A 57,671-nucleotide genomic window follows, 5' to 3' on the forward strand; every position below is an offset into this window, starting at 1 on the left:
TCTCCATCATGTTTCAAAGAATCTATAAGTCTAATTGCCTCTCTTGCATGATAACCAACTTCACCAGGTGCACTCTTCTTTCTATCAAGCTCCTGTAATGTGGTAGATGTAATTACAACATCATTGTCATCAAAGCCATAAATGGAATTTGGCTGTTGAATTAAGATATTGGTGTCTAGTACGTAGGTCTTTGTTACACACTTTTTCTTAGCCATATTCAGTTCTCCTCTTCACGATTTATAGTTTGATTCTTCACCCTCCAAGAAGATATCTAACTTTATTTATAATAGAATTATAGCATAAGTTAACTTTATTATAAATAAAAAACATGTAAGGATTATGGAAAATATAGGAAAATTCTCGCTTCTGCCGGGACTTTCGGCTGTGACCCGCTTGCTTACTGCCTTTCAGCTGTATTAAGTTTCTCGGTTATACCGGAACTTCCGGTCGCAACCCGCTTATTTACTACCTTTTCTGAGAAGTTTGACCCTAGCCTGACTTTTTACCCTCATTAGGTCAATGTTTCTTGAATTCTGCTTATTCAATTTTAATCCCTATAGGGAATTTTTTTCGCATTGGGTCAATTGCCACCAAAAAAGCTCCTAAAAAGCTTACTATTTTAATCCTAATCGAAGACTTTTTCGCCGCTAGGTCAACAATTAAAAAATCAACTAATTTAAAGCAAGAAAAAATTGACCTAACAGGATAATAAACTCCCGTTAGGTCAATCCCACACGTTCAGGACATAAAACATCCCCCAAATTTCAATTTCAAATCAACTACATCTACTTCCAAGCTAATACAACAATCTATCGCTAGGCAAACAACGAAGTGCATTTGCCCTACGCACATCACCCCTACGATATCCTCTTAATTGACTTCTCCGGCAAATCAAGGAAATCTCTTCTATAATCTACTCCGAAATACTCAGCAAGCTTCACCATATCTTCATCCTTAATTGTGTTGATTCTCTCCTTGCCAGTTGCAGAAGTTAACATATAAATCTGAGCTGCTTTTTCAACGGTCTCAATAAGTCCAAAGGTTTCATCAAGACTTTTACCAGCACCGTAAATTCCATGAAGTGCCCAAACTACAAGTCTAAACTCCTTCATTTTCTTAGCTGTTGCCTCGCCAATTTCATTAGTTCCGCAAAGCATCCAAGGAAGGACTCCAACGCCATCTGGGAAAACCACGATACACTCAGTGCACATTTCCCATAAAGTATGAGTAAATTTCTTCTCATCTAATTCATGAATATAGTTCATAGCCAAAGTATTTGTTGGATGAGAATGAATGATTACGCGGTTTTCTGGGTCTACTGAAAGCCTAGCCATATGACTCATTAAATGAGCAGGTAACTCACTTGTAAACTTCGAGCCATCCTCAAAACCCCAAAGAAGTTCTGCTGTGTGGCCATCCTTTCCAATCCTAATAATTCCAAGATTGTTTTCCGGTTCCTTCTCAACATTTTTAAAATATTTACCAGTTCCTGTTACTATAAAAATCTTGCCAATTAAAGGATCTGCTTTAAAGCCCATATCAATAGTTCTAGATATTTTTGATAAATCTAGATATTTTGCAACCTCTTCCTCATCAAGAAGATAGCTGATATTTCCTCCATTTCTCTCATCCCAGCCAAGTCTATACATATTAGCTGTTGTGTCGCACATTTCCTTTACAAATTTTGCATTTAAAATGTCCATGTTCTCCTCCCAATTTTACTAATTTCAATTTCATCTCAATGGATTATTCAATATCATAAGCAGAGATAAAGGTTTCATCTGCTGCCACCATGCCGCTTTTATCTCTCCCATTTTCTTTTGTTTCGTTTGCTGATACATTTTCAAAGGAATCAACTCGTTTAGAGAGCACTTCCTTCTCATAGCGAGCCACTTCACTATAGTAGTCATCCACCACGCCTTCACGTCTTAGATACTCCTGCCAAATGTCGCCAAATGGTAATTCCTTTAGCTTTTCCTGCATAACCATAAGCTTAGTGAAGTCCGATTTATTCTGTAATTCTTTTAATGAGCTTGGTTCAAGTAAGGCATAAAGAAGGGCCTTTTCAAGGTTTCTAAGTCCTGTTGTCCAAGCAGAAATTCGATTGATAGAGGCATCAAAATAATCAGTGGCAATAAAGACTCTATCAAGAGCATCAGCTCTTACAATTTCCTTACAAATCTCCCTAGTTTCATCGTCAAATAAAATCACATGATCACTGTCCCAACGAACCGGTCTAGTTATGTGAAGGGCCAAACGTTTATTGAAAAGAAGCATGGAGCTAATCTTGTCAGACACCAGCTCAGTTGGGTGATAGTGACCATTATCCATAAGCGGAGTTATGCCTGCATTTGCAACATAATTCATGCAAAACTCGGCAGAACCCACGGTGTAGGACTCAACGCCGATACCAAACACCTTAGACTCAAGGCAAACAAAAACCTTAGTTTTATCATAAGGAATCGATAAAATCTCATCTAAAGACTGCTTAAATCTAGCTCTAGGGCCAAGTCTGTCTGCTGGAATATCCTTATAGCCATCAGGAATCCAGATATTCATAAGGCAAGGCTTTCCTGTTTCATTAGCAAAATATTCTGAGATTTCAAGGCAACGCTTGCCGTGTTCCACCCAGAATCTGCGCACCTCTTCATCTGGTGAAGAAAGTGTTAGGCCGTCCTTTACCATTGGATGTGAGAAAAATGTAGGATTAAAGTCGATTCCTAAATCATTTTCCTTAGCAAAATCCACCCACTTTTTAAAGTGCTTTGGCAAAATGTTGTCGCGGTCCACTTTTCTACCATTAATTGTTTCACCCTCTTCAATGATTGCGTAACTTGCATGAAGATTAAGTTTTTTTGCCCCTGGAACTAAGGAAATAACCTTCTTTATATCCTCCATTAATTCCTTGGGATTTCTCGCTCTGTATGGGTAATTTCCTGTAGTTTGAATGCCTCCTGATAGGGCTTCTTTTGAATCAAATCCAACTACATCATCTCCCTGCCAGCAGTGCATTGAGACTTCAACCTTACTTAACTTCTCAAGAGCAACTTCTGTATCTACCCCAAAGGATCTATAAACTTCCCTTGCCTCTGCATATCTTCTTGCCTTATCGCACTTTCCAATTTCATCATTATTTCTTGCTATTTCCATAATTCCTCCCTAAGCAATCTTTACATTGCTCTTAAATTCATATCGTTTAATTTCAAAAGATTTTCTAACTAGTTCTCTTGCTTCTAACAAGCTAAGCACATCTCCTGTGGCCATCATGCTTGCTAGTAAATTGCCTACTGCTGTGGCCTCAGACGGTCCAGCAAAAACTGTAAGTCCTGTTTCAAGGGCTGTTAATTCATTAAGCAAATCTGCCTGTGAGCCTCCACCAATTATGTAGAGTTCAGAAAATTTCTTAGCAAGGAGCTCTTCGATTTCCTCCTTTGCCTTTCTATAGCCTCTAGCTAAGGATTTATAAACTACTGCTGCAAGTTCACCAAGACTTTCTGGAACTTGTTGCTTCGTATTTTTACAAAAATCTTTTATAGCTTCTGACATAGATTCTGGTGCTAGAAACTCATTAGAATTCACATCCACAATTGACGGGAAGTCCAAATTTTCTCTAGCTAATTCGCATATCTTTGAAAATGTATACTCTTCCCCAAACTCTCTTCTTAACTCCTGAATCATCCAAAGACCCATGATGTTTTTTAGGAATCTAAAACGATAGTTAAAGCCACCCTCGTTTGTGAAGTTACATTTTCTTGCTGCATCTGTTAAATAAGGACTTAGATTCTCGCAGCCAAACAAAGACCAGGTGCCAGAACTAATATAGAGTGCATCTGACTTTATACTTGGAAGTGCTAGAATTGCAGAGGCTGTGTCGTGGCTTGCACACATACAAACCTTTGCTCTAAAGCCAATCTCTTCTGCCATTTCCTTAGTAAAATCAGAAAGAATTACTCCCGGCTTTCTTAAATGTAAGAAAATCTCTTCAGGTAATCCAAGATCCTTTATAAGTCCGTAATCCCAGTTCTTTGTGTCAGGATCTACAAGGCCTGTAGAGCTTGCGTTTGTGTACTCATTTGCCTTAACGCCAGTTAATTTAAACTGGAAGTAGTCTGGTAACATTAAAAATGTTTTTGCTTTTTTTAGACTTTCTTCTTCCTGTAGCTTTAAAGCCATAAGCTGATAAATGGTGTTAAAAGGCTGCTTTTGAATGCCTGTCCTTCTATATAAGCTTTCACTATCTATTATTTTTTCAACCTCAAGATCAATATCCTTAGTTCTATTATCTCTGTATGCGTAAACATCTCCGATTAATTCATCCTTTTCATCAAGCAAGCAATAATCCACCGCCCAAGTATCAATGGAGATGTATTCTGGTTTCTTGCCTAATACATTACACATCTTTAGACCGATTTTTATCTGTTCAAAAAGATAATCTATATCCCAGACTTTATGTCCGTTTTTATTAGTCATTGCATTTTTAAAACGGTAAATTTCTTCTAAAATTAATTTACCATTATCTAGGTGACCTAGGATATGACGGCCACTTGAAGCGCCAATATCAATGGCTAAATATAATCCCTTCATTATCGCCCCTCCCTTTTGCTCTTTATTCTTTATCTTTAATAAGCAACTTAAGCAAGAAGCTTAAGCAAATCAAAAACTAGCTTAGATAAAATACATTTCTTAAATCGTCCTGAACCGGGCTATTATCTGCATTTACTCTCATTAGAGGTGCCATGTAATCCCACCACTTTTTATTAATTGGAGTCTTTGCAATCTCCTGCCACTTTTCCTCGCTTTCCACCTCCACATATCCGTAAAGGACGTTAGTATCCTCATCAAGGAAAATTGAATAATTATGACCTCCATGACTTCTAATTACTTCCTTCATTTCTGGCCAAAGTTTGTTATGTCTTTCTTCGTATGTTTTTGCGCACCTAGGATTTAGGTACATTTTAAATGCTTTTCTAATCATGTAATAACGCCTCCGCTAAAGCCAAAATTGTTAGTGACTGTCCATATGCCATTGGGGCAATTAGGATATTTTTATAGTGGTTCGCATCATAGCCCATGCCTGTACCACCTGAAACGTTAAGAACTGTTCCGTCCTCATCGATATTTTTTAAGATTGCTTTTACAGCCTTGTCAGCTACGCAAAGATAAGAATCATCTAAGATTCCAAGTCTAATACCCTTTAAGATACCTGCTGTAATTGCTGCAGAACCTGAAACTTCCTCGTAACTTGACTTATCATCAAGAACTGTATGCCAAAGTCCTGATTTAGCCTGTAATTTCTTTAATGCATTTGCCTGAGCCTTATAAGTATCAAGAATAAATTCCTTAACACCTGCATTCATTGTGCCCTTAAAACATTCGATGTAATCAAGGATTCCTAGAGTGAACCAGCTATTTCCCCTACACCAGAAGATTCCGCCGAAATTATTCATCTCATTAAAAGTCCAACCGTGATAAAATAAACCGCTTTTATTATCATAAAGATATTTAATATGCATAAGCACCTGATGAATGGACTCATCTATCCAATCCTGACGATTGTATTTTTGTCCCATCTTATTAAGGAATAGGACTGTCATGAAAATGGTGTCGATCCACATTTCGTTTTCATTAAGACGAACCCCTTGTCTATCCCCATTAGCACTTGTTACGTGCTGGAAACCTCTTTCCTTAGTTCTTGGTAGACAATTCATAAGCCAATCAGCCCAGTCAAGACAAAGCTTTTCAAATTCAGGATCCTTGTAGCACTCGTTTAACTCCACAAGTGTAAGAAGAGGTGTTGTAGTGTTTATGTTTCTTGATGGAAGGCCGGCGCTTATATTTTCCTTAAACCAGTTATATAAAAACTCCTTGTAGTTGTCGTTATTCTGGTACTTCATAATCTTTAGAAGGCCTAGTAAACCAACCCCCTGTGGCCAATCCCATTCCTTTATACCAAAGTCTCTTTTAAAGAAGCCTACTGCCTCACCCTTTTTTGCAAGTTCTGCATCATCTTTTGTTTCTGAACCTAAATTCATTAGTTTATTAATTACAAGATCTAATTTTTCTTCGATTTCTTTTCTGTCATTATTTTTAATACCCATAAAATTTCCTTCTTATCCTAAAAAATTTGTAAAGCGGACATTCGGAATCCGCTTCGCTACTTCCTCATGAACGCAGTGGCACTTTGTGCCACCTGTCAGAAGGGGCTTTAACCCCTTCTGACACTAGTAAGCTTTATGCCCCGCTTAAAGCTTACGCTTTTGAAGCGAGGGATTGCTTACACTGCGTTCAAAAAATTGTTTAAGAAAAAGGGCCTTGTAAAATTCCCGTAGGATTTACATTTTCACAAAGCCCTTTATCTAGATTGTAAGTTTATATATAACTAGCCTAGTAATCCAAGAATACCTGGTAGCCACATACTAAAGGCTGGAATAAATGTGATAAGTAAAAGTGCTGCCACAATTACGCCAAAGTATGGTAATAACTTCTTTATAACGTCTTCAACTGATAGCTTTGAAACGCTACAACCTACGAATAATACGCTACCAACAGGTGGTGTGATTGTTCCGATTGAAAGGTTCATAACCATCATTACACCAAACTGAATTGGATCCATACCAAGTGTCTTAATGATTGGTAAGAAGATTGGTGTGAAGATAAGTAATGCTGGTGCCATATCCATAAATGTACCAACGATAAGTAAAATAAGGTTGATAATAAGTAAAAGTACAATCTTATTTGATGAAAGGCTAAGTAATGCTGCTGAAATAGCCTGTGGAAGGCCTGTAAATGAAAGCACGAATGAAAGTACTGATGAAGCACCAATAATTAACATTACGATAGCTGTCATAACTGCAGTTTCTCTTAAAATCTTAGGAAGATCTCTAAACTTAATGCTCTTATAAACAAAGCAAGCTAAGATAAATGCGTACACAACTGCAACACCACTAGCTTCAGTTGGTGTAAAGTAACCTGAAAGGATACCACCAATGATGATTACAATAAGGAATAAGCTTGGAATTGCATCCCAGATTGTCTTTAAAACGATTTCCTTAGTTAACTTATCTCTCTTAATTACGTAGCCGTGCTTTTTGCTATATACAAATGCAACTAACATACAGAAGAATGCCCAAAGTAAACCAGGAATCCAACCAGCCATAAGAAGTGCTGCTACTGAAACACCACCACTTGCTGCTGAGTAAACGATAAAGGAAGCTGTTGGAGGAATAAGCTGTCCAACTGGAGCTGATGCAATATTTACTGCTGCTGAGAAGGCCTTGTTATAACCCTGCTCTTCTTCAAGTGGCTGCATAACACCACCAATAGCTGTTGCTGCTGCGATACCTGATCCTGAGATTGAACCAAACATTGCGTTACCTGCAATATTTGTCATAGCAAGGGAACCAGGAACCTTACCTAAAACTAACATGGCCAGATTTATCAGTCGTTTTGCAATACCGCCGTTACTCATAAGTAAGCCTGCAAGTAAGAAGAAAGGAACTGCAAGTAATGTGAAACTATCGATACCTGTTACCATTTTCTGTGCTGATATAAATACTCCAAATTTAGGAGTTAAAAACATTGTCAATGTAAGTAATGCCGATGAAATAATGCTAAATGAAACTGGAACCGACAAAGCCAGTAACAAAAAGAATGTAATTACTAAAACAATTGCTGCTTGTATTTCCATATTTATCCCCCCTATTTAGACTGCCTTCTTAAAACTTGGAGCCTCTTCCTGCTTTGATGCATTTTCATTATGAAGCTCAGCTCTAAAGTCTTTGATATGCTTAACAATCTTATCGATACCGTAAATTACCATTAAACAACCACTAATTGGAACGCAAACATAGTAAACTTCCATTGGAAGCTGCATAGCTGCTGATAACTGACCTGCTGCATTAGCTGTTACCATAATGCCACCAACAATCATTACAAGTACGCAAAGGGCAACTACAAAGACATCCACGAATAACTTAACTAATGCATCGTTTTTCTTAGTATTTTTATTCATGAAAATGTTAATAGCTAGGTGTCTGTCCTGACCATAAGCATATGGAACGCCCATGAAGGTTACCCAAATTAACATATATCTAAGTAATTCTTCTGTATATTTACTTGGGTCGTGGAGGATAAATCTTGTAACTACCTGCCATACGCAACCAAGAACCATGCCACAAACAAGAACGCTTAGTATAAATTCAACTGTTTTGTTCAAATATTTCATAACTCTCTCCCATCTCTACTTAATTAGCGTAGCTTTGAATATCATCATAAAGTGCCTTGTATTCTTCGCCTTTTGCACAGAACTCCTCATGAATTGGCTGAACTGCTTCAATAAATGCTGTCTTATCAATATCTCTATAAACATGAACTCCCTTTGACTCGGCTTCCTCAATAGCCTCTGCCATCATGTCGTTGTAGACACTTACGAAGTTGTCATTAGTCTCTTCTAAGGCTGTGATTAAGCACTGTCTCTGTTCTTCAGTCATCTTATCCCATGTCTTAGTACTGATTATGAAAATGTCTGGAGAAAATTGATGTTCTGTATATGTATAAGACTTTACTAAGTCCTCATGTCCATCAACTGTTAATGCAAGTTCTGTATTTTCAGCACCATCAACAACTCCCTGCTGAAGTGATGCATATGTTTCTGAACTTGCCATTGGTACTGGTGTACCACCCATTTTTTCGATTGTATCCATTGATGTTGTACTTGCCATTGAACGAATCTTTAAACCTGAAAGTACACTTGGATCTGTAACTGCCTTATCTTCTTTTAAGTAGAAGTTTCTAGATCCATTTGCATAATAACCAATTGCAATGAAGCCATATTCTCTAGTATCTGTAAATAAATTCTTGATTTCACTACTTTCTCTCATTGCTGTGTAGTAATGCTCCTGGCTCTGGAAAAGATATGGAATAGAAAAGATTGCGTATCTGTCATCAAACTGTCCTAATGTATTAGAACTTACCTTTGCCATATCAAGGATTCCTGCTTGTACCATTTCAACTTCAGAACTTTCTGTTCCAAGTACGCCACTAGCAAAAATCTTTACATTAATTGTGTCATTTGACTCTTCTTTTGTGAATTCAGAGAATTTAGCTATTGTTTCTGCAATTTCTGAACCTGCAGCCTGATTGTGCGCTAACTGAATAACTAATTTGTCCGAATTTTCGATGCCTTTTACGCTAATAAATGTTCGACCTACAATTATCAAACATAAGATTATACATAAAAACCCCAAATATTTCTTTTTGAATTTCATGAAATACCTCCCTTTAATATTCTTTGCTTAACCCTTTAATATTTAACATATAGCTATCTGTTGGTCACATTATATCATTAATGTTTTTAACTTTTCTTAAACTATATTGCGGGATGGTGGAGAAATTCGAACTATATTGCACTAAATGTGGAGATGGGAAGTGTAGAAAAATGGAAGTTAGGAGGGACTACGAAAAACTTGGGGGATGATGGAAGTGTAGAACGGAGGGAAGTTAGGAGGGACTACGAAAAACACGCTCTCGCTTGGCGCAGCTCGGAGCAGATGCTAAGCCCTCTTTACGGGCTTCGCCCTAAAGATGGCAAGCACTGCCGGCTGCACACAGATTTTTCTTTAGTCCCTCCTAACTTCCTACTTCACTTCATCTCCCCCGCGAGAAGGGGGCGCCCTAGCTGGGGCTTTTACTACCCGGAAATGTAGTGTTGACGGGTGGGTGGGGATACGGCAAATGCGCTTCGCTGTTTGCCTACCGCGACTTAGATAGAGTTTAAAGGACATACACCAAATGCGCTTCGCTGTTTGGCTACCGCAACTTAAATAGAGTTTAAAGGACATACACCAAATGCGCTTCGCTGTTTGGCTACCGTGAAAGAAAAAAAAATTAGGGCGCCAAAGTTGCTTCGCCTTTGGCTACCCTGACTGAGTTAAATATAATCTGAATCATCTATTGTATTTAATTCTTTCTCACCATAGGTCACGCTATGATGGCTTTTCTTATATTTTAATGGTGTGATGTTTAAAAACTTCTTAAAGACTCTTTCAAAATATGTCATGCTTTCAAAGCCTAGTAAATCTGAGATTTCTAGGATGCTTTTATCTGTTGTTTCTAGTAGATCTGTTGCTTTTTTTATTCTGAAAATGTTTACGTATTCTGTGATTGTAAATCCTGTGTATTCTTTGAAAATTCTGCAAAGGTAATATTTGCTTAGATAGAGTTTGTCTGAGATTTCTTCTAGGGAAATCTGCTTAGTGTAATTTTTTTCAAGGTAACTTGAAATTCTAAATACTGTTTGGGCTCTTGCATCGTCTCGCGGACTTGCTACATTTTCATTCTTAGAATAGCTTTGTGAAAAGCGCGATAGCCATGCTAGTAGATAGACTGAGATTCTATCTTTATAGCCTGATTGCTTCTTAGTAAATTCGTGGCGCAAATCTCTATATAGATTTAGAAAGTTTGCCCTTTGCTCGTCATTAAAATGATATATGCCATAATTTTTATGAAAAAAATCTACCAAGTTTAGGCCAGGATACATTTTATCAAAGGCGCACATCTGCTCGTAATCAATATAGAGAATTACTCGATTATAGCCGCTATCGTCCTCATCCACAGTTCGTGTGGTGTGAACTAGATTGGTATCAATAATTGCAAGGTCCCCAGCGTATGCATTATACGATTTGTTATCGAAGAAAAACTGACGTTTACCTTCAATTATATAGAAGAACTCATATTGGCTATGAAAATGTTTCACCTTCATATCAAACTTTTGATACCTGATGAGCTGCTCCACCGAAACGCCATCTACTTTTCCAAAAAATGTTATTTTGTTCTCAACTTTATTCAATCCCATACTCAAGCCTCCAAAACTAGAAAATAATAATTAAATAGGATGTCTTATTTTATCATTAAATTGTTTAAGAATTAAACCTACTTTTTTAGGGTTTTTAAAGATTAGCTATGACTAGAATACTAGAAATGTCTTGATTTTTCATACTTTAAGCCTAGCTATAGTTCTTATTAAAAACCTTAAGGGAAAATTAATCAAGAATTTTCTAGGTCAAAAAAGTCTAAATTCTAATTTGTAACCGCGCACAAAAAAAGTTCCATACTTTCGTATGGAACTTTAATAATCTTTTATAATATCTCCCAGAACGCCGTCCGCCTACGGTTTCGACTCCTAGCAAAGCCAGGTGGGTCACCGCAACTATACATCTGCCATCCACTCTGAGGAGGCTCGACATCAGCATAGCGATATAGGAATCCCGTCGAATAAATGTAGGATCAAAATAAGTAGGTTTGCGAACGCCCCAGGAATTGATATTCCCGTATTCATTTCTCTAAAGAGATTGCTCTCTTAACTTATGTTTATTATGGCACTATTACTGAAAAAAGTCAATATCTTAATAGTACAAAAGGACTAGTAATAGTTAAAAAGTATTAGTTTTTATTTCTTTTTTATAGTCTTTGGATAGTCGATGTTTTCAATATTTTCTGCTGAAAGGCTAATTGCTTCATTTATCTCATCTTCTGAGACTTTCATCTCTGCTGCAACTTCCTTTACAGTAGGCTTACGACCTAAGTCTTCCATCATGCCCTTTGCGAAATCATTTACCTTATTAACCTTATTTAAAATCTTACCAGTTACAAGGTTTGCGTTGCCTTCTTCATCAAGAAGCATATCAAGAGCATCTTCAATCTCTGACTTAACGGCCTTGTTGATTTCTCCTAAAACATAAAGTAAATCTTCTGTTGAGCCTTCCTTAATCTTATCTTTCCACTCGTAGTTATTAAGCCACTTCTTCTCACCAATATAAGACATCATAGCTAAGTTAGCTTCCTGTACAAGGTCTGAGGCTAAAACCCCCTTGTTTCTATAAGGTGTGATCCACTCAATAACCTTCTCTAAATATGATTCACTAAGGATTGCAAGGGATTCCTTGTCGTTATCTTCAACGATATTCATAAGTAAGAAGGCCTTTGAAGTATCTGATAAAGGCTGTATTCTTGCAAGGTCATCTAAGTATAACTTAAGGTACTTCTCATCTTCTTCATAGTTAAGATTATTGGCGATTTCCTTTGCCACGTTGGCATCTTTTTCGTCTACGTCTTCCTTTGATGAAAATAGATCAATGCCCTCTATTGTTACATTTTCATCATCATCCTTAGAATCTTCTGGCTTTGTCTCATCCTTAAACATCTCTTTAAACTGGTTGTCTTCTTCTCCTGAAACTGTGATGTTGTGGGCAAGTAAATATCCAGTAATCATTCCCATCTTTGTCTCATCAAGGGACAAATCCTTAAAATAACTGTTGATATCATCTTGATTTATTATATTGCCATTGACTTTGGCGTATTCTTTTAAGCTGTTAAGGGCTTCCATAAAGGCTGCCTGATTGTTATCTGCCATATTACCTCCGATAATTCGTCTTCACATTGCAACTCTAAAAGAGTTGCAACAGTTTTGGAACCTCATGCATTAAATGCCTTCGGCGGCATGAGGCTACATTGCAACTCTTTCAGAGTTGCAACAGTTATTATAACAGTAAATTGCTATTCTGCAAAGTGCATTAGCCTTCTTAGTTGCCTTATTTATGATTATTTTATAAAAATTAATTTGCACATTCTCCCATTAAATTGCAAGTTCGTGTATTATATGAGTTAGGCGTGATTTTGGCGAGAAAAGAATGGGAACAATCATTGACAAAAAGCATATTTTTGCTTAATATTAAAATGTTTGTAAATTCTACTTTGTAGCCAAAAAATGCTACAAATAAATATGCCTATGAAGACTAGATATATGCTAGCTTTTAGGTGTATTACAATTTAATCGTTTGTAACAAAATTTTAGAAGGTGAGGAGAAAAATATGAGAATCGCTCTTATTAATGAAAACAGCCAGGCTGCTAAGAATAGCGTAATTTATGACGCTTTAAACAAGGTAGCTAGCGCTAAGGGACATACAGTAGATAACTACGGTATGTATTCAGCAGAGGATAACGCTCAGTTAACATACGTTCAGAACGGTATCTTAGCTGCAATCTTACTTAACTCAGGAGCTTGTGACTTTGTTGTTACAGGTTGCGGTACAGGTGAAGGTGCTATGCTTGCACTTAACTCATTCCCAGGTGTAATTTGTGGTCACGTTGTAGACCCTTCAGATGCATATATGTTCATGCAGATTAACGATGGTAACGCTATCGCTCTTCCATTTGCAAAGGGCTTTGGTTGGGGTGCTGAACTTAACCTTACATACATTTTCGAGAAGTTATTCGAAGGTGAACCAGGTGGCGGATACCCTAAGGAAAGAGTTGTTCCAGAGCAGAGAAATAAGAAGATCTTAGACGGCGTTAGAGCCGTTACACTTAACCAGGATTTAGTTGAAAGCTTAAAGAAGCTTGATAGCGACTTAGTTAAGGGCGCTGTTGCTGGTGAGAAGTTTGCTGATCTCTTCTTTGCTAACGCTAAGGATGAGAAGATCATCGAATACGTTAAGACTTTAAGAGCTTAACTAATAAATTTCATTATCGAAACCTCATGCATTTATGCATTTGGCTATATAATGCTTTTATCATAAGTATTATATTTATAAAACGTAAAGTAGCATCTTTTTCATAGGTCCCCCCTAATTAAAAAATTTACTACTTTACGTTTTTTTATTTTTTGTAAAAATGTGACATAAAATGACATTAAAAAATGGCATAAAAAATAACATAAAAAACGACATAAAAAACGATATAGAAAAAAGCCCACCAAAGATGGGCTTTAAGAAGGTATATTTGCAAGGTTTAAACCTATGCAAGCTAAGTTTATCTCAATTCTCTTGGGCCACCGCCTACGTCTAAGGCATAGAAGGAAGCCTCGATTCCTGTTTTCTTAGTATATTCTTTAGATACATTTTCAATAAAAGCATCTACATTCTCGTCCTTGACTAAAGATACGAGACAGCCGCCAAATCCAGCTCCTGTCATTCTTGTACCAATAACGCCCTCCTGCTTACTCTGAGCATCAAAGAGAGTGTCTAGCTCAAGGCCTGTAACCTCGTAATCATCACGAAGTGATAGGTGAGACTGAATCATTAATTGTCCGAATTTTTCAATTTCGTTATTATTAAGCGCCTCCACAGCCTGAATTGTTCTGATATTTTCAGTGACTGCGTGTCTAGCTCTACGATAGTTTACATCTTCTTTTATGAAGTCCTTGTTTCTCTCAAAAGTCTCAAAATCAAGGTCACCTAAAGTTTTAATGTCCTTGCACTCTTCACTTTCCTTAAGCATCTCTAGAGCTGCTTCGCACTCTGCTCTACGCTCGTTATATTTTGAAGAGCCAAGACCTCTTTTCTTATTTGAGCAAGTAATTACAAGCTTTACACCATCAAGCTTAATTGGCACATACTCGTATTCAAGGCTTGCTGTATCAAGATAAATTGCGTGATGCTTCTTACCCATAGCAATGGCAAACTGGTCCATAATGCCGCAGTTGACGCCGCAAAATTCATTTTCAGCCGTCTGACATAACTTGGCAGTTTTAATCTTGCCCATCTTAATGCCGTAGAGCTTAATCATGGAAAAGCAAGTTAAAACCTCGATGGAGGCTGATGAGGAAAGACCTGAAGAGCTTGGTAAATCTCCCCATACAAGCATTTCAAAGCCTGAGGAAAATGCAACTCCACTCTTTTTAATCTGGTCAATAACTCCCTTTGGATAATTTGTCCACCAGTCGCTTTTATTGTATTTTAAATTGTTAATTCGGCTTTCAATAATTCCGTCCTGATCATAATTTAGCGAGAAAAATCTAATCTTAGAATCCTCTCTTTTTCTAATGGCTGCATAAGTTCCAAGAGGAATTGCACATGGGAAAACGTGACCGCCGTTATAGTCTGTGTGCTCTCCAATTAAATTAACTCTTCCTGGAGCAAAGAAAACTCTTACGCCTTCACTATCGCCATAAACTTTAGCGAATTCTTCAAGCATTTTCTTCTTTGTCATAATCATCCTTCTCCTTTAACTCTTCAATAAAGAATATTCTTGAGGCATAATCCTGATAAAAACGTACATCCCCATCAAAACCTGTAGCTGCGTAATTATTGTGTAGCTTAATTGGAGCGTTATTAATAAAGCTTCCACTAAGTACAAAATCTTCCACTTCTCCATCCATTTTCTTGAATTTAGAAATTATCTTATGGATGTTAGAACCTGGTCTAATGTGAATTGGAGATACTGCATTTATCAAATCCCCGAAATGTTTTATGTCATACTTTGCTGGCATATTATAAATGTGATAAAGCTTATTATCATCAAGGCCCGTTAGTCTAAGGGAAGCATTTGGCTGATTAGCAACTGCCTTGTCTTGCATTGTAAAGGCTAGGGCTCGATCCCTTTCCTTTGAAACGCAAATCCACTCAAAGACATGATTATTAAAATCTGTCTCTTCGCCGTTTTTAATTCTTATATAATCTCCAGTAAATATCAAATTTCTAACTGATTTATAGACTTCTATTTCTGTCTTTAAAATCTCAAGCTCCTCATCCTTTAAATCAGATAAGTTAAGCTCTAAGCCTAGCATTGCAAAGCTTGCTACATTAAATCTAGTTTCTAGTAAGGTCTGTCTTAGAGTTTGATGATTTGGACTAGCAGAGATGTGTGCTGCAATTACTGACATAGGATAGCCATAGCTATAGCCTGTCTGAATATTAGCTCTACACCAAGGATCAGTATTATCTGATGCCCAAATCTGGGACATGTAAGATAGAATTCCTAGGTCAAATCTATTGCCCCCTGATGCGCAACCTTCAAATAATACATCTGGGAATTCCTCTACAATTCTTCCTAAAATGTCATATAAACCAAGCACATATCTATGAGCAAATTCCCCTTGATTAGATAGGTTAAAGCCATAATAATCTGTGAAAATGCGGTTCATATCCCACTTTACATACTTAATATTTGCAGAAGATAATAAATCAAAAATTCTAGCAACTAGATAATCTCTTACCTCTTCTATTGTTAGGTTTATGATTCTTTGATTTCTACCCTCAGAGTGCTCAATTCCTGGAATATCTACTGCCCAGTTTGGATGACTTCTGTAAAGATTTGAGTCTACATTTATCATCTCAGGTTCAAGCCAGATACCAAAGTCTAGACCTAAGTCATTGATTTTCCTACAAAGACCTGAAACTCCGTTTGGTAACTTAGTTAGATTTACATCCCAGTCACCAAGTGAGGACTTATCATCGTTTCGATTGCCAAACCAACCATCATCCATAACAAAAAGTTCCACACCGATTTTTTTAGCTTCCTTAGCCATATTAACTAACTTAGTTTCATTAAAGTTAAAATAGCAAGCCTCCCAGCTGTTTAATAAAACCGGACGAACCTTCTTAGCCCAAGTTCTTCTAAGAACGTGTTCTCTAATAAATTCATGGAAGTTATGAGATAGACTATTAAGTCCATTTTTTGCAAATGTCATAACTGCCTCAGGGCTCTCAAATACTTGCTCCGGTTCGATTCTGAAATTGAAATTATTTGGATTTATACCCATTACAAATCTTGCCATACCATAAGCATTTTTCTCAGCGCAAGAATAATGGTTTCCACTATAAATTAGGTTAAAGCCATAGCTCTCTCCTGCAAATTCTGTTGTGTCTCTTTTTTTCAAAATCACAAGAGGATTATTTCTGTTACTAGAGGTTCCTGTAAAGGAAGAATTAACAAGCTTATTCTGACTTAGCTTAGTAAAATTCCTATTCATTTCTCTAATCCAAGCCCCAGTAAAATTAAGCATTTCAAGGTCTTCACCCTCAAGGTCAAGATTTAGAGAAAGGGCTCTATTAACCTCAATAAAAGACTCCTCTTTATTTATAATTTTAATTCTTCTTGTTATACAATCTGTCTCGTAAAACAAGTTATAAATCATCTCAATATAGATATTTCTTTGCTTATCCTTTAAAGTAACAATAAGCTGACTATCACTTGAATGTGCCTCTGGCATCTCTTTTAAGTGTCTATAGCCATTAGTTGCATAGCCTTCAATTAACTCATGACTATCATAGATAAAGTCATTAGAATTTGAACCATCAATATTAGTTAAAATGACCTGACTTTCTCTAATATCACCCTTACCCATTGTAGATAATTCAAGGGCTGTATCTTCAAGAGCTAAATAACTATATTCATTTGAATAGCTAATAGTATTGCCTGCTAGATACTTACTAAAGCCTAGTCTTGCCTTAATAGCATTCTCATCAAATTCTAGCCTAGCACCATAATAAAGATGAAGTAAATGTCCGCTTTCATTTACTGCAAAGGCGTAACTTGTATTGCGACTTTCAATAACAAAAGCTCTATTTACTCTTTGATCTTTAACATCAAATATCTTTATCATCGCAATCCCTCCATTTTCGTTTTAATTAGAAAATGCATCCTAAAGCCGCGGCTTCGGACACATTTTCTAGTAAGATTAGTCCCTCTAAATTAGAATCTAGAAAAACTAAGCATTTAATTTCTTAACCTGCTCATTGATTTCTTCAATCTTTTTATCTGTTAAAATGTACTTCTTCTTAAACCAGAGAAGAGCGATAAATAAACCAATTATAGGAATGATTGTCATTGTTGTTCTAAGGCCAAGTCTTGAGGCAGCTGATACATTTTCACTAAAATCAATAACTGCTTCGGCATCAGTAACTTCTGTTCCGCTCTGTAGGTTATTAAGTGAAAGGCAAATAGATGCAACGAAAGCTGCAATACCTGATGCTAACTTAACTACAAAAGTCTGCATTGAGAAAATAACTGACTCATCTCTTCTACCTGTCTTTAACTGGCCGTAATCAACTGTGTTAGCTAGGAATACTGTTGTAAGTACCTGTAGGATTCCGTTGGCTGCAAAGATGAAGAAACCAGGAATGAAAAGGATAAATACATTTGTCATGCTTGTAAAGGCAATGCAAAGAAGTGATGCATAACCAATAATTGCAAATCCTAAGCAAATATAGAAAATCTTAATGTTACTAAAGAATTTTCTAAGTAATGTGTAAAGGAACATCATTGATAAAATCTGCACAGCTCCGCCAAACATGTTAAAGAGTGTGTAGCTGTAATGCCACTTTGTTCCGCCAAAATCATACTTAAAGAAATAGATAACAAGGTTTGATGTAATATAAACCGCACAGTTAATGAGTACGATTGCAACTACAACTGTCATAGCCTGGTCATTGTTTATAAGTGCCTTAAACATTGTGCCAACAGATGGTGTTTCCATGTCTACACTTGATTTTTCCTTGATTGTAAATACTGTAATTCCAATAAATACTACAAAAAGGATTGCAATAATTAATGCAAGGTACTTAAAACCGACTCTTTCGTTGTTGCCACCAAGGGCATGAACAAGCATCATTGTAAAGATTGTAATGATTGCTGAACCAACGCCTGCGCATGATCTTGCAAGAGTTGTAAGGCCTTCTCTTTCCTTACCACCATTAGTGAAGGCTGGAATCATTGACCAATATGGAATATCCATCATTGTATAAGTTACACCCCAAATTATGTAAAATACTGCGGCATAAGCTGTAAGTCCTGCTCCATCAAGGCTTGGTGGACAAGCAAACATAAAATACAAAATGATTGCGTTAGTAACTGTACCAATTAAAAGCCATAATCTAAAACGACCAAATTTTGACTTTGTCTTTGCAACGATAACTCCCATAATAGGGTCATTAAAGGCATCAAAGATTCTTGCTGCCAATAAAATAACGCCCATTGCAACTGCGCTAACCCCTAATACATCCTGATAGTAATATAAAATATAACTAGCAGATAACATGTAAACCATGTCCTTACCTACGGCTCCTAGACCGTAAGCTAACTTTTCTTTTAAACTAAGCATAAATTTTACCTCCCAGATAAACTATATTTCTCTATCTCTTTACTGCTTATCTCTTAATTCAAAAGCCTTTTTTACTACTTTAATTGCCCCGTCGTATATCTCGGCCTTTTTGTTGGCCTTAATGTTCTCACACATTTCAACTATTGTCTCTCTGTTGTTGATGAACATCTTTATCATCTGTAATGTATGTGGAATGTCCTCACACTCGTAAGTACCATCCCCAATTTCAGCAGAATGAATTGCGCCCCACTTCTCATGACCGCCAACTCTTTTAATAAAGAGCTTTGGTACTGGGTAAAATGATAACTCGCTAGGCTTTGTAACTAAAATATCGCAAGATCTCATTAGGATATTAGTACAATAAACGGCCTCGAAAATATTTTCATGATAAAAACCATGAATTCCAGTTATCTCTTCATTCTCGTCTAATGCCTTATTAGCAAATGTTGTTGTATCTTCCCAGTTATTAAAATGTTCTGTTGCATATTCCTTCATCTCAGGAATCTCTGCAATTAACTCATCCCAAACGTTCTTATAATCGCCAACATTTACATAAAGACAAGCTTTACCTGCCTTAATTGCCTTAAGTAAATACTTAATTATGCTAGCAAAAATCTCTCTTTGAGCCCCTGCTCCACCAATTGTTAGTAAGAATCTAACGGGTTTCTTATTTCTTGCTCGATTAATTCTTTGCTCACAATCCTTCTCAATATTATCTACAAGCTCGTAGTCGATATAGTGGCCTGTATAGCATATATCCTTGCTTGTCATAGTATTCAGTATCTTCTTGCCATTCATGCCATTAAGGTTTCTATAACCTAGTAGGCTTGAATGTGTCTGAACTGTATGTAGGCTTCCTTCAGCTAGGTGAAGGGCCATTGGCCAGTTATCTGGAATGGCATTAACTACATACTTCATACCAGCATGAACTGCTGCCTGTGCTGGCCAAACATGAGTACCTACAAGTGGAATGTCCTTTGGTACATTTTTAAAGACGCTAGTCATAAGCTCAGCATTCTTTTGATCTGAACTGTTATAGCTTATCTTTTTAAAGCCTTCATAGTTCATTGGCTCCCACACCACTCTGTTAAAGAGCTTTGACTTCTGTGAGATTCTTGAACCTAGTGAATATAGCTCATTTTGTGCATTAATAACCTTACCGCCTGTAGTTTGTGTATAGGAATTTAAGTCCATCCAGTATGGTGTGTAGCCCAGTGCGTTAGCTGCTGAAGCTATTGCCATGGAAATTCTATAATGTCCAAAGCCCATACGAATATTGCCCACTATAATTCCTTTTTCCTTATCAAAACCAGAATCTAATCCTGCATTAATTGGATTAAGCCCGTTAGTGCTAGGAGTATTATCTTCTCGTCTAATAATAATGTTCTTTACTCCAAGGCTATCGCCGATATACTTGTTATCCTCAATAGCTAGCTTATAATCTACGTTAGAATCATCACCAAATTTCTTAACATACTTCCTCTTTGAGCCATTAGCAGACTTTATAGTCTTCTTGCTCATCTTATTGCCAAATATAATTTCTGATTTACCCATATTTAATCCCTCTTACTTTATTTCGATTCCTACCATTACTATGCTAATCATCTCTTCAAGTGATTCCTGATAGCTAAGGTCTGTATTGCCTTCATTTCTAATTTTTAAAACTCCTTCAAAACCAGCTTCAACCATGATCTTAAATAATTCCTTATTAACTGGTCTAAGCTTACCTTGCTTAACACCTTCATCAATTAGCTTAAAAGTAGGTTCCCAATCATTGTCAATTCTTAATTTGAACTGTTCATAAATCTTTGGATAGGCTGCAACTGCTTCTGAAACCTTCATCCAATCTAAATTAGTAAATCTGTCTGGAATACAAATAACTGTTCTCTTGAGCTTTTCAACAATATCAAGGTCAGGATCGTTAATGATTCTTGCCTCTTCCTTCTTTACTAAGTCAAAACAATAGTTAATTGCATCAATAACTAATTCACTCTTATCATCCACAATCTTGTAAATAGTCTTCTTACTCATATGAAGTCTCTTAGCGAGCTCGTCCATAGTAAACTTCATACCCTTATTGTTGAATTCCTCAATAGTGGCATCGATAATAGCAATCTTTGTTTTCTTCATTTCGTTAATGTCCATTTTTTTCTCTTCCTTTCCTTTATCAATTTTGCGTTTCTATCCCAGTGCCCTTATTTTATTTATATTCTATTGGGAAACCTCACTTAGTTTTCTAGTTTCCCTGTAAATAAAGAATATCATACATGTTTTATTAATGCAACACATCCTATTATATTTTATCGAAAAATCGTAATAATCATTGTTAAATTTTATGCAAACTGCACAAAAAATCGAGGGCATTTTACTGCCCTCGATTAAAAATCTTCTATATTTGTATAAGTTAATGAGAAACTTTAATCATTTCTTAGATACTGAATCATACCAGGACCTAGTTTGTCTGTTGGTCTTGCTATAAAGCCGTGTCTTTCGTAAAATTTTTCTCTTCCTTTAGCGCACATTAGACATAGCATCATTTGGCTACCCTCAAGCTTAATTGAATCCACATACTCAATCATGGTATTAAGAAGGTAACTGCCTAAATGCTGGCCTTGATACTCTGGCACAATAATTAAGTCCTGAATATAGCTAATTACTGCCATATCAGAAACTATTCTTCCCATGCCTATTGCCCTATCATCGTCAAATACTGTAAATACCTTTTGACAATTATTAATAGCAAGTTTAGCTTGCTCTCTAGTTAATTGTAGCCAACCTACCTGCTCTCTTAAAGCAAGGTATGTGTCTACATCCCTAAAATCTTCAACTATTCTTATCATTTACATTTACTCCATATCAAAAAATCCTACCGCTAAAGTATACTTCTTTTAAGCACTAATGTCTAGACAAATATAGACTATGAGCGTATTCTAGACATAAAGGTTAAACCTAAAAATTAAAAAAAGAGGAAAAAATATGATTACAGTTGATATTAACAACAATGGTGATTTTACTTCCATTCAGGAAGCCATTAACTCCCTTAAGGACACTTCAAAGGGTGTTACAATTTTTATTAAAAATGGAGTCTACAAGGAAAGAGTAGAAATTTTAAAGGACAATGTTAGCTTAATTGGTGAGTCAAGAGACGGCGTTATCATTACTGAGAGCTACTATGCTAACGAGATTTTAGAGGATGGTGTTAAGCGAGGCACTTTTAGATCTTACACTTTCATGGTAAATGCTAACAATTTCCACGCTACTAATATTACTTTTAAAAACGAGGCTGGCTTTGGAAAAATGGTTGGCCAGGCCGTAGCAGTTTACGCTGAAGGGGATAAGATTACATTTAAGAACTGTGCCATGTATGGTCATCAGGATACTTTATTTACAGGTCCACTTCCAAAGGCAGAAAAGCAAGTTGGCGGCTTTACAGGCCCTACAATGGACGCCGAAAGAAGAATTGTTCATCAGTTATATGAGGATTGCTATATTGAAGGTGAAGTTGACTTTATCTTTGGTAGCGCAGTTTGCTATTTTAACCGCTGTACTCTCTACGCTCTTGATAGAAACGAGAAGATTAATAGCTACTACACAGCCCCTTCAACTTACGAAGAATCTAAGTACGGCTATGTCTTTAACAAATGTATCTTAACAGGCAACTGTCCTAAGCATACTGTTTCTTTATCAAGACCTTGGAGAATTTATGCTAAGGCTGTATTTATTGATTGTGAATATTCAGATCAGGTTATTGAGGAAGGTTTCTGTGACTGGAATAAGCCAGAATCTCATGAAACTGTAAATTACTTTGAATATAATGGACATGGCCCTGGATTTACACCATCAAAAAGAGCTGCCTTTTCAAAGCAGCTCAATAATCTTGAAGTTCAAGCCTACACTAAAGAAAAAGTTCTTGGTCCAGACTTTAATTAAATTTTATATAGGTTTTATTTAAGTGTTATGGAACCTAAGCTTTCTCCATCCTTTGTTGCTGTAAGGGTTGAGGAAGCTACGCTTCCTTCTAATTCACTTGGAATCTGGAATAATACAACTGCTGTATAGCTCTCTCCTGCATTGATTGTCACATTTGACAAGGTTAGGAGAGAGTTTTTTAATAGTGTGGCATAGTTTGTATAGCTTGTGCCTGACACCTTTAATTTCATTAATACGCCAGCATTTGTTGTATTAGCAGTAATTGCAGCTGAAGAATTATTTACAATAGTAAATTCCACACCTACAACTACTCTATCTGACTCAGCAGGAACATAGATGGAATCCGGATTTAAAGGATAACTAGATCCTACTGAATATTTACTATAAGTTATGCTACATGAAGTTATACCAAGAGCAGTTGGCAAAGTATCTGAAAGACTTGCTGCTGCCGTAGTTGTAGTAGTTGTGCTTGATGAACCTGAACTAGAGCCTGAACTTAGAGTTGTTGACTCTGTTTCAGTCGTAGTTTTAGAACTAGAGGTCTCAGTCTCTGATTCTGTTGACTTATGATAGCCGTAAAGGGCATCGTATAACTTAGTGTATTTCCACTCATTTTCATAGGAATATCTAAGCATAACTCCAGCCGCATACTGGCTTATAATATCTTCTTGTTCTTCTGTTATTGTTACATCTCCACTACAGCCTTGAATCTGTAAAAAGGCTAATACAGTTATTAGACTTACTAGAATCTTTTTCTTCATGTGGCCCCTCCTTAAGGACTGCTACTTTACGTCACAATCCAAATCAAACCAGAACTCTACTCCATTAGAAACATTCCTAGCTCCATATCCTTTGCCCATAGATGTCATAATAGCCTTTACAATTGAAAGGCCAATTCCGTTACCGCCATACTCTCTAGTTCTTGCCTTATCTACCTTATAGAACTTTTCCCAAATTCTATCAATATCTTCGGCAGGTATTGGATTTCCTGTGTTAAATACGGATACTCTCACATTTTTATCATCAGGTCTTTCTAGTTTGACCCTAATTTCTTTTTCGTTAGCGCAGTGATTAATCGCATTAGTAATATAGTTTGTCACTACCTCTTCGATTTTGTACTCATCACCCCATACGTCTATATTTATATCGGATGATTCGTAAATAATCTTTATGTCATTTTGCTTTGCTCTTAAAGAATTTGCATTAACTACTGACTGTAAAAGATCATTTATATTAAATCTTTCCATTACTAACTCATCATCGCCAAATTCTAGCTGATTGAGGGTTAATAATCTCTTAACCATAACGCTCATTTTATTGGCCTCATCAGTAATTACATCAAGATAAAAATCTCTACTTTCCTTATCGTCTGCAATTCCATCCTTTAAGCCTTCTGCATAACCTTGAATTAAAGCAATTGGTGTTTTTAACTCATGAGATACATTTGATAGGAAATCTGTTCGCATTTTTTCAATCTGCTCCTTCTTATCAATATCTCTTTTAAGTTCTAGGTTAGCTGACTTAAGCCTTGAGATGTTATCCTCTAATTTAGCTGACATGTTATTCATACTATGTCCTAAAAGTCCAACCTCACCCTTATCTTTTCCTGTATATCGCACATTAAAGTCAAGTTCTGACATACGCTCAGAAATATGTGCTAACTGCTTAATTGGCTTTGAAATATAAGCTGAGAAAATAAACACAGCGATTACACCTATAGCTAAAACACTTAGTCCTACGTAGCGAATTAATGTATTGGAAATTTCAATATTATCTTTAATACTCTGGATTGGCAATCTAACAATTATAGAATCTCCGTTATCAAGAGTTCCCCATAATTCAAGATAGTAATCAGCCATGACAGAATCGTAAATCTTCTGTATTGTATAGTTACTGTTTTCCTGCAAAACCTCGCTTGTCTCGCTATCAAACTTATCATAGTTTAGCTTATAGCCTCCATCACCTGAAGATTGATCTTCCTTTTCAGGCGGCTCATTTTTACTTCCTGCATCAGAATTATTCTTATCTCCCTGGTCTGAGCTTCCTGCATCTCCTGCTTCAGAATTCGAACCAGATTTATTCTCTGTATTGTCTTCTGACTGGCTCTCAGCCTCCGTTGCATTCTCACTAGAAGAATCTGTTACATTTTCCAAACCACCAGTAAGAATACTTAGCATAAGTCTTTGAAGGAGTCTGTCATCTCCTGAAGAATTACTTACATAAACTGTAGACCAGCTGCTATCAACCACAAGAGCTGTCATGGCGTTTCCCGAAACATATCCATCAAGCTCTGCCATCATAGTTGACTTAGATATATCTCCATCATCGTATTGAAGCATAATCTCGTTTATCTTGTCATAAGTCTCACTCATGGTCTCCTGCTTGCCACTTATATAGAATTTTTCTGCAAATGCAACATTTATTACAAGCAACAAAACAATCAAGCTTGCAACAATCGCAACTAATAACAGGGTTATTTTAAATCTAATTGAATGTATACCCATTTCTTCTCCTGCCTCTATTTAATATACCGTACTCCGACTGAGTTAAAAATCGAATTTGTAGCCCATGCCCCAAATTGTCTTAATATAATCTCCTTTTTCACCCATCTTCTTACGGAGCTTCTTAACATGGGTATCAATTGTTCTTGCATCACCAAAATAGTCGTAATTCCAAACATTATTAAGGATTTTCTCTCTTGATAATGCAATTCCTTTATTCTCAACAAAGTAAGTCAAAAGCTCAAACTCCTTAAAGCTTAAGTCAATTTCCTCACCATCTATCTTTACAATATGTGCTGCCTTATCAATGACAATGCCGCCAATCTCAACGCTTTCGCTATTATCCACGCCATAAGTTCTTCTAATTATGGCATCTACTCTAGCTGTAAGGATTTTTGGTGAAAATGGCTTGCTGATATATTCGTCAGCGCCTACCTCAAAGCCTTGTAACTCATCCTTTTCTTCGCCCTTTGCTGTAAGCATAATAATTGGCACCTTAGAATCTTTTCTAATTGTTTTGCAAACTTCCCAACCATCCATCTTTGGCATCATAACATCAAGAATAATAAGGGAAATGTCTTTATTCTCATAAAAAACATCAATGGCCTCTTCTCCATCTGCTGCCTCTAAGACTTCGTAGCCTGCCTTAGTTAAGAAATCACTAACTAACTTTCTCATTCTGCTCTCATCATCTACCATTAAGATTCTAACTTTATCCATTAATAAGTCCTCCTAAGTTTATCAATTGTAATCCTCTTCTTAATTTATTATTCTCTACTCTGGTTTTGTAGTTTCGGGCTTGCTTTCATTTTCATTACTAGTATCTAAATCTCTGTTAGCACTTTCGCTCTCGCCCTTAGCCTCGTCTTCATCAGAATAAACGCCCGCCTTAATGGATGCACTTTCTAACTCGTATTGAAGCTTATTTAGGTCAGATTCCTTCTGCTTTAAATAAGCTTCCTTTGATTCTAATTCCTGCGCCCAGCTTGCATATTTATCCTGAATACTAATTTCGTAATTTACGATATTAGTATTGGTTCCAGTATTCACAATAACAAACATAGCTATTATAACTGCAGCAAAAAAACCTATAACAATTAGGCTTTTTATATATTTATTGCGGTACTTTGCAACTAAAATGGTAAGCTCATGAATTTCTGACTTGTGCATTACCTTCTCTCTTCGCCTGTCTATCTCAGCCTGAGTATCACTCTTAATAGGAATTGGCCTAATTCTATCATTTGGAATACTTGGACTTTGATACAGGAACTGCTGCAAATTCTTTAGGTAGCTTATACCTAAAGAGGTTGTAAATAGCTGTCTGTCAATTATTTTATTGTAAAGAATAAACACCTGCTTTGGATCTTTTGAGTCCGTCTTTGATGACAAATACTTTATAGCTGCCATCTCGTCTTTAGCTGCCTCAGCCTCTTGACTTGTCTTAAAATTATAACCGCCAACTACAAAGGCTTTCTCCTTCTTTTCCTTGGCTTTATTATAATTGTCACTGGCCTTTTTTCTGGCTTTTCTTAACTCTTCATCCTCAGCGCTAATCTCTTTTTCTTCAGCCATATTTTGCCCCTCATATAATAAAATTTATATATTTTCACGTTAATAACTAATTTTATTTTATCATTACGGACATAAAATGGCAAATAGTTCAATAAGATTATCAATTGTATTCTAGTATAAACTTGTGTATTTCATGTGTATTCACGGAATTTTCTTACATTTGTAAAGCGGACATTCGGAATCCGCTTCGCTACTTACCTATGAACGCAGTGGCACTTTGTGTCACCTGTCAGAAGGGGCTTTAACCCCTTCTGACACTAGTAAGCTTTATACCCCCGCTTAAAGCTTACGCTTTTGAAGCGGGGGATTGCTTACACTGCGTTCAAAAGCTTATACAGCTGTTAAATAGCTTGTTACACAATAGTAGATTTCTCCATTATAAATCACCTGAGCCCAGCCATAAGTTGATGTTGCAACTACTACTAGATTGGTACCGTTTTTTATGCTTGTTGCTACATTGTCTTCATCCTGCTCAGGATAAGTTCTTAAATTTATCTCCTCCTTAGCTGTAGCTGTATAGCTTGTACAAAGGCTAAAGCTAAGCAAAGTTCCGTCTGCCCTTGTATAAGACACTGGCAAGTTATAGGTTACAGAGTCAACAGTTACAGCAGTTGTTGTTGATGAAAATGTACCGCCTGTGCTAGTTTCACTAGTTGTATCTGAGCTTGTACTTGTAGTTTCTGTTGTGCTTGACGAGCTTGAACTACTAGTAGAGCTTGAAGAACTAGAGCTGCTTGAACTTGTTGATGAACTAGACGAACTTGAACTGCTTGAACTTGTTGATGAGCTAGATGAACTTGTTGTTTCTGTGTCTGAAGATACAGTAGAACCTGACTTTGTTAGGTAATAACAAACATCTAAATCCACACTACCTGAAATTCCACTTACAGAACCCGAACTTGTAAACTGCCAGAAGCTATAAGCTCCAGAATATGATGGATTAGTAATGTCTGGATAAACTCCAGCATCTAAATACTGAGCTACCCAAACCTTATAGCTTGCTGAAATTGTAGAGGCATTTAGGTAGTTCTTTAAACTATAGGCATTACTATAAAAAATTGCTGTGTAACCAGAACTTGAAATCTTATTTAAAAAGGCCATAGCATTAGCTGTTCTTTGGCTTGTAGAAAGGCCGTAAATTCGACTAGAATCGTTTGTAAATCCTTCATAGTCAAATGCTATGCCTAAGTTAATTGAGACGCCGTATTCGCTTAATTTAGCAAGTACCCAGTTTGCCTCTTCAACAGCTTCGTCTTCAGTAGTTGCTGTAGAATAAAAATACACACCTACCTTAAGGCCATTTGCAAGAGCCTGCTTAATATTATATTCAGCATATGGATCCTCACAAACTACACCAGTAGCTGTTGTTCTATATCCAATTCTTATAATGGCAAAATCAATTCCTGCACTAGCAACACTAGACCAGTCAATAGAGCCCTGCCACTTTGAAACATCTACACCTACTGCATAGGCTGAAGCTGCATAGGCACTTGAAGTTGCTGTTGTTGCAGTTGCAGTTCCTGTTTCAGACACCGACTGACTCTCTGGATCTTCGCTAGTATCATTAGCGATTTCTTCAAGTTCCTCGCTTGTATACTTTGCATTATTAGTTACAATCTTAGCGCTATCCACAACTTCAGTTGACTCCTCAGTTGACTCACTTGTAGACTCATCACTTGTCTCCTCGCTTGATTCAACAGTTTCATCAGTGGAAGCTAAATCCTCAGTAGTTTCTGCCTGCACTTCCTTTGTAGTATTAGTGATATTATTTATTGCTACTACAGTTCCCGTAGTTACTGCGCCTACGGCTACTACAGAAGAAACTGCGCCAATGACAACATTTTTCATACCAAATCTTAGAATAAGCTTGGCTATCTGTCCTTTTAAAAAATCCATATTATCTCCTTTTTAGGCAAAAAAATAAGTGCTAACTTACTAGCACTTATCCTTCATCCAAACAAAATGGAACTGAGGGGAGTCGAACCCCTGTCCGAAAACCCATTCACTGTTCTTCTACTATCATAGTTAACTATAGTTTCATTTCCTTACTAACCGGCAAGTTAACGCGCCAACTAGCTTAGTAGCTTCATAATACGCCCATTAGCCTCAAAGCTTTGGCTAAGTCGTTTCCTACTGATACGAAGCCTGGGTCCTTGTGCGTAGGTTCACTAGGTCAGACTGCTGCCATTAGGCAGCGATTGCTAAATTTTCTTCAGCGTTTATATTTAATTTGGAATTTAACGCATCACCCTGCGGATAGCTTCACCAGCTTCAAAATCCCCGTCGAAACCTTTACAGCCCCGGAATTTATACTAGTAAATTATTAAAAACCTCTCCCGTCTCTAATAATGGTCTATTGACCATAACTAGCATAAAAATATTAGCATTCAAAACTGCCTCTGTCAAGGAATTCACAGTAGTTTCACACTTATTGAAAGCTTAAAACTACTGTCCTAGAATCTTAATCTCCCAAAATCTAGGCTCCTAGAATCTTAAGTTTCTATTCTTTAATTCCTTTTGAGCCTGTCTTTCCTGATCTCTCTTTGCAATAGACTCACGCTTATCGTAATTCTTCTTACCTCTTGCAAGACCAATCTCAATCTTTACCTTGCCCTGCTTAAAGTAAACCTGCAAAGGCACTAAAGTATAGCCCTTTGTAGCAATCTGACCTGAAAGCTTGCTTATCTCATTCTTGTGTAGCAAGAGCTTCTTTGGTCTTAAAGGATCTTTATTGAAAATGTTACCCTTCTCGTAAGGTGTAATATTCATATTAATGGCAAAAACCTCGCCATTTTGAATCTGGATATAGGACTCCTTAATGGAACACTTGCCCTGTCTTAAAGACTTAACCTCTGTTCCATGTAGTACTAAACCAGCCTCAATCTTTTCCTCTATAAAGTAGTCATAGTAAGCTTTTTTATTATTAGCCACAAGTCTATTACTGCTTTCACTAGACTTTCCCATATATAACTCCTATCTTTTTATTTCATCCTCGTAGCAATCCTCAAGGAATTTAAAATCGATATTCTTTAATAATTTATCTGTAGCAATTACAACTACTGAAACCTTCTGTCCTAATTTATAAGTCTTATTAGTAGTCTGTTCTACCATTTCATAATGATTCTCATCATAAATGTAATAGCCATTCATGTTATTAAGAGAGACCATGCCTTCAATAGTGTTAGGTAATTCAACGTAAATACCCCAAGATGTAACTCCTGAAATAACACCTTCAAAGACTTCTCCAATGTGGTCTTGCATGTATTCACACATCTTAATCTTATCTGTGTCACGCTCAGCCTCATCAGCTCTTCTTTCTGTATTAGAAGTCTGAATAGCCACCTCGCCTAAGATTCTATCGTAATGGTCAATTCTCTTCTTGTTTAAGCCACCTCTTAGATTCTCCTTAATGATTCTATGAATCTGTAAATCAGGATATCTTCTAATTGGTGATGTAAAATGACAATAATACTTAGCTGCCAAACCAAAGTGTCCAATACACTCAGTTGTATATCTAGCCTTCTTCATAGAACGAAGTGTAAGTCGAGAAATAAGAGTTTCCTCTTCACTACCTTCAATCTTGGCTAGTAGCTTCTGAATCTCCTTTGGATGAACCTCTTCTGAAACTCTAAGAGAGTGACCAAAGTTATTAATGAAAGTTGATAACTTCATAATACGCTCTGGATCTGGATTCTCATGAGTTCTATAAAGGAATGGTAATTCCTGCCAGAAGAAATCCTCAGCCACAGTTTCATTAGCAATAAGCATGAAATCTTCAATAATCTTATTAGCTGTAGTTCTCTCGTAAGGACTAACCTTAATTGGATGTCCCTTCTCATCAAGTTCAATCTTAGATTCAGGGAAATCAAAATCAATAGAACCTCTACTAAATCTCTTCTTACGAAGAAGTCCTGCACATTCCTCCATAAGGAAGAACATATCTACTAAATCGGCATACTTCTTTGTTTCCTCTTCATCCTTATCTAAAATGATCTTCTTAACGGAAGTATAACTCATTCTTCTATCAACATTAATAAGTGTTTCGCAAATGCGATGTCCCACTACATTACCCTTAGAATCAATGTCCATAAGACAAGAAAGAGCTAATCTATCCTCGCCCTGATTAAGGGAACAAATACCATTAGATAACTTATGTGGAATCATTGGAATAACTCTATCTACAAGATAAACGGAAGTACCTCTTTTAAGGGCTTCCTTATCAAGTGACGAGCCTTCTGTTACATAGTGACTTACATCTGCAATATGAACGCCAAGCTTATAAATATCGCCTTCCTTAGATAAAGTAATAGCATCATCTAAGTCCTTAGCGTCCTCACCATCTATAGTTACAGTAGTTAGATTTCTTAAATCTACTCTACCAGCCTTGTCTTTCTCATCTACAAAATCAGGAATATTCTTTAATTCCTTCTTAACCTCCTCAGGGAATTCCATTGGAAGGTCGTATCCACGAATAACTGACATAATATCTGTTCCTGGATCATTAATATGACCAATAACTTCAACTATGCGTCCCTCAGGACTTTTACCTGGCTTACCGTAATTAAGAATCTTAGCAACAACCTTGCTACCTTCTACGGCGCCATTACTATATTCCTTTGATATAAAAAGGTCTACTGAAATCTTATTATTATCAGGTACTACAAAGCCGAAATTCTTGCTCTTCTGATATGTACCTACAATCTGTGTGATTCCGTGCTCAACAATACCTACAATCTTACCTTCAGCATGTCTGTCGCCCTTCTTCTCACTTGTAATAACAAGCTTAACCTTGTCCATATGGAAGGCATTAAGTGTATCTGAAGACTTTATGAAAATGTCGTCTTCTCTGCCCTCTATAGTTACAAAGCCGAAACCTCTATTGGTCATTGTAAATGTACCTATCAACGCTACATTCTCCGCCTTAATATACTTGCCCTTCTTAGTAACTCCAATTCTGCCCTGGCTTACTAAGGAATCTAGTACCTCCTGTAAAAGATATCTCTCTTCCTTAGGAACATTAAGTAAAATAGCTATTTCTTTAGTTTTCATTGGAACATAGAATTCATTACGAACAATTAAGTCCTCAAGCATGTCTTCACGTTCTTTAAAAATTTCGTCTTTCATATATACCTCTAAATTCGATTAGTAGATAAAAAGCACTCTTAAGATTAACTTAAGAGTGCTAAATAATCTAAAAATTAATGTTTAATACTACTGCAATAAGAATAAATGCAATAACAAGGATTCTTGTGATTAAAACAAGCTTGCCTTCCATTGAACGAGCCTTATTCTTACCCCAATATGTATCGGCCACACCGCTGATTGTACCTGACAAACCGCTGTGCTTACTTTCCTGCATAAGTACTAAAATTGTAAGTGCAATTCCTACTAAAATAAAGATACCCATCAAGAAAATTCTAATTGTATCAGCCCATGACATACCAAACATCTATAACACCTCCTAGCTGATTAAGTCAGCAACGAGTTTATTCTATCATAATAAAAGTTGCTGCGCAATATAAATTCTAATAAAAACTTAATAATATTATAGTTAGTCTCTAATCAAAAGAGGTAATGCTTTGTCTAGGCATAATACATTTTTGACTCGAGGATATTCTTATGTTTTGCCTTAAGAAAATCTTAGCTTATAAATCTAGTACAATTACTTTCTTACAAGAAGAGAATGTCCTGTCATCTCAGCTGGCTGTTCCATACCCATAATCTCAATAAGAGTTGGGATAATATCTGAAAGCTTGCCATCTTCAGCTAACTTATAGTTCTCATCATAGTTAACTAAGATAAATGGTACTGGATTAGTTGTATGTGCTGTAAATACATCACCCTTCTCATCAATAAGCTTTTCAGCGTTACCGTGATCAGCACAGATAAATGCAACACCATCAACTTCCTTAATAGCATCAATAACCTGTCCAACGCAGTTATCTACTGTCTCAATAGCCTTAACTACAGCGTCCATAACACCTGTATGACCAACCATATCAGGGTTAGCAAAGTTAGCAATGATTACGTCATACTTATCTGACTTAATAGCACCAACTAACTTCTCGCAAACTTCTGGAGCACTCATTTCTGGCTGTAAATCATATGTAGCAACCTTAGGTGACTTAACAAGGATTCTGTCTTCACCTTCGTTTGGCTCTTCAATACCACCGTTAAAGAAGAATGTTACGTGAGCATACTTCTCTGTCTCAGCGATTCTTGCCTGTGTCTTACCATTCTTAGCAAGGAATTCACCAAATGTGTTAGTATATGATTCCTTCTTAAATGCAACTTCCTTGTTAGGAATTGTTACATCATAATCTGTGAAGCAAACGTACTTAACGTTCTTTCTTGCTCCTCTTTCAAATCCTGTGAAATCATCATCACAGAAGCATCTTGTAATTTCTCTAGCTCTATCTGGTCTGAAGTTGAAGCAGATTACTGAATCGCCATCCTTAATTGTTGCAACTGGCTTTCCATCTTCGCCAACAATAACTGTAGGCTCAACGAATTCGTCAGTCTTGCCATCTGCATAAGACTTAGCAATAGCTTCGTTAACGTCTGTAGCCTTAATACCTTCACCGTTAACTAATGCCTTATAAGAGCTTTCAACTCTATCCCATCTGTTATCTCTATCCATTACATAGTAACGACCGTTTAATGTAGCGAACTTACCAACGCCAAGTTCTTCCATCTTATCGCAAACAGCCTTGATGTAACCCTTACCACCATCTGTAGGTGTATCACGTCCATCCATGAAACCATGTACATAAACATTTGTTAAACCATTCTTCTTTGCAAGTTCAAGTAATGCAAAAAGATGTGTGATGTGGCTATGAACACCACCGTCTGATAAAAGTCCATATAAGTGAAGATCTGAGTTATTCTCCTTGCAATTCTTTACAGCATCGAGGAATGCTTCATTTTCAAAGAAATCACCATCTTCAATAGACTTTGTAATTCTTGTTAATTCCTGGTAAACAACTCTACCAGCACCCATATTAAGATGACCAACTTCTGAGTTACCCATCTGTCCATCAGGAAGACCTACTGCAAGACCTGAAGCATAACCCTTAACGAATGGATAATTCTTCATTAAACCGTCCATAACTGGAGTGTTTGCTGCTGCAATACCGTTTCCTTCTTTAATATCGCTTAAACCATAGCCATCTAAAATCATTAATAAAACTGGCTTTTTACTCATATCATTTGCCTCCAAATTTCTTAAATTCGTATACTTTAGGATAATACCACATTTGTCCATAAATTTAAATAGAAATTGTGTTTTTTGATAAATAATTAACTAATATAAAATTTATATTAATCAAATAGCTTATTCATCGTATTCTCCGTACTCGCAACCTACATTATATGCATCAATATCATCTATGAGTTTTAACTTGCCACCAAGCTTCTTATAGAGCTTAATTCTGCCAATTCCAGTTCCACCATTTAATAACTTGTTATGTCGTTTCATGCCATCAGGTGACTCATAATTAATATAAATCATGTCCTTTTTAAGGCACTTAACCTTTGTAATCATAACAGAATCAAGGTTTTCCTGGGCAACATACCAATAAGCAGCCTCATCTGTCTCATAGAATCTAAATCTTGTATGAACCTTATCCCAAAACTTTGAGAAATTATATTCATACTCTTCTCCTCTGTAATAAAAGGCTCCAAGGAGCTTTCTCTTAAGTGAAACCATATATATCTTAGGGCAGCCTCCCCCAATGTCAAAGGCACTACCCTTTAATTTCTTTCCTGTTAATCTACTCTTTAAATTGTTAGAGGACAACCATAGCCAAGGGCTTGTAAAATCTCGTCCCCAATTCTTATCTGCGTAGCCGTAACATTTGTTAGGAATAACCTTATAAGTCACTCCATTAAGCACTACCTCTCCGTCAAATAAAGTTCTCATGCCTTCTACATGCCAATACATCTCAAAGGCCTCTAGGTCTCTAAAAAGCTTACTAGCTCCGTAACCCACATTAAATGGCAAATTCTTAGACACCTTAAGATTCCAATACATAGAACCGGCATCTGTCATATATTCTGGATGATCCTTAGCTGTCTGCTCATCGATGCTTATCATACCTGTGATGCTATTTTCCGAAGCAAAACAATCCTTACAGTTAATTGAATATGGCACAGATCTTGAAACTGCAATCTCACCCCAGCCATAAAATTTATTAAGCTCAAGGCTATCCTCGCCCCAGCATCCAGCCTTAACCATAAGGTATGAAGGCTTAATTCCCTTGTTCTTGTTAGCCTCTAATTGGCCAAGTACTGCTTCCTTGTGGCCATGTCCTGGATTACAAAGATAATATTCTATGAAAAATGTCTTCTTCTCTCCAGTCTTCTCATTGATTCCGGTGAAATTATGCCACCACCAATCATATCCATTGAAAGCAAAACCACTAAACAACATACACTTATTTCTTGAAACATCTGATTTTGCAAACATATCTATCTTCCTCCCTATACTAATCTGCCTTAATATTATACTAAATATAAGAAAAAAAGTGTAGTCGATATTACACATTAAGCTAATACCAACTACACTTAGATTTTAGTAATTTACAATATTGGCAAATTCTGGCTTAAGACTTGCGCCACCAACTAAACCGCCATCAATGTTCTCCTGAGCAAATAATTCTGCTGCATTAGAACCATTAACACTACCACCATAAAGGATTCTAATCTTTGAAGCTGTATCAGCATCATAAATTTCTTCTAAATCCTTTCTGATAGAAGCACAAACTTCTTCAGCCTGCTCTGTTGTAGCAACCTTACCTGTTCCAATAGCCCAGATTGGTTCGTAAGCTACGATTGTGTTAAGTGCATCTGCTGCAGATACTCCTTCATAAGCTGCCTTAATCTGGCCCTTAACGAATGTAAGTGTAACTCCTTCTTCTCTCTGCTCAAGTGTTTCACCACAGCAAATGATAGGAATTAACTTATGTTCAATTGCCTTCTTAACCTTCTTATTAAGGAATTCATCGTCTTCCTTGAAGTACTGTCTTCTTTCTGAATGTCCAATAATTACATGTGATACACCTGCATCAACTAACATGTTTGGACTAATTTCTCCAGTATATGCACCTTTTTCTTCAATGTACATATTCTCAGCACCTACACAAATGTTAGTACCCTTAGCTGCTTCTACAACTGGTACAATATCGATTGCTGGTACACAAAATACAACATCCACTGCTGTATTAGCTACATTAGCCTTTAAATCATTAACTAACTTTACTGCCTCAGATGGTGTCATATTCATCTTCCAATTTCCCGCAATAACCTTACGTCTCATATTAAGCCTCCATTTTCCGCCAATGCTAAACGTTTACCCCTATATATTTAATTCTCACCGCACTGACAATACATTATAAAAATTATATCACATTGGTTTGGTATTTTCCATACTTTTAATGAAAAAATCTAATCTTTTACGCAAAGCTTTCACATATATCTAGATTAATAATCTATCTTCTTAAAAATGTATCAAAGATACCCCTTGCTAAAGAAGAGCCAATGTCCCCACCAAGCTTTTTACCAAAACTACCTCCAATACTATCACCAATTGACTTGCCTACTTGTCTACCAATCTTACTAGCACTTGATTGTAAGGTTCTATTATAATTGGATGAAGTTCTCCGTTTTGTTGTGCTAGTAGGCTTGTATTCTTTTGGCCTTGGATTAGTAGTTCTAGCGCTTGTAGATCTAGACCTCCTAATCGTTGGTGTGTTATTCACGTTTCTCTTTTCGTTTTGATTATTATCTATAGTGGTTCCACTCGGATTAAGACTTTCTCTAGCCTTTAATCTTGCCATAAATTCATAAGCAGATTCATTATCAACATAACTGGCATATTTAGTATTTAACTCATCAGAAACTATGACTTCATTTCTAGCCTCATCATTTATAGCTCCCATCATGCTTCTTGGTGGTAAAATCTTTGTTTTTTCAACTATAGTAGGAATACCATCCCTATCTAGAACCGATACTAGCGCTTCACCAATTCCTAAATTAGAAATAGTCTCGCTAATATCAAATTCCGAATTCGCTCTAAAGGACTCTGCCACAGCCCTTACCGCCTTTTGTTCCTTTGGAGTATAGGCTCTAATTGCATGAATTACCTTATTAGACAATTGAGCTAATACCTCATCAGGTATATCGTTAGGGGATTGTGTAATAAAATAAATACCCACACCCTTGGAACGAATTAATTTAACCATTTGACTAACCTTATCGATTAACACCTTTGGAGCATCATCAAAAAGCATATGCGCCTCATCAAAGAAGAAAACCATCTTAGGCTTGTCTAAATCTCCTGCCTCAGGCAGACTTTCATATATTTCGCTAATCAACCATAAAAGAAAAGTCGCATAAAGCTTTGGATTTAGCATTAACTTTTGACAGTCTAATACTTGAATCCAACCTTTTCCATTTTCATCCTGGGAAAACCAGTCATTAATATCAATTGCAGGCTCAGCAAAAAATGTCTCACCGCCGCTAGCCTCTAAAGAAACAATAGCTCTTATTATAGCTGCAATACTCTGCTTAGACATATTGCCATAGCTAAGGGAGTATTTGTCCGCATTATCAGCTATATGTAAAAGCATAGCCTTTAGATCTTTACAATCTATAAGCAAAAGTTTCTCGTCATCTGCAATCTTAAAGACTATATTTAAAATGTCTGACTGCAGGTTGTTTAACTCTAATATTCTTGAAAGTAGCATAGGACCCATTTCCGAAACCGTAGTTCTTAGTGGTATGCCCTTCTCTTGATAGACATCCCAAAAAGTAACTGGAAAAGAATCTAAGCAAAAACCATATTCCTCAAGTCCCAATTTATCTACTCTATTCTTGATATTATCTGACATTTCACCAAGATATGATAACCCTGCCAAATCCCCTTTGGCATCCGCTAAAAACACTGGAACGCCAAGTTCACTGAAAGATTCGGCAAGCACCTTTAGGGTTACTGTCTTTCCTGTTCCTGTAGCTCCTGCTATTAGACCATGTCTATTAGCCATTTCAGGAAAAATGTAAACCCCTTTATCATTGGCTTTACCTATCAAAATTTTATCTTCATATAACACTTCAAATTCCCCCTTGTTAATTTAAACTAACTTAATTATCTCAAATTATTATCTTAATAACAAGGTTTTATTTCGTGTACTATACTTCTATCTGTATCTATTCGTATCTTAATGTTATAATTTTATCAGTCTTTGTGATTATTTTAACGATACTATTTAAATAAAAACCATAGTGGTCACATATGTAGCCACTATGGCCTTATATTTATAATTTATGCAGTAAATCTTATATCTTACTTATCGTTAGCTGCAACTACACCTGGTAATTCCTTACCTTCAAGGAATTCAAGAGAAGCTCCACCACCTGTTGAGATGTGAGTCATCTTGTCACCAAATCCTAAATTATTAACAGCAGCAGCTGAATCACCACCACCGATGATTGTTGTAGCATCCTTTAAGTTTGCAAGAGCTTCAGCAACAGCTACAGTACCCTTTGCAAAGTTATCGAATTCGAATACACCCATAGGTCCATTCCAAACAACTGTCTTAGCATCCTTAAGAGCTTCCTTGTATAATTCACAAGTCTTTGGTCCGATATCCATACCCATATCGTCTGCTTCCTGATTACCAGCTTCAACGATCTTTGAAGGAGTATCATTAGCAAATTCCTTAGTTGTAACTGTATCGATAGGGATTAATAACTTAACGCCCTTAGCTTCAGCCTTAGCCATCATTTCCTTAGCATAATCAAGATAATCATCTTCTACTAATGACTTACCTACTGAGCCACCCTTAGCCTTCTGGAAAGTATATGACATACCACCACCGATAATAAGAGTATCAACCTTATCAAGAAGGTTATTGATTACAGGAATCTTTGAAGATACCTTTGAACCACCTAAGATAGCTACGAAAGGTCTAACTGGATTGTTTACAGCATTGCCAAGGAAGTCAATTTCCTTCTGCATAAGGTAACCTACAACAGCTGTATCAACAAACTGTGTAACACCTACGTTAGAGCAGTGAGCTCTATGTGCTGTACCGAAAGCATCGTTAACAAATACATCAGCGATTGAAGCTAAATCCTTAGAGAAAGCTTCACCGTTCTTTGTTTCTTCTGCTCTAAATCTTGTATTCTCAAGTAAAATGATATCGCCATCGTTCATTGCTTCAACAGCAGCCTTAGCGTTATCGCCAACTACAGTATCATCAGCAGCAAACTTTACTTCTTTACCAAGTAATTCTGTTAATCTCTTAGCAACTGGTGCTAAAGAAAATGCAGCGTCTGGTCCCTTTGGCTTACCTAAATGTGAGCAAAGGATAACCTTACCACCATCAGCAACTAACTTCTTGATTGTTGGAAGAGCAGCTACAAGACGTGTCTCATCAGTAATCTTATCCCCATCTAATGGTACATTAAAATCACATCTTACTAATACTCTCTTACCCTTAACGTTGATATCATCAACAGACTTCTTATTTAGCATAATATTTTCCTCCATTATAGAAAATGATTCTGTAATTGAGCTACAGACCAATTAACACCATGGGTGATGCTTGATGGTCTGTATCCCAGTCACATCTTTTTAAAAAAACCGGAGAACACTAATAATAGAATTCTCCGGTTGAAAATTTCACATCAGTGTTAAATAAGTCAAAGACTTAAATAACTGCTTAATTAGAATTAGCCTAATTCAGCGAAGTACTTGATTGTTCTAACCATCTGGCTTGTGTATGAATTTTCGTTATCATACCAAGAAACAACCTGTACCTGGTATGTTGTGTCATCAATCTTTGATACCATTGTCTGTGTAGCATCGAATAATGAACCAAATCTCATACCAACGATATCGCTAGATACGATTAATTCTGTGTTGTAACCGAATGATTCTGTAGCAGCAGCCTTCATAGCAGCGTTGATAGAATCAACTGTTACTTCCTTATCAGACTTAACAACAGCGATAAGGATTGTTGTAGAACCTGTAGGTGTAGGAACTCTCTGAGCAGCTCCGATTAACTTACCGTTAAGTTCTGGAATAACTAAACCGATTGCCTTAGCAGCACCTGTTGAGTTAGGAACGATATTAGCAGCACCTGCTCTAGATCTTCTTAAGTCACCCTTTCTCTGAGGACCATCAAGAATCATCTGATCACCTGTGTAAGCATGAATTGTTGTCATGATACCAGACTGAATTGGAGCAAAGTTGTTAAGAGCATTAGCCATAGGAGCTAAGCAGTTTGTTGTACAAGAAGCTGCTGAAATGATCTTATCATCCTTTGTTAATGTTTCATGGTTTACATTGTAAACGATTGTTGGAAGGTCATTACCAGCAGGAGCTGAAATTACAACCTTCTTAGCACCAGCATTGATATGAGCCTGTGCCTTAGCCTTTGATGTATAGAAACCTGAACACTCAAGAACTACATCTACACCGATTTCTCCCCATGGGCAGTTGTTAGCATCTGGTTCCTTGTAGATCTTAATTGTCTTACCCTTTACTGTAATTGTACCAGCCTCATCATCAGCTGTTACTTCATCTTCATGACCAAGCTCTACATATCTACCCTGTGAAGTATCATACTTTAAAAGGTGAGCAAGCATTGAAGGTGTTGTTAAATCATTGATTGCTACTACATCGTATCCTTCTGCACCGAACATCTGTCTGAATGCAAGTCTACCGATACGGCCAAATCCGTTAATAGCTACTTTTACTGACATAAATTGAATCCTCCTAAAAGTGATTTTACATTGAATTTTAGTTTGTTAAAAAATCAACTATTAGTTATTTTACATAAATTTTGTTTAAATATCAAGTAGTTGTCGTTTTATTTTTCACAATTCTAAAAATTTAGCAACAAACAACTAATATTTAATTTAATACTTGTTTAAATTGCTAAAAAACCCTTGTATACAGTATGCTTTATACACATTTTCGAGTACTTAAACAAGCTTTTTAGTTTCTTTTTGTTAAAAACATATAGGAAATTTTGCCCAATGCCAATTTTTTAACCTTCTAAAAACTCAAACTACAACAAAAATAATCATCTTACTAAATTTCATAAAATTCCGCTTTTCTATCCTTAAAAACGGAATAATATTTAAATCCTAATTCTTTTAGCATATTATAAACTCGGTCAAATTCATATCCTAAATAATCAACACTATGAGAATCAGAACCTACGGTAATTATCTCACCTCCTAGTTCTTTATACAATTTCACTATATTAATATCAGGATTAGGATTTTTAAGACCATATTTAAGGCCCGCTGTATTAACCTCAATTCCCTTACCCTGATAAATTAATGACTTTAAAATCTCATAAAAATAGTCATAATAATCTTTCCAGTTATAATTTGCATCCTTTTCTGGGGCATATCGAATTATATAGTCTAAATGACCGTAAATATCGAAGTTGTGGCAAGTTTTTATATTTTCCATAATACTCTCATAATACTTTATAATAGTATCCTTTACTGCCCTGCCTTCCCAGTAACTTGGATAGTAAGGATCTTCTCCTTCCACCAAATGAGATGAGCCAATAACAAAATCTAGCTTATTCTCAGGATCATATGAATCCACACGGCTAGCCACTGATTTCATAAGTCCCTGCTCAACTCCAACTCTTATATCAAAGGAGCCTCTAAACTCCTCCTTAAGCTTTAGCATATAGTCTAAATATGCCTTAAAATCCAAATCAAAAACCACTTTTCCATCCTCAAGTGGAAAGTCATAGTCATTGTGATCTGTAAAGCAAATGCCCTTCATGCCCTTTTGTCTTGCTAACTGAATATAGGCTCTTGGGTCTGCCTCTGAATCTGAGCTAAATCTAGTATGTAGGTGGCTATCAAAACTTATCATATTAATTTTTCCTTCTCTTTATATTTATACTTTAATAATAACTTTTACAAAGCAATCTGGCAATTAAAAGTTTGATAATTTCTTGATAATTTTTATTCTTTTAGTATAGTTATGAAAATACAACTCTAAGGGACTATACTTTATTTAAACGCCAAAAAAGCACAACCGGGAGGAGGTTGTGCTTTTTCCACTGTAATTAATAGTGCCGCAATCACTATTAAAAACTGTATATTAAGTTGTTCACTACTTAATGTAACTTTATTATAGCAAATATATACATAGTTGCAATAGTACTTTTAGCCTATTTTTATATTTTTCTTTAAATTTAGTGGGTATGACATTTAGAATAGTTATTAAACATGTAGTAAAATAGGCCTTTCTAGCAAATTTTACTTTTCTAGAAAGGCCTAAAATATTTTTATATTCCTATATTTAGTAGCGAAGCGGATTCCGAATGTCCGCTTTACTTATCTTCTAAATCGCTTACTTCTTTTAATTCATACTTCTTTGCATATTCATCAAAGATCTGCATATAGTCATCATCCCTTAATTCCTTGACATTCTTTAAATAGCTATGTGATGCTATTTCTGAATCTTCAATTTCAATCATAGCAACAGCTATATTAGAACAATGAGCACCAATTCTTTCCATGTTAGTTAGTAAATCATTAAAAGCAAATCCCTGATTATAAGTACATATACCCTTACTTAATCTAACCACATGACGAGTCTTTAATTCGTTACATAAAACGTTAATATGTTCCCTTAAGGGCTCTACTCTTCTTGCAAGCTTAAAATCTTCATTAGTAAATGCTGTTTCTGTCATTTCAAGAATCTCAAGAACAGCTGATCTTAATACTGAAAGCTCATACTGTGCCTGCTTAGAAAATACAATCTTCTTCTCGTAAAGTTCTAGAGCTACCTTTGAAATATTAACTGCATGATCGCCTAATCTTTCAAAATCACCAATTGTATGTAAGAACTTAGTTACCTGCTTAGTCTGAACCGGAGAAAGAGTTGTTCCTGTAAGCTTCATAAGGTAAGTACCTAACTTATCCTCATACTTATCAATAACATTTTCCTTTTCCTGAATAACCTTATATCTTTCATCAGAATAATTATCCATTAAATCTACTGCTCGTAAAATATTCTTTCTAGACTTTCTTGCCATACCATTAATAGCCTCATGAGACTGATTAATAGCTAAGTCTGGGTAAGCTAAGAATCTTTCTTCAAGTAATTCAAAGTCAGCTGAATCATCAGCTTCTTCTAGATTATCCTTAATAAGACGATGAACTAATCTGTCGATATACTTGATGAATGGGAATAACATTACTACTGTTGCTACTCTAAATACTGTATTAAGCATAGCAATTGTTACTGGTTTCATAGCCATGTCCATAAATGGGAAACCACCTATTACAAAATTAATTGAGTAAACAACAATAGACCAGAAAATCATACCGAACAAATCATTGATTAAGTAAACAAGGGCTACTCTCTTACCATTCTTGCTACTTCCAATACCTGAAAGTAAAACTGGTGCTGCGGCACCAACACCAATACCCATTGTAATTGGGAATGCTGCTGCAAATGTAATGCCACCTGTTACTGAAAGCGCCTGTAAGATACCTACTGAAGCCGAAGCACTCTGTAAAATAGCAGTAAATACAATACCAACTAAAATACCAAGAGCTGGGTTTTTAAACATTGTAAGTAAGCTTACAAAAGCTGGACTTGATTTAAGTGGAGATACAGCTGCACTCATTGTCTGCATACCAACCATAAGGATTGCGAAACCAAGCATGATATCTCCAACATTTTTATAAGTATTCTTCTTAACAAATGTCTTAAAGATAATACCTACAATAGCTACGATAGCTGAAATAGTTGCTGTTGAAAGAAGTGAAGCAATACCGCTCACTCCATCGATATATGACAAACAAAGTATCCAACCTGTAATACTTGTTCCTATATTAGCACCCATGATAATACCAATACCTTGGGCTACCTTCATCATTCCTGAATTTACAAAACCAACAACCATAACTGATGTTGCTGATGATGACTGAATTACTGCTGTTACAACAGCACCTAATAAAACTCCCTTAATTGGAGTATTTGTTAACTTATAAAGGGTAGTTTCTAACTTATTACCCGCCACACGCTTTAAGCCATCGCCCATGACTGACATTCCATATAAAAATAATGCAACGCCAAGAAGCAATGAAAGCACAATAGAAATAACTTCCATATCTTATTCCTTCACACTGAATCCTTTCTTTTCTTAGTCCTAAACAATAATAACTTAAAAACACTAGTAACATCAAGCATTTTATTCAAATAAGATTATATTTAGTCAGAATAAATCAAACTTTAACTAATGTTTATAAGGCTCTGCTTCTAGTATAGAAGGAGCACTATCCCACTCTTCTAACCTTGTATCGTACTGATCTTTCAACCAATTTATAAGTTCTAGACGACCCTCTTCGCTATAGTCAAACTCCTTAGAACTTATCTTTTCTTTAGGAACACTACATGAGGCATAAGGTCCCTGCCAAACATTTCCTCTTAAGATAAAATCTGGCTTTTCGCCATCTCTTTCAATGAGATAACGCATGCCTCCATGCTGCCCGCTATATTTTCCACCATAGGCGAAAAAATTAAAGGGCATAATTTCATTTTCATCTAGCATATCTTTGTTTCTCCAAAATATAGTTTTAACACATATTTATTATATCAAACCATTTACTATACTAAAAGATTTCTTGTGATGAAAATTTTGTGTTTAGTTTGGCCATATTAACTAATTAGGCTTTTGAAAATGTTTCTAAATAGGCAAAAAATAGGCAAAAGGCGACACACAGACTAAGTTTATCTCCATTATTTACACTTATATCCATGCATCGCCTTTTTATAAAAAAGACTCAAGTTATCGAATATTAAATTCGTCAATCAGAGCATTTAAGCCCTGTGACTGAGCTGATAGGTCACCAGAAACCTGGCTTGCCTGTACAGCTGTGGCAGAATTTACATTTACAACATTAGAAATCTGCTCGATACCAATGTTGATTTCCTTCATACTTGCTGCCTGCGCATTAGCTCTATCCTTAGAAGCCTTCATCATTTCAGCAACTGCAGATACAGATTCCTGTACCTTCTTTAAGGCAAGAGTAGTCTCCTCAACTGCTGCATTACCTGTCTTAATTTCATTCATTGTATCATCAATAAGCTTGTGAGTATTCTTTGCTGCTGTAGAACTTTCATTGGCAAGTTCACTAATTTCTTGAGCTACAACTGCAAAGCCACGTCCAGCCTCACCTGCACGAGCTGCCTCAATACTAGCATTTAATGATAGGAGGGCTGTCTGAGAAGCAATACTTTCAATAGTACTTGTGATCTTCTCAATTTCACTAGAAGCAATTGTAATTCGCTCCATAGCCTTTGTAACGCCACTCATCTTTTCTGTACCAGTCTCTACATCCTTTACAACAACGCTTGCTGACTTCATAGATTCAACTGCATCCTTTGCAAGAAGTTCCGTCTGTTCTGTAACAAGTTCAACAGAGGCTGTAAGCTCTTCTACAGCTGCAGCCTGGCTTGAAGTACCTTCCGATAAGTTAACAGATACATCCTGAAGATTTGCTGCACCGTCTGATACGCTAGCACTGGCCTCCTTTACATTTTTCAAAGTACTAGAAAGCTTATTAGAAATATCTATAAAGGCTGCGTTAATAGCCTTGTAATCTGCAATATAAAGCTCTGGATTTGAGCTACCACTTCTAAAGTCGCCCCCTGCCATCTTATCGGCAGTTCTAATAATATCCTCAGCAATTGACTTAATAACCTCTGTAGCCTTCTCTAAGTCTCTTGCCATGGCTCCAAGCTCATCCTCGGAATCACATTGAATATCAATGTTAACATATCCATCCGCCATATCCTTAGCTGCCTTTGAAATCTCCATAGACGGAGACAAAATGCTATCATTAAGGACCTTACTTGACATATTAACAAATATAACTGCTACCACAATAAATAAAACAGAAACAACAAGTAAGACAATCGTTACAATCAAAGATGTTCTAAAGGCCTTCCAAGCTGTGTCAAAACTATCAGAAGAAATAGTCTTTAAATCTGATGCCATTGTCTTTACTGTAGAATTTACATCTTCATTTATAAATTTGTAAATGTCTGCCTCATTAGACATTCCCGTTGTTGTAAGCTCTCCTGCAGCAAAAAGTGCAGTAAGTTCACTAGTTAAAGTGCCTAAAGTCTTAATATCCGTTCTTACAGCTTCAATATTTTCATCATTATCATAAACATCTTCTAGGTCGGATAAAAATGTGTCTAACTCTGATATTTTCTCCTCACAGCCATCCAGATGACTATTTAAGTCTTCTTCGCTTCGATCAGAAAGTGCCCACCAGGCATTCTTTAAATAAGCCTGAATGTCAATTCTTAACTCGCCCTGAAGATTATCTTGCTTATAATACTTATTATACATAGTATAGGTACTACCTAAAGAATAAGTCGTTGTAATAAGAAGTATTATAATCGGTAAACCAAGATAGATGTATAGATTTTTGAAAATGTATTTAAACTTATCAGCCACCTTCATCTTCTTAAGTTTTCCAGCCATTGAATCTTTAAAGTTCATATGCAAAAAACCTCCAATTCCTAATATTCAGTTATACACGATATTGTTAAAGTAATAATACCATATTATACATATATTCGCAATGCTATAACAGTAAATTTAACAACTAAAATAACTTATAAAAGAATTGGAGGTTGTCCAAAAATCCTATTAAATTTTTAAGAATACATATTTGACTTATGCATCAGATCTAGCAAAAGAATTCTTCATACCGCAGCTTGCTGTATAAAGCACCTTATCAAGGGCATCATCTGTTTCTTCCTTAAGCATCTTAGCAATTGCGTCATTGCAATTAGCAAGCTTTCTAGATACATTTGCAAAATCCTTAGATAACAATTCCTTATCAAAGGCATTAATCATCTCGTGGCCCTTAGAGTGTACCTTATTCTGGTAGCGCTCAATGTGAATAGCTGTTGTATTGTAGTGAGCATCAGCCATTGCGCCAATAAGTCTAGATGACCAATAGTAATTATCTGTTGAAACTCTAGCAGTTGTGTTAGCTAGGTAATCTGGTGTTCTATTAACATTTGCATAGAAAGGTGCTGAAACGTTAAAAGCATTAGAACCCACTGAAATCCACTCTAATGCCATAAATTCCTTTGGCATATATGGACGAAGCTGAGTAATAGCGAGGAAATTGTTTCTGCTAATACCGATTGGTCTATACTTACCCTTATTAGTAAGGTCACCAGTCTTGCCATATGGATTATATGGTGTTCCCTGATAATATGAAGATAAGACGTACTTTACATCCTCAATTGTAATCTTCTTTTCAGGAACAAAGCTCCATGGAATATCATCAGACTCAGGTGTGTAATCTGCACCTTCACCATCCCATGTGTAAGTTGTTGGATTAAGGTAACGAGCCATAAACCAAGCTCTAGGTGTGTTATAAGTGTGGTCTGAATCATCATGAGAACCAAGAGCTGCTCTAATATCAAAAGCCTTGTCCTCTTCAATCTTATAGCCTTCATCATGCATGCCAAGGTCTAGATGATTATCCTTAATGAAATCAAGCATATCCTTAGAGCACATATGATTTTCCTTCTTTGAAAATGCATCTACAAAGTCAAAGAAATCAATACCCTGCTGGTTTGGCATAAGCACGTAGGCATCATCTGGAACTCTCTTTGCAATCCAGTGATGACCGCCAATAGTCTCAAGCCACCAAACTTCGTCTTTATCCTGAAAGCCAATACCATTCATCTCATAAGTACCGAATTCTTCAAGAAGGGATGCGAAACGAAGCACGCCCTCTCTTGCTGACTTAATGTATGGAAGCACGATTGTAAGCATATCCTCTTCGCCAAAACCGTCCTTCACAAGTGGATCAGCACCAAGAACTCTTGGGTTACTAGTGATTGTCTCTGTTTCAGACATAGCCACATTTAATTCGTTAATACCTGCCTCGCCCCAGATACCTTCATTGTCAATTGCATTAGGCATTGCTGTGTATCTAAGTGGGTTTGCTGATAATTTAATCTTAAACTTTGAAAGCACTGATCTATAAGATCTAGGCTGCTTTCCCTTATTTACTGATATAAATTTCTTGGCTGTAAATTCACCAGATGGTGAGTCTTCATTACGAGCCATTAAAGTAGAACCATCATAAGATGCGTTCTTACCTACTAAAATTGTTGTACAAGCCATTTTATTCTCCTTCCAAGCCTAGTAATGTGTTTCGCTTAAATTATATGCTTTACTTTAGCTCTCGTCTAGCTTGCTAATGATATATTTTATGCAATCTTTATTATTATATTGAAATATCATAAGCTATTTCAGTTAATTCTTCCTTTGAAAGTTGGAAAGGTGCCACTGAAAGCTTGGCCTTATTATTAAATAAGTCATTAACTGTATTATCAAGCTCTTTATTTAGCTTAGCCTCTTCCACTTCTACTTTTTCACATACTAGTGCATATAGTTTTTCAAACTCTTCAACAGAGGCAATTCCTGCAGTGTTGAGGATTAAATTAACCTCAGCTTCGCCTACTGTGCTAAATTGATTGTTCAAATTTGTTTTGAAATAATCAGATAACTCCTGTGAAAGACATGTCCATTTTTTACAAGCCATCTTTAAATAGCCCGCAAGAAAATATCCACAAGCTCTTCCATGCTCAATTCCTAAGTTATAAGTAAATGCATAGCTAAGACCGTGTGGAATTGCAGTACCAGTTTGAGCGATTGCCATACCTGCGTATGTAGAAGTACGAAGCAAGTTAAAATAATCGCTAAGTTTAGGCTTTTTCTCACCCCTAACTACTGGCAAAACATTTTTAAAAGAACTAAGACCATCAAGACATACAATTCTAGAATAGATAGTTGCATTGTTGTTTACATAGCTCTCCACTAAATGACAAAAGGCATCCATTGCAGTGTTTTTAAGAACCTTTGGGCTAAGACTTTCTAAATATTTTCCATCAAGTAAAGCAATGTCGCCAAAGATCTTAAAGCTAATTGACTGCTTTGTCTTAATATCATTTCTTGTAAGCACTGAAACACCTGTAACTTCTGAGCCTGTTCCACAAGTTGTAGGAATTAGGCATAAAGGTAGGTGACTATCGTCTCCGCCTGCTCTAAATAAATATGAGGAATCCTCCTCTGGATGCTTTAACATAAGTGCAATTGCCTTTGCTGCATCAAGAGGTGAGCCGCCGCCAATAGCCACCACAAAGTCTACATTTTCATTCTTTGCAAAATCCACTGCCTCCATAACGGTCTCAACTAGTGGATTTTCTTCTATTTTATTAAAATGTATATAAGAAATATTATATTCATCAAGTGCCGCTATTACATCATCTAAGCTACCATTAGCCTTAGCTGAATGCTTACCTGTAACAATTAATGCCTTGCTACCAAGTTTAGCTATTTCTCCCGCTTTTTTTCTAACTACATCTGTCTCTTCAAAAACCTTTACAGGCATATAATAAGTTGCCATAATGCCTCCCTAATCAATCTTTATATTGACCTTTCGAAATGTAATTCTCTCCTGATATTGCGGAATTGTAAGAACCAACACTCCTCCGGCCTTTTGCTCTAGCCTACAGCCATCTGGAAGTAAATCGTTACTAGTTTGAACTAAAGAATCTGACACAGATAAATTAGTCTTATCAATAATTACCTCACTAGCTAAAATCTCACTTGGGGAATAATTGTAAAACTCTGTTATCTCCTTTAGTTCAACTTCCTTTGAACCTCCATATAAATCTGTAATTGCCGGCTGTATATTATAATAATAGCCCTCTTGATTTTTATCAAGTTTAATAGCCGCTAGCGCAAGTAAATTTACAATTCTTTCGCATTCCGCATCAACAATAAAAGATTCATCGATTAAGTTTAGCTTTGTATAGCCTGAATTTGTTAGGATTTCAAAATCGTTGTAGCCAGCAATATAGATTCCATCAATGCTGTCTAAATCTAGGGCATCTATACTAGTCTCATTTTCTGGACTATAAATAGTTCCCTCATCTGCTGCCACCTGTATCTTTGATTCTGTCTCCTCTTCAGAAATTCCAACACATGTGGTTTTAAAGTAAGCCAAAGCAAATATTGCAAAAAGCACCACTGCAGCAATTAGTAAAAGCATGAAAGTCTTATTGCTCTTAGAAATTGGTTTAGAATCTCTAATCTCCATAATAACTCCTCCAAACGTATATCGATATTAAATTTTATCACCCTATGTGTATATTTTAACAAATTTAAGGGAGAGGGGCAAGGGGGGTGAGGTTAGGGGGAGTGACCCGGGGGTACGCCTGGTGCTCACATAACTTTTTGAAGGACACGCTCCCGCTTAGTGTGGCAATTTCCATCGGAAATTGTCATGTAGCCTCGCGCACATGCCGAAGGCATTCTAATGCGCGCAGGTTCCATCAAGCTAGCAGCGTAGCAGTAGATAAGGTTTTCCATTGCCCTTTGGGCTCGGAAAACCTAACTACTGACGCGGTTAGAATTGTCTTCAAAAAGTCAGTGAGCTTCAGGCTTACGACCCTAGCTTACTCCCCCTCGCCCCACTACGGCTGGGATGCACTAGCGGTTGGCTACTGTGGAGAATGAGAGAGTTTCGAGGTCGGGAGGTTTGGAAATTATAGGGAGAATATCGAAAGACGGATTGAATTAGGAATTACAGGGATGATATCAAGAGACGGGAGGGTGTTGATGTATGTAGTGTTTGAATATTAAGGATGGAAAAACGGTGTGGCGGTGCCACACTGGTTTTTCCTTCTTTTTGAGAGGGTGCTACCGGATGGCTTATGACTTACGATGTAGATGTCCGGCCTTTTAAAGTTGCAATGTCGGATGGCTTATGACTTACGGCGGAAGTTTTCGTATCTTATGTTTAGAAAAATTAGCTAAAAAAATGGTGGAGCTTTGCTCCACCTATTTTTTCATATAATGCCTTACGGCTTATTTTAGTATGCACAATTTGGGCATGCCTGGAAGTTTGCGATTTCCTTTACTGATGTTTCCCAAATTTTATTGCAATTTGTACACTGAGCTTTGAAAAGGCCATTATTTAACACTTTCTTTACCTTAACCTTGCCCTTTGTGTTTCTTATAACATTAAAATAAAGGTTCTTATCCCATTCGTCTGTCATTTCTGACTTTTTCTTTAAAGAACCGCAATTTGTACAGACACGTCCTTTGTTAATAATTACATTAACTTCGTCATCGTAGATTTCACCACATCTTTTACATTTAACCTGAATGTACTTGTTACCGTTCTCGTACTTTACAAGGTCAAATCCCAAATATTCTAGTCTAGAACCTAATCTTTTTCTAACTGGTGATTCACTCATAACCGTCTCTCCTTCTATTTCTATATCATTTCATACTTATAAGCGATTTTGTCGCACAAGAAGTTATTTTAACAGAAAATAGTTGGACTGTTAATAATATTATTAGTATAGAAAAGTCAAAGCTAGATTTCATGGGACTTCCCAAATTTATTTTTTTAGAAAATGTCTTTTTATGACAATTTATCTAGCTCATATGGTGTCTGCTGGTATACATAATAATTTAACCAATTTGTGTAAAGATTATTTGCGTGGCTCCTCCAAGATAGGATTGGCTTTCTATTGCAGTCATCATCAGGATAGTAATTTACTGGAAGTGCAGGATTTATGCCTTTTTCCAAATCTCTTTTATATTCCTGATCTAGAGTGTATCTATCATATTCTGGATGGCCCATAATAAAGATTTGCTTGCCATCTTCTGTCATAACGATGTAGATTCCAGCTTCTTCTGAGTCTGCAAGTACCATCAATTCTTTATTTTTAAGGATATCCTGTCTTGAGGCTTCTGTATATCTTGAATGTGGTGCCATGAAAATGTCATCAAAACCGCGTACCAAAGGCTCTTTACGGTTCATTACCTTGTGCTTATAAATACCTGATAACTTATTTTCAAATTCCACCTTACCAACTCCAAAGTGGTAGTAAAGTCCGGCCTGTGCGCCCCAACAAATATGAAGGGTTGAAGTTACATGCTTTTTTGACCATTCCATAATTTCAGTAAGCTCTTCCCAGTAGTTAACCTCGTTAAATTCAAGCTTTTCCACTGGTGCCCCTGTAATAATCATTCCATCAAAGTTGCGGTTTTTGATTTCAGAAAATGTCTGATAGAATTTACGTAAATGCGAAGCCGATGTATTCTTTGACACATGACTTTCTAATTGTAAAAATGTGACATCTAACTGAAGTGGTGTATTAGACATGGAACGAAGTAGCTGTAATTCTGTATCTTGCTTAATTGGCATAAGATTAAGAATCAAAATTTCAAGAGCTCTGAAATCCTGAGATAGGGCTCTATCCTCGTCCATGACGAATATATTTTCTTCCTCTAATTCTAACCTTGCAGGCAGGTCGTTAGCGATTTTTACTGGCATAATATTTTCCTCCTAAACTAACTTCTAGTAACTAAGCTGCACATTGTAAAGCGGACATTCTAAATCCGCTTCGCTACTTCCTTATGAAAGAAGGTCCTCTCTTCCAATAAGCTTAATGAATTCCTCCTCAGTAATAACTGGAATTCCTAGCTTAGCTGCTGTTTTATTTTTAGCTGACTGAGACTTAGAATCGTTATTAATTAAATAATTTGTCTTTGAAGTAACAGAGCCTGTAACCTTGCCACCTAGAGACTCTACAAGATCCTTGACTGCATTTCTATTAGGGAAAATGTTAACAGTACCAGTTACTACTAGCACCTTGCCCTCTAGAATATTTGAAGTCTGAGTTTCCTGCATCTCTTCTAATTCTAACTCAGCTAATAAGCGATTAAATAGGTCTAAATTCTTCTCCTCCTTAAAGAAGTCCACTAAAGAGGCTGCAATGATTTCCCCAACACCGTCAATGTCAGTTAATCTCTTAACTGTGGCATTTAAAATGTTTTCAATAGTCTCCTTGTTATTCTCACCCTTTAAGGATTTAACCATCATCTTAGCATTTGATAAACCAATGTTATCAATACCAAGTCCATAGATTACTCTAACTAAATTTGTCTTTCTTGAATTGTTCACGGCTTCTATTAGATTATTATATGACTTTTGACCAAAACCTTCCATAGAAATAATCTCATCTGCATGTCTTTCAAGATGGTATAAATCTACAAAATCATGAATAAAGCCTCTTCCAATAAACTTCTCAAGAGTCGCCTCAGATAAACCATCAATATTCATGGCATCACGGCTTACAAAATGTGTGAATCTACCTACATGCTTTGCCTGACAATCAGGATTTATGCAGTATAAAGACTTTACTTCATTTACAGATCTAATCTCAGTTTCACCACCACAAACAGGACACTTCGCCGGAATTTCTAACTTAGAACTTCTAGTAAGATTTTTAGCAATCTGAGGGATAATCATGTTGGCCTTAAAAACCTCGATTTCATCACCGATTCCAAGTTCTAAGCCCTCCATAACACTGATGTTATGAACGCTTGCACGAGATACATTTGTACCCTCAAGCTCTACTGTATCAAAGATTGCAACAGGGTTTAGTAGACCTGTTCTTGAAGCACTCCACTCAATCTCACGTAAATTTGTCTTTGCAGTCTCATCAGACCACTTAAAAGCCATAGAATTTCTAGGAAACTTCGCTGTTCTACCAAGAGAATTTCCATAGGCAATATCATCATAAAGAATAACAAGACCATCTGATGGGAAATCATTTGTCTTAATAGTATCAGCAAACCACTGGATGCTATCAAGTATAGTTTCCTTAGTAACCATCTTGTATTCCACCACGTCAAAGCCAAGGCTCTTTAGCCATTCAAACTGGCATTTTCTAGAATTTTGAAAATCTACATCTTCAGCAGAAACCAAGTTAAAGGCTCTAAACTGCACGTTTCTTTCCTTTGTAATCTTGTTATTTAGCTGTCTTACTGAACCTGAACATAGATTTCTTGGGTTCTTATATTTAGCATCTGCCTCAGGAATCTGCTCGTTGATTCTTTCAAAATCTGAGTAAGAAATAATTGCCTCACCACGAAGCACTAGCTTTCCCTTGTAAGGAATATTTAGAGGTATATTTTTAAAAACCTTAGCATTATTAGTAATGATTTCGCCAATCTCACCGTTTCCACGAGTTACTGCCTTATTAAGCTCACCATTCTCGTAAGTTAAAACAATAGTTAAACCATCAAGTTTCCAAGAAAGGACACCTAAATTATCACCAAGCCAGTCTCTAAGAGCTTCTCTTGACTTAGTCTTATCCAAACTAAGCATTGGAGACTCGTGACGCTCTTTTGGAAGTTCTGAGAGTGTCTCGAAACCTACATTAATTGTTGGGCTGTTTGAAAGCACATGACCAGTTTCCTTTTCAAGGGCCACCAACTCATCATAAAGGGCGTCGTATTCAAAGTTTGACATAATCTCTGTACCCTTTGAATAGTAGGCTTCTCCCGCCTTATTTAATATCTCAACTAATTCTTTAATTCTATCTAATTTATCCATTTTATTCTCTCCCTTATGTCGCATTTTTACAAAGCAATATGTCGCTTTTATTCAACTCTAAACTGCAAATCAAAAGTCAACTAATCATCTAAAATCTTATAAAGAGTTTCCTTTTCTTTACCCCTAATCTCCCTATACTCTCCAGTCTTTAAATCTCCTAGATTAATATTAAGGATTCTAAGTCTTTTAAGGCTTGTAACCTTTCTATTGCAGGCCTTGCACATTCTTCGAATCTGTCTATTTAGGCCCTGAGTAAGAATTATAGTGAACGTGTGCTCATCCACCTTCTCCACCTTACATTTATTAGTAGTTCTATCTAGTTCTTCTAAGTAGATACCGGAGCGCATTTTCTTTAAAAATGCATCATCCACCTTACCATCAACACTGACAATATACTCTTTCTCATGATGATTAGAAGAACGAAGTAGCTTATCCATCATCTCACCATTATTAGTTAGTAAAATAAGGCCGCATGACTCCTTATCTAATCGACCCACAGGATAAATTCGTGTCTTATAATTTATAAAATCTACTATATTATCTCCCTGGTCCCTTGCTGTGGTGCAAAGTAGGCCAACAGGCTTATTAAAGGCGATTAATACATCCTCTGTATTTTTACTTGCCACAAGTTTTCCATCTATTTTAATCTCATCTTCATCGCTAACTTTAGTTCCAAGGCTAGCAAGTTCGCCGTTTACCAAAATTCTTCCAGCCTCAACTAATCTGTCTGCTTCACGTCTTGAACATACTCCAATGGCACTTAAATATTTATTAATTCGTTCCATCTTGATTCCTTTCTATTTGCAAATGCAAAATACACATGACGGGATTCGAACCCGCGACCTTTCGCTCCGGAGGCAAACGCTCTATCCAGCTGAGCTACATGTGTCGACATACTACTTAATATTACTATATTCTTGCGCTTCTATCAAATTTTTTCATTTATTTTCTACTTGCCAATATGAAAACTTTAGTATATACTACATAAGAATTTTCAAAATTCATTTCTATAATCATTGGTAAAGTTCTTACCACATTTCAATTTTACAAAAAGATAAGAAAAAGGAGAAACTCTATGAAATTATTAAACTACGAAGATTTCACCCAGTCTATTAAGGAGAATCTACAGACACAGTTTGATGAAGATGTGAAGATTAACATCAATCAGGTAACTAAAAACAACAATCTTAAGCTTGACGGCCTTGTAATTATTAGCCCCGGCCAGGTTGTATCCCCAACCATCTATCTAAATCCCCTATACGAAGAATATAAAAGCGGTTTAAGCCTTGATGCTATTACTAAGAAGATTAATGAAACTTACGCTAATGCTAAGGTTCCAGAATTTGCCAAGGAAGCCGATAGATATACGGATTACGATTTTGTTAAGGAACACCTTGCCATTAAGCTTATTAATTACGAAAGAAATAAGGAGACTTTAGAAAATGTTCCTCATATTAGAAGGTTAGACCTTGCCCTTGTATTTCTTTGCGTCATTGACAAGGATGATAAACAGAGTGCTTCTGTGCTAATTAAAAATTCCCATCTTAAGTTCTGGAATATTGATACAGACACGCTATTTGCAGATGCCCTTATTAATGCGCCAACATTTTTAAAGCCAAACTGCTACTCCCTATTTAAAACTGTTTATGAAAAGAAGCACATGGAGCTTATGGAACTAGACGAGGTAAGGCTTGATGATGACGACTTACTAATTCTTACTAATGAAAATAAAGTAAATGGTGCCTCATGTATCTTCTATCCTGGGGTTCTTGAAAAAATCGCTACAAAACTTGATAGTGATCTCTACATTATTCCATCCTCAATTCACGAGGTTTTAATCCTAAGAAAAACTGATAATATCAAAAAAGATGATCTTAATTTCCTAATTAATACAGTTAATCAATCTGAACTTGCTCAAACTGAGATACTCTCAGACAATGTCTATATTTACGACTTCGATGATAAAATACTTACTAAATAAATCTTTTTCCCATTTTATATTGACATTCCTCTCAATCTACTTTAATATATATGAGTATGTTTACATTAGATCGTCCGTGTCCGGCTTTAATGCGAAACAGTATAAATTCTAAATTATAATTTTTATTAAATGGAGGTGTACGGATTGGCTAACATTAAATCTGCTAAGAAGAGAGTAATTACAAGTCAGGTTAGAGCTGAGAGAAATAAGGCTATTAAGTCTAAGGTTAAGACTTATATTAAGAAGGTAGAAGCTGCTGTTGCTGCTGGTGACAAGGCTGCTGCTGAAGCTGCTCTTACTGTTGCTATTAGCGAGATTTCTAAGGCTACTTCAAAGGGAATTTTCCACAAGAATACAGCTGCTAGAAAAGTATCTCGTATTACAAAGGCTGTTAACACATTAGCTTAATAGACTTGATTAATAATATGATTAATGAAAACCTCGTTGGAGCCCACTCACAACGAGGTTTTTTTTAGTCTATTTAAGTCTAATAATTCTAAAAGAGCCAAATTATTATGGTATACGCTATTAATGCACTGCCTTAATAATTTGGCTCTTTTTATCTAATCTTTTAGATTTAATTCTACTTTGATGAATACTTTACAATTGCAAGCTCAACACCCATTCTATCTGAGATTCTACCCTGCTTTGCACTCTCGTCAATTTCAGCAAAGAATTCAAGGGCATCCTTGATTTCCTCTAGACTAAAGTTTTTAGCCTGGCTTTGATACTTTCCAATAACGAAAGGCGGAAGCTTTAGGGCTGATGCTATCTCTTTATTTGAAAGATGTCGATTAGTTAATTCCTTAGTCTGTAATATTCCATTAAACTGACGAACAATTAAAAATAAAATCTTTAATGGCGCTTCCTTTAGCATTAACAATTCATAGTAAAGGCTAAGGGCTCTTTTTTGATTGTGATTAGCAAGGGCCTCAATCATTTCAAAGATGTGACTTTCAGTCTGACTTGAAACAATTTCTCTAACCTCATTAATTGTAACCTCTTTACTATCCGCCACATAAGCTTCTAGCTTATCAAGCTCCAGCTTAATTAATTCCATGTTAGAACCAGTTCTAAAGATAATCTCATCACAAGCCTCAGAAGTAATCTTAATCTGATTTGCTCCAAGTACGGTAGCGATCCATTTTTTCAAAACCGCACTTGTCTGAAAGCTCATCTCTGAAACATAGCCAATGGACTGCACAGCCTTATATAGCTTATTTCTCTTATCTATTTCTTTTTCAACAAACATCAAAACAAGATAGTCTGGCAATTTATTAATATAATTTGCAAGTT

The 57,671-nt window shown here is 36.4% G+C and carries 47 protein-coding genes, 1 tRNA gene and 2 other RNA genes (2 of these 50 cut by a window edge); 4 read left to right on the plus strand and 46 right to left on the minus strand.

Features of this window, described 5'->3' with window-relative positions; all coding sequences use genetic code 11:
• From BLQ66_RS05375 to BLQ66_RS05435, 12 genes are all read right to left on the minus strand, one after another.
• Positions 1–215 carry the 5' portion of a PhoH family protein gene (locus BLQ66_RS05375; protein WP_074521278.1) on the minus strand. It extends 1,186 nt beyond the left edge of the window, so the window shows 215 of its 1,401 coding nt (coding positions 1–215); its start codon is at positions 213–215; its stop codon lies beyond the left edge, outside the window.
• 642 nt (positions 216–857) lie between these two features.
• Complete coding sequence (gene rhaD, locus BLQ66_RS05380) at positions 858–1,703, minus strand: rhamnulose-1-phosphate aldolase (protein ID WP_074521279.1); 846 nt, start codon at positions 1,701–1,703, stop codon at positions 858–860.
• A gap of 43 nt (positions 1,704–1,746) precedes the next feature.
• Positions 1,747–3,150, minus strand: coding sequence for an L-rhamnose isomerase (locus BLQ66_RS05385; protein ID WP_083330276.1), 1,404 nt, complete (start codon positions 3,148–3,150; stop codon positions 1,747–1,749).
• Positions 3,151–3,159: 9 nt separating this feature from the next.
• On the minus strand, positions 3,160–4,584 hold the full coding sequence (gene rhaB / locus BLQ66_RS05390; RefSeq protein WP_074521280.1) for a rhamnulokinase: 1,425 nt from the start codon (positions 4,582–4,584) through the stop codon (positions 3,160–3,162).
• Positions 4,585–4,660: 76 nt separating this feature from the next.
• On the minus strand, positions 4,661–4,975 hold the full coding sequence (gene rhaM / locus BLQ66_RS05395) for an L-rhamnose mutarotase (protein ID WP_074521281.1): 315 nt from the start codon (positions 4,973–4,975) through the stop codon (positions 4,661–4,663).
• Positions 4,968–6,098, minus strand: a complete 1,131-nt coding sequence (locus tag BLQ66_RS05400) for a glycoside hydrolase family 88/105 protein (protein ID WP_074521282.1) — start codon at positions 6,096–6,098, stop codon at positions 4,968–4,970. Before BLQ66_RS05400 ends, rhaM begins: the two co-directional genes overlap by 8 nt.
• A 281-nt stretch (positions 6,099–6,379) precedes the next feature.
• Positions 6,380–7,687, minus strand: a complete 1,308-nt coding sequence (locus BLQ66_RS05405) for a TRAP transporter large permease (protein ID WP_074521283.1) — start codon at positions 7,685–7,687, stop codon at positions 6,380–6,382.
• A gap of 15 nt (positions 7,688–7,702) precedes the next feature.
• Entirely contained in the window at positions 7,703–8,224 is a 522-nt protein-coding gene (locus BLQ66_RS05410; protein WP_074521284.1) for a TRAP transporter small permease, read from the minus strand.
• A gap of 19 nt (positions 8,225–8,243) precedes the next feature.
• Positions 8,244–9,266 (minus strand): TRAP transporter substrate-binding protein DctP, encoded by a 1,023-nt coding sequence (dctP, locus tag BLQ66_RS05415; RefSeq protein WP_074521285.1) that lies wholly within the window; start codon positions 9,264–9,266, stop codon positions 8,244–8,246.
• A gap of 662 nt (positions 9,267–9,928) precedes the next feature.
• On the minus strand, positions 9,929–10,852 hold the full coding sequence (locus tag BLQ66_RS05425) for an AraC family transcriptional regulator (protein ID WP_074521287.1): 924 nt from the start codon (positions 10,850–10,852) through the stop codon (positions 9,929–9,931).
• A gap of 289 nt (positions 10,853–11,141) precedes the next feature.
• Positions 11,142–11,319, minus strand: a non-coding RNA gene (ssrS, locus tag BLQ66_RS05430) — 6S RNA.
• A gap of 127 nt (positions 11,320–11,446) precedes the next feature.
• Entirely contained in the window at positions 11,447–12,409 is a 963-nt protein-coding gene (locus tag BLQ66_RS05435; RefSeq protein WP_074521288.1) for a sigma-70 domain-containing protein, read from the minus strand.
• Positions 12,410–12,867: 458 nt separating this feature from the next.
• Here BLQ66_RS05435 and BLQ66_RS05440 point away from each other — a divergent pair, with 458 nt between their 5' ends.
• Complete coding sequence (locus BLQ66_RS05440) at positions 12,868–13,509, plus strand: RpiB/LacA/LacB family sugar-phosphate isomerase (protein ID WP_027430621.1); 642 nt, start codon at positions 12,868–12,870, stop codon at positions 13,507–13,509.
• Between the two features lie 298 nt (positions 13,510–13,807).
• Here BLQ66_RS05440 and BLQ66_RS05445 read toward each other — a convergent pair whose 3' ends face one another.
• The 6 genes from BLQ66_RS05445 to BLQ66_RS05470 all read right to left on the minus strand — a co-directional run bounded on the left by BLQ66_RS05445 (position 13,808) and on the right by BLQ66_RS05470 (position 21,718).
• On the minus strand, positions 13,808–14,986 hold the full coding sequence (locus BLQ66_RS05445; protein WP_074521289.1) for a galactokinase: 1,179 nt from the start codon (positions 14,984–14,986) through the stop codon (positions 13,808–13,810).
• Positions 14,964–17,381: an alpha-galactosidase gene (locus BLQ66_RS05450; protein ID WP_074521290.1), complete on the minus strand. Its 2,418-nt coding sequence runs from the start codon at positions 17,379–17,381 to the stop codon at positions 14,964–14,966. Before BLQ66_RS05450 ends, BLQ66_RS05445 begins: the two co-directional genes overlap by 23 nt.
• 105 nt (positions 17,382–17,486) lie before the next feature.
• The gene (locus tag BLQ66_RS05455; RefSeq protein WP_074521291.1) at positions 17,487–18,878 is read right to left on the minus strand and encodes a glycoside-pentoside-hexuronide (GPH):cation symporter; all 1,392 of its coding nucleotides are present in this window, start codon (positions 18,876–18,878) and stop codon (positions 17,487–17,489) included.
• 39 nt (positions 18,879–18,917) lie between these two features.
• On the minus strand, positions 18,918–20,432 hold the full coding sequence (locus tag BLQ66_RS05460) for a DUF6937 domain-containing protein (RefSeq protein WP_074521292.1): 1,515 nt from the start codon (positions 20,430–20,432) through the stop codon (positions 18,918–18,920).
• 12 nt (positions 20,433–20,444) lie between these two features.
• The gene (locus BLQ66_RS05465; RefSeq protein ID WP_074521293.1) at positions 20,445–21,023 is read right to left on the minus strand and encodes a TetR/AcrR family transcriptional regulator; all 579 of its coding nucleotides are present in this window, start codon (positions 21,021–21,023) and stop codon (positions 20,445–20,447) included.
• A gap of 272 nt (positions 21,024–21,295) precedes the next feature.
• Positions 21,296–21,718: a GNAT family N-acetyltransferase gene (locus BLQ66_RS05470; protein WP_074521294.1), complete on the minus strand. Its 423-nt coding sequence runs from the start codon at positions 21,716–21,718 to the stop codon at positions 21,296–21,298.
• Between the two features lie 136 nt (positions 21,719–21,854).
• On the opposite strand from BLQ66_RS05470, the gene BLQ66_RS05475 reads away from it, so the two are divergent.
• A complete protein-coding gene (locus BLQ66_RS05475; RefSeq protein WP_074521295.1) occupies positions 21,855–22,808 on the plus strand; it encodes a pectinesterase family protein in 954 nt (317 codons plus the stop codon).
• A 14-nt stretch (positions 22,809–22,822) separates the two neighbouring features.
• Here BLQ66_RS05475 and BLQ66_RS05480 read toward each other — a convergent pair whose 3' ends face one another.
• The 27 genes from BLQ66_RS05480 to BLQ66_RS05610 form a co-directional block, all read right to left on the minus strand.
• Positions 22,823–23,569: a hypothetical protein gene (locus tag BLQ66_RS05480; RefSeq protein ID WP_074521296.1), complete on the minus strand. Its 747-nt coding sequence runs from the start codon at positions 23,567–23,569 to the stop codon at positions 22,823–22,825.
• A gap of 21 nt (positions 23,570–23,590) precedes the next feature.
• The gene (locus BLQ66_RS05485; RefSeq protein WP_074521297.1) at positions 23,591–25,312 is read right to left on the minus strand and encodes a sensor histidine kinase; all 1,722 of its coding nucleotides are present in this window, start codon (positions 25,310–25,312) and stop codon (positions 23,591–23,593) included.
• A gap of 42 nt (positions 25,313–25,354) precedes the next feature.
• Positions 25,355–26,029 (minus strand): response regulator transcription factor, encoded by a 675-nt coding sequence (locus BLQ66_RS05490; protein WP_074521298.1) that lies wholly within the window; start codon positions 26,027–26,029, stop codon positions 25,355–25,357.
• Between the two features lie 54 nt (positions 26,030–26,083).
• Entirely contained in the window at positions 26,084–26,881 is a 798-nt protein-coding gene (locus tag BLQ66_RS05495) for a hypothetical protein (protein ID WP_074521299.1), read from the minus strand.
• Positions 26,882–27,211: 330 nt separating this feature from the next.
• Complete coding sequence (locus BLQ66_RS05500) at positions 27,212–28,777, minus strand: GH25 family lysozyme (RefSeq protein WP_074521300.1); 1,566 nt, start codon at positions 28,775–28,777, stop codon at positions 27,212–27,214.
• Positions 28,778–28,841: 64 nt separating this feature from the next.
• Positions 28,842–29,183, minus strand: a transfer-messenger RNA (tmRNA) gene (ssrA, locus tag BLQ66_RS05505).
• 182 nt (positions 29,184–29,365) lie between these two features.
• Positions 29,366–29,845, minus strand: a complete 480-nt coding sequence (smpB, locus tag BLQ66_RS05510) for an SsrA-binding protein SmpB (protein WP_074521301.1) — start codon at positions 29,843–29,845, stop codon at positions 29,366–29,368.
• A 9-nt stretch (positions 29,846–29,854) separates the two neighbouring features.
• Positions 29,855–32,005 carry a ribonuclease R gene (gene rnr, locus BLQ66_RS05515; protein WP_074521302.1) on the minus strand — a complete coding sequence of 717 codons (2,151 nt, stop codon included), beginning with the start codon at positions 32,003–32,005 and terminating at the stop codon, positions 29,855–29,857.
• Between the two features lie 67 nt (positions 32,006–32,072).
• The gene (gene secG, locus BLQ66_RS05520; RefSeq protein ID WP_143452978.1) at positions 32,073–32,330 is read right to left on the minus strand and encodes a preprotein translocase subunit SecG; all 258 of its coding nucleotides are present in this window, start codon (positions 32,328–32,330) and stop codon (positions 32,073–32,075) included.
• Positions 32,331–32,543: 213 nt separating this feature from the next.
• The gene (gene gpmI, locus BLQ66_RS05525; RefSeq protein WP_074521303.1) at positions 32,544–34,085 is read right to left on the minus strand and encodes a 2,3-bisphosphoglycerate-independent phosphoglycerate mutase; all 1,542 of its coding nucleotides are present in this window, start codon (positions 34,083–34,085) and stop codon (positions 32,544–32,546) included.
• Between the two features lie 129 nt (positions 34,086–34,214).
• Positions 34,215–35,348 (minus strand): tocopherol cyclase family protein, encoded by a 1,134-nt coding sequence (locus BLQ66_RS05530; protein WP_074521304.1) that lies wholly within the window; start codon positions 35,346–35,348, stop codon positions 34,215–34,217.
• Between the two features lie 105 nt (positions 35,349–35,453).
• On the minus strand, positions 35,454–36,197 hold the full coding sequence (gene tpiA / locus BLQ66_RS05535) for a triose-phosphate isomerase (RefSeq protein ID WP_027430605.1): 744 nt from the start codon (positions 36,195–36,197) through the stop codon (positions 35,454–35,456).
• A gap of 172 nt (positions 36,198–36,369) precedes the next feature.
• Positions 36,370–37,989, minus strand: coding sequence for a helicase HerA-like domain-containing protein (locus BLQ66_RS05540; protein ID WP_074521305.1), 1,620 nt, complete (start codon positions 37,987–37,989; stop codon positions 36,370–36,372).
• Between the two features lie 233 nt (positions 37,990–38,222).
• Entirely contained in the window at positions 38,223–39,416 is a 1,194-nt protein-coding gene (locus tag BLQ66_RS05545; protein WP_074521306.1) for a phosphoglycerate kinase, read from the minus strand.
• A 197-nt stretch (positions 39,417–39,613) separates the two neighbouring features.
• Positions 39,614–40,648 carry a type I glyceraldehyde-3-phosphate dehydrogenase gene (gene gap / locus BLQ66_RS05550; RefSeq protein ID WP_074521307.1) on the minus strand — a complete coding sequence of 345 codons (1,035 nt, stop codon included), beginning with the start codon at positions 40,646–40,648 and terminating at the stop codon, positions 39,614–39,616.
• Between the two features lie 331 nt (positions 40,649–40,979).
• On the minus strand, positions 40,980–41,789 hold the full coding sequence (locus tag BLQ66_RS05555; protein ID WP_083330277.1) for a histidinol-phosphatase HisJ family protein: 810 nt from the start codon (positions 41,787–41,789) through the stop codon (positions 40,980–40,982).
• A gap of 463 nt (positions 41,790–42,252) precedes the next feature.
• Positions 42,253–44,043 carry a Na/Pi cotransporter family protein gene (locus BLQ66_RS05560; RefSeq protein WP_074521308.1) on the minus strand — a complete coding sequence of 597 codons (1,791 nt, stop codon included), beginning with the start codon at positions 44,041–44,043 and terminating at the stop codon, positions 42,253–42,255.
• Between the two features lie 126 nt (positions 44,044–44,169).
• Complete coding sequence (locus tag BLQ66_RS05565) at positions 44,170–44,484, minus strand: hypothetical protein (protein ID WP_074521309.1); 315 nt, start codon at positions 44,482–44,484, stop codon at positions 44,170–44,172.
• Positions 44,485–44,721: 237 nt separating this feature from the next.
• Entirely contained in the window at positions 44,722–46,446 is a 1,725-nt protein-coding gene (locus BLQ66_RS05570; RefSeq protein ID WP_074521310.1) for a methyl-accepting chemotaxis protein, read from the minus strand.
• 177 nt (positions 46,447–46,623) lie between these two features.
• A complete protein-coding gene (locus tag BLQ66_RS05575) occupies positions 46,624–48,096 on the minus strand; it encodes a C69 family dipeptidase (protein ID WP_074521311.1) in 1,473 nt (490 codons plus the stop codon).
• A 103-nt stretch (positions 48,097–48,199) separates the two neighbouring features.
• A complete protein-coding gene (locus tag BLQ66_RS05580; protein WP_074521312.1) occupies positions 48,200–49,381 on the minus strand; it encodes an iron-containing alcohol dehydrogenase family protein in 1,182 nt (393 codons plus the stop codon).
• A gap of 9 nt (positions 49,382–49,390) precedes the next feature.
• Entirely contained in the window at positions 49,391–50,077 is a 687-nt protein-coding gene (locus BLQ66_RS05585; RefSeq protein WP_074521313.1) for a hypothetical protein, read from the minus strand.
• A gap of 775 nt (positions 50,078–50,852) precedes the next feature.
• Entirely contained in the window at positions 50,853–51,239 is a 387-nt protein-coding gene (locus tag BLQ66_RS05590) for a hypothetical protein (protein ID WP_027430595.1), read from the minus strand.
• A gap of 170 nt (positions 51,240–51,409) precedes the next feature.
• Positions 51,410–52,327, minus strand: coding sequence for a homoserine O-acetyltransferase MetA (gene metA, locus BLQ66_RS05595; protein ID WP_074521314.1), 918 nt, complete (start codon positions 52,325–52,327; stop codon positions 51,410–51,412).
• An 81-nt stretch (positions 52,328–52,408) separates the two neighbouring features.
• Entirely contained in the window at positions 52,409–54,394 is a 1,986-nt protein-coding gene (ligA, locus tag BLQ66_RS05600; RefSeq protein ID WP_074521315.1) for an NAD-dependent DNA ligase LigA, read from the minus strand.
• Positions 54,395–54,474: 80 nt separating this feature from the next.
• Positions 54,475–55,179, minus strand: coding sequence for a pseudouridine synthase (locus BLQ66_RS05605; RefSeq protein WP_074521316.1), 705 nt, complete (start codon positions 55,177–55,179; stop codon positions 54,475–54,477).
• A 30-nt stretch (positions 55,180–55,209) separates the two neighbouring features.
• Positions 55,210–55,283: transfer RNA gene (locus BLQ66_RS05610), tRNA-Arg, on the minus strand.
• A gap of 186 nt (positions 55,284–55,469) precedes the next feature.
• Here BLQ66_RS05610 and BLQ66_RS05615 point away from each other — a divergent pair.
• The gene (locus BLQ66_RS05615) at positions 55,470–56,375 is read left to right on the plus strand and encodes a DUF5688 family protein (protein ID WP_074521317.1); all 906 of its coding nucleotides are present in this window, start codon (positions 55,470–55,472) and stop codon (positions 56,373–56,375) included.
• A gap of 129 nt (positions 56,376–56,504) precedes the next feature.
• Positions 56,505–56,783 (plus strand): 30S ribosomal protein S20, encoded by a 279-nt coding sequence (rpsT, locus tag BLQ66_RS05620; RefSeq protein ID WP_034245369.1) that lies wholly within the window; start codon positions 56,505–56,507, stop codon positions 56,781–56,783.
• Positions 56,784–56,958: 175 nt separating this feature from the next.
• Here the strand turns inward: rpsT and holA are convergent, their stop codons facing one another.
• Positions 56,959–57,671, minus strand: the 3' portion of a protein-coding gene (holA, locus tag BLQ66_RS05625) for a DNA polymerase III subunit delta (protein WP_074521318.1). 265 nt of this gene lie beyond the right edge of the window; only the last 713 of its 978 coding nucleotides appear in the window; the start codon falls outside the window, past its right edge — the gene reads right to left on this strand; the stop codon is at positions 56,959–56,961.

This window comes from Lachnospira pectinoschiza, assembly GCF_900103815.1.
Lineage (GTDB): Bacteria > Bacillota > Clostridia > Lachnospirales > Lachnospiraceae > Lachnospira > Lachnospira pectinoschiza_B.

What these genes read in the sequence shown, in the direction of transcription:
- BLQ66_RS05605 (WP_074521316.1), bottom strand. Translation starts at nt 55,179, where the DNA reads ATGGAACGAATTAATAAATATTTAAGTGCCATTGGAGTATGTTCAAGA.
- gpmI (WP_074521303.1), bottom strand. Translation starts at nt 34,085, where the DNA reads ATGAGTAAAAAGCCAGTTTTATTAATGATTTTAGATGGCTATGGTTTA.
- smpB (WP_074521301.1), bottom strand. Translation starts at nt 29,845, where the DNA reads ATGGGAAAGTCTAGTGAAAGCAGTAATAGACTTGTGGCTAATAATAAA.
- gap (WP_074521307.1), bottom strand. Translation starts at nt 40,648, where the DNA reads ATGTCAGTAAAAGTAGCTATTAACGGATTTGGCCGTATCGGTAGACTT.
- rhaD (WP_074521279.1), bottom strand. Translation starts at nt 1,703, where the DNA reads ATGGACATTTTAAATGCAAAATTTGTAAAGGAAATGTGCGACACAACA.
- BLQ66_RS05410 (WP_074521284.1), bottom strand. Translation starts at nt 8,224, where the DNA reads ATGAAATATTTGAACAAAACAGTTGAATTTATACTAAGCGTTCTTGTT.
- BLQ66_RS05475 (WP_074521295.1), top strand. Translation starts at nt 21,855, where the DNA reads ATGATTACAGTTGATATTAACAACAATGGTGATTTTACTTCCATTCAG.
- secG (WP_143452978.1), bottom strand. Translation starts at nt 32,330, where the DNA reads ATGTTTGGTATGTCATGGGCTGATACAATTAGAATTTTCTTGATGGGT.
- BLQ66_RS05555 (WP_083330277.1), bottom strand. Translation starts at nt 41,789, where the DNA reads ATGATAAGTTTTGATAGCCACCTACATACTAGATTTAGCTCAGATTCA.
- BLQ66_RS05470 (WP_074521294.1), bottom strand. Translation starts at nt 21,718, where the DNA reads ATGATAAGAATAGTTGAAGATTTTAGGGATGTAGACACATACCTTGCT.
- BLQ66_RS05400 (WP_074521282.1), bottom strand. Translation starts at nt 6,098, where the DNA reads ATGGGTATTAAAAATAATGACAGAAAAGAAATCGAAGAAAAATTAGAT.
- BLQ66_RS05465 (WP_074521293.1), bottom strand. Translation starts at nt 21,023, where the DNA reads ATGGACATTAACGAAATGAAGAAAACAAAGATTGCTATTATCGATGCC.
- rnr (WP_074521302.1), bottom strand. Translation starts at nt 32,005, where the DNA reads ATGAAAGACGAAATTTTTAAAGAACGTGAAGACATGCTTGAGGACTTA.
- BLQ66_RS05485 (WP_074521297.1), bottom strand. Translation starts at nt 25,312, where the DNA reads ATGGGTATACATTCAATTAGATTTAAAATAACCCTGTTATTAGTTGCG.
- BLQ66_RS05500 (WP_074521300.1), bottom strand. Translation starts at nt 28,777, where the DNA reads ATGGATTTTTTAAAAGGACAGATAGCCAAGCTTATTCTAAGATTTGGT.
- dctP (WP_074521285.1), bottom strand. Translation starts at nt 9,266, where the DNA reads ATGAAATTCAAAAAGAAATATTTGGGGTTTTTATGTATAATCTTATGT.
- BLQ66_RS05460 (WP_074521292.1), bottom strand. Translation starts at nt 20,432, where the DNA reads ATGGGTAAATCAGAAATTATATTTGGCAATAAGATGAGCAAGAAGACT.
- BLQ66_RS05445 (WP_074521289.1), bottom strand. Translation starts at nt 14,986, where the DNA reads ATGACAAAGAAGAAAATGCTTGAAGAATTCGCTAAAGTTTATGGCGAT.
- rhaM (WP_074521281.1), bottom strand. Translation starts at nt 4,975, where the DNA reads ATGATTAGAAAAGCATTTAAAATGTACCTAAATCCTAGGTGCGCAAAA.
- BLQ66_RS05585 (WP_074521313.1), bottom strand. Translation starts at nt 50,077, where the DNA reads ATGGAGATTAGAGATTCTAAACCAATTTCTAAGAGCAATAAGACTTTC.
- BLQ66_RS05450 (WP_074521290.1), bottom strand. Translation starts at nt 17,381, where the DNA reads ATGATAAAGATATTTGATGTTAAAGATCAAAGAGTAAATAGAGCTTTT.
- BLQ66_RS05590 (WP_027430595.1), bottom strand. Translation starts at nt 51,239, where the DNA reads ATGAGTGAATCACCAGTTAGAAAAAGATTAGGTTCTAGACTAGAATAT.
- BLQ66_RS05615 (WP_074521317.1), top strand. Translation starts at nt 55,470, where the DNA reads ATGAAATTATTAAACTACGAAGATTTCACCCAGTCTATTAAGGAGAAT.
- BLQ66_RS05455 (WP_074521291.1), bottom strand. Translation starts at nt 18,878, where the DNA reads ATGCTTAGTTTAAAAGAAAAGTTAGCTTACGGTCTAGGAGCCGTAGGT.
- BLQ66_RS05575 (WP_074521311.1), bottom strand. Translation starts at nt 48,096, where the DNA reads ATGGCTTGTACAACAATTTTAGTAGGTAAGAACGCATCTTATGATGGT.
- BLQ66_RS05440 (WP_027430621.1), top strand. Translation starts at nt 12,868, where the DNA reads ATGAGAATCGCTCTTATTAATGAAAACAGCCAGGCTGCTAAGAATAGC.
- BLQ66_RS05385 (WP_083330276.1), bottom strand. Translation starts at nt 3,150, where the DNA reads ATGGAAATAGCAAGAAATAATGATGAAATTGGAAAGTGCGATAAGGCA.
- ligA (WP_074521315.1), bottom strand. Translation starts at nt 54,394, where the DNA reads ATGGATAAATTAGATAGAATTAAAGAATTAGTTGAGATATTAAATAAG.
- rpsT (WP_034245369.1), top strand. Translation starts at nt 56,505, where the DNA reads ATGGAGGTGTACGGATTGGCTAACATTAAATCTGCTAAGAAGAGAGTA.
- BLQ66_RS05545 (WP_074521306.1), bottom strand. Translation starts at nt 39,416, where the DNA reads ATGCTAAATAAGAAGTCTGTTGATGATATCAACGTTAAGGGTAAGAGA.
- BLQ66_RS05495 (WP_074521299.1), bottom strand. Translation starts at nt 26,881, where the DNA reads ATGGCTGAAGAAAAAGAGATTAGCGCTGAGGATGAAGAGTTAAGAAAA.
- BLQ66_RS05435 (WP_074521288.1), bottom strand. Translation starts at nt 12,409, where the DNA reads ATGGCAGATAACAATCAGGCAGCCTTTATGGAAGCCCTTAACAGCTTA.
- BLQ66_RS05490 (WP_074521298.1), bottom strand. Translation starts at nt 26,029, where the DNA reads ATGGATAAAGTTAGAATCTTAATGGTAGATGATGAGAGCAGAATGAGA.
- BLQ66_RS05530 (WP_074521304.1), bottom strand. Translation starts at nt 35,348, where the DNA reads ATGTTTGCAAAATCAGATGTTTCAAGAAATAAGTGTATGTTGTTTAGT.
- BLQ66_RS05580 (WP_074521312.1), bottom strand. Translation starts at nt 49,381, where the DNA reads ATGGCAACTTATTATATGCCTGTAAAGGTTTTTGAAGAGACAGATGTA.
- BLQ66_RS05570 (WP_074521310.1), bottom strand. Translation starts at nt 46,446, where the DNA reads ATGAACTTTAAAGATTCAATGGCTGGAAAACTTAAGAAGATGAAGGTG.
- BLQ66_RS05560 (WP_074521308.1), bottom strand. Translation starts at nt 44,043, where the DNA reads ATGGAAGTTATTTCTATTGTGCTTTCATTGCTTCTTGGCGTTGCATTA.
- BLQ66_RS05565 (WP_074521309.1), bottom strand. Translation starts at nt 44,484, where the DNA reads ATGCTAGATGAAAATGAAATTATGCCCTTTAATTTTTTCGCCTATGGT.
- tpiA (WP_027430605.1), bottom strand. Translation starts at nt 36,197, where the DNA reads ATGAGACGTAAGGTTATTGCGGGAAATTGGAAGATGAATATGACACCA.
- BLQ66_RS05480 (WP_074521296.1), bottom strand. Translation starts at nt 23,569, where the DNA reads ATGAAGAAAAAGATTCTAGTAAGTCTAATAACTGTATTAGCCTTTTTA.
- BLQ66_RS05405 (WP_074521283.1), bottom strand. Translation starts at nt 7,687, where the DNA reads ATGGAAATACAAGCAGCAATTGTTTTAGTAATTACATTCTTTTTGTTA.
- metA (WP_074521314.1), bottom strand. Translation starts at nt 52,327, where the DNA reads ATGCCAGTAAAAATCGCTAACGACCTGCCTGCAAGGTTAGAATTAGAG.
- BLQ66_RS05425 (WP_074521287.1), bottom strand. Translation starts at nt 10,852, where the DNA reads ATGGGATTGAATAAAGTTGAGAACAAAATAACATTTTTTGGAAAAGTA.
- rhaB (WP_074521280.1), bottom strand. Translation starts at nt 4,584, where the DNA reads ATGAAGGGATTATATTTAGCCATTGATATTGGCGCTTCAAGTGGCCGT.